We start from the raw sequence: 55,823 nt of genomic DNA, 5'->3' as shown, positions 1-55,823 counted from the left end.
AGCTCGCGGTGCGCGGCCTGACTGTCTCCTTCGCGAACGAACTCGCGCCCGAGGGCATCCGGGTCAACGCAATCGCGCCGGGACTGATCTTCACCGACACCATCCGCGCCGAACTGCCGCAGCCGGTGGTCGACCATGTGATGGCGATGCAGATCATCCAACGCGAAGGCGAGGAGCGCGACATCGTCGAGGCGATGCTGTGGCTCGTGTCGCCGGGCGCAAGCTTCGTCGCCGGCGAAACGCTCCGCGTCAGCGGCGGTGCCACGCTCCAGGTTTGAACTTCCAAGATCGTTTTGCAGGAAAATCGATGCGACCACTCCCCGAACTTACCCCCGAAAACACCGCCTTCTGGACCGGCGGCGCGCAAGGCGAACTCATCATCGCCTTTTGCGGCGATTGCGATCATGCGATCCATCCGCCCCAACTCGTCTGCCCGAAGTGCTGGAGCGAAGCGGTTGAATTCAAAACGGTTCCCGGCACCGGTACCGTCTATACCTACACCGTGAACCACCAGCAGTGGATGCCCGATATGCCGGTGCCTTTCGCGCTCGCAGTGGTCGATCTCGACGGCGCCCCGGGCGTTCGCGTCACCGCCGAGGTGGTGAACACCGACCCAGAAACCGTCAGGATAGGGCAGGCCGTGCGCGTGGCCTTCGCCAACGTCGACGATGTCTGGTTCCCCCAGTGGGAGCCTGCGCAATGACCCTCGACGCCGCCATCACCGGCGTCGGCATGTCCGACATCGGCCGCAAGACGAACCGCCCTGCGATCCTCCATCTCGCCGAGGCCGCTCGCCGCGCGCTCGAATGCGCGGGGCTGACCAAGGACGATATCGACGGCATCTCGACCTATCCGGGCAAGGCCGACAATTCGCCCGGCATGTCGCCGCTCGGCACCGGCGAGGTGCGCAACGCCCTCGGCCTCAAGACCCGTTGGCACAGTGCTGTCCCCGACGGTCCGTCGCAGATGGCACCCATCCAGGTCGCGGCCATGGCGGTCGCGACCGGGCAGGCGCGCCATGTCCTCTGTTTCCGCGCGCTCACCGAAAGCAGTTCGCAGACCGCGACTCGGCGCGCCAGCATCCCCGGCGCCGGCCGCGCCCGGCTCGGCGGCTGGTACAGCTACCTCGTCCCTGCCAATGCGATGTCGGCGTCGAACTGGGCCGGCTGGATGGCGCAGCGCTATTTCCATGAATTCGGCATGACCCGCGAGCATCTCGGTCTTGTCGCGACGGGCCAACGCGCCTTTGCGCAGCAAAACCCCTCTGCCGTCATGCGCACCCCGCTGACGATAGACGAGTATCTCGGCGCCCGGATGATCTCGTCGCCGCTCGGCCTGTTCGACTGCGACGTGCCGATCGACGGCGCCTGCGTCGTGATCGTCTCGGCCGCCGACGCCGCCAAGGACTGCGCGCGCGCACCGTTGACGATCGAGGCGATGGGCTCCGCGCTGGGTTCGCAGGAAACCTGGGACCAGCGGACCGACCTCACAACGATGGGCGCGCACGACAGCGCCGCCGACATGTGGAAACGCACCGACCTGAAGCCCGCCGATGTCGACATGCTCGCGCTCTACGACGGCTTCAGCATCTTCGTGCCCTATTGGCTCGAAGCGCTCGGCTTCTGCGGCCATGGCGAAGCGAAGGATTTCATCGCCGAGGGCAATATCGGCCCCGGCGGGCGCTTCCCGGTCAACACCGGCGGCGGGCAGTTGTCGGGCGGGCGGCTGCACGGCTTCGGGTTGCTGCACGAGGCGTGCATGCAGCTTTGGGGGCAGGCCGACGGACGTCAGGTCGCCGACGCCAAGGTCGCGGCGTGCGGCATGGGCGGCGGATTTATCGCGGGCTCGATGCTGCTGCGGCGGGATTGAAATCCAGCGATGGAAAAAGGGTCTGTGTCCCCGCGAAGGCGGGTACCCATCTCCGGTCGGTTCAAAGTGGCGCCGGCCGGTGATGGACTCCCCCATTCGCGGGAGCACGGGTTCTTTTTCTAAGCTTGAATATCGACCCAGCGCCGCTCGTCGCTCGCGCGCACCGCCGCTTCGACCACCTCCTGCACATGCAATCCCTGCGCGAAATCGGGCGCCGCCATACCCTCGCCATTGATCGCATCGCGCATCGCCGCAAAGATCGACGCGAGCGCGAACAGCCCGGTCTCGGGGCGCTCGGCCACCGCATGGCAACCCGCCACCGCCCGATAGTCCGCCTCGACCATAATCTCGTCCATTGCCGCCGTGCCCAGCGCCGCATCGCGCGTTCCGAACAATCGCGTATCATGCGCCATCGGAAACACCGGCGCGCGCGCTTCGAGGCGTCCCTTCGACCCCCAGACCGAAAAGCGGAACCCCTCGCCGCCGATCTTGCCCCAGTTCGCCTCCAGCCGCGTTGGCAACCCCGATGCGTGGCGCAGCAACAGCGACGCCCGGTCGGGCACCGCCGGACGGATGGTCTCCCCGTCCAGCGGCCACGCCCTCAACGCCAGCGACTGGTCCGCCGTCACCGACGCCACCGGCCCGAAAAAATGCACCAGCAGGTGCAGCATATGGCTGCCCAGATTGCGCCCCGCGCTCGCGCCGTTGGCGGGATCGGCGAACCAGACATAGCCCGGCACATTGGTCTGCGCGGCGCTGAACAACGGCACCTCGAACGCGATATCGGCACCGAAGACTTCGCCGAGCCAGCCGGCGTCGACCATCGCCTTCATCTGCACCATCGCCGGCACCGCCTGCATGAAGGCATCGACCACCGCGACCGTCCCGGCCTTCCGCCAGGCGTCGGTCATCGCCCGCGCGTCGCTCAGGTCCTTGGCGAACGGGATGCCGTTATAGACATGCTTGCCCGCGCCGAGCGCCGCCATCACCATATCGTAACGCAGCGGCGGGCGGGTGCCGCAATCGACGATGTCGATGTCTGGGTCGGCGGCCATCTCGCGGAAATCGTGGAACGCCCGCGCCACGCCATAATCCGCCGCCGCCTTCGCCGCGGTCTCGGGCCGCGAGGTACAGATCGCGGTGACCTCGATCCCGTCGAGACTACGCCAAGCCGGGAGGTGCGCCTTGGCGCCCCAGGCGGCGCTGATGATGCCGACGCGAAGGGGAGGGGGCATGACCGTCGCGCCCTCAGGCGATCGCCTTCTTGTTTTTCAGATCCTCGATCCGGTCCCACTCGAGCCCGAGTTCCATCAGGAACAGCTCGGTATGCTCCGACGCCTCGGGCGCGCGGCTATTCTCGACGCCTTCATGGTTGAACTGCACCGGGTTCGCGACGAGCCGGATCGGCGCGCCGCCGTCGGCACTTTCGACCTCGAAGATCAGGTCGTTGGCCAGCACCTGCTCGTCGCTCGCGACATCATGGACCGACTGATAGGCGGCCCATTGCCCCCGCATCGTCTTGAGATGCTGGATCCAATAGGCGTAAGGCTGCGCCGCGATCGCCGCCTTGACCAGCGGATAGGCCTCGGCCGCATTCGCCATGATCGCCTCGGCGGTCGAGAAGCGTTCGTCCTGCGCCGCTTCGGGGATGCCGAGATGCCCGAATACATCCTCGATATAGGGTCCGGGCGACAGCACGGTGAGATTGATGAACTTGCCGTCTGCCGTCTTGAACACCCCCATGAAGGGGTTGGTGCCGACCGACTGCCCGCCACCGGGCATCAGATTTTCGAACGGGTCTTTGCCCAGTTCCATCGCGACGTCGACCGAACAGGCGGTCGCCCAGATTCCAGAGGACAGCAAGGACACATCGACCTCGGTCGCCTCGCCGGTGCGTTCGCGGTGGAACAAGGCCGCGGCGATGCCGCCCGCGATGTTCATGCCGCCGATCGTGTCGCCATAGGCCGGCCCCGGCTGGGTCAGCGGCCCGTCGAGTTCTTTCGGCGTCACCAGCACCGCCGACCCGCCGCGTGCCCAATAGGCCGTACTGTCGAAGCCGCCCTTGTCGCGCTCGGGCCCCTTGTCGCCGAACGCGCTGCCGCGGACATAGATGATGTCGGGGTTCGCGGCGCGGATATGCTCGATATCGATCCCGAGTTTTTGCCGAGCCGAGGGCAGGTAGTTGGTCAGGAAGACGTCGGAGGTCTTCGCGATCTCATAGAGCAGTTCGCGGCCTTCCTCGGTCGAGATATCGATCCCGACGCTGCGCTTGCCGCGATTGGGATGCTGCATCAGCGACGATCGCTGCGGATTGACCGCGAGCCGCTGCAGCATCTGGATGCCGCGCTGCGCGTCGCCGCGTACCGGATGCTCGATCTTGATCACATCGGCGCCCCAGTCGGTCATCACCCCGCCCGCCGCCGGAACGAAGGTGAATTGCGCGACCTCGAGGACGCGAATGCCGGACATCACTTTGGTCATGGCTCGTCCCCTTATTCGGCGTGGAAGCCGATGACCTTCTGGTAGGTGAATTCGTTCAGGCCCTCTTCGCCATATTCGCGGCCGTAGCCCGAGCGCTTGATGCCGCCGAACGGCGCGTCGGACTGCATCGTCCCGGCACCGCCGTTGATCCCGACCCCGCCGGTACGCAGCTTCAGCGCCATGCGGTACGCCTGTCCCGCATCGGCCGAGTAGATCGCCCCAGACAGCCCGAAATCGCTGTGGTTGGCCATCGCGATCGCGTCGTCGTCATCGTCGTAGCCGATCACCGCGCCGATTGGGCCGAACACCTCTTCCTGCGCGAGACGGCTGTCGTTCTTCACATTGTCGAACAAAGTCGGCTCGTAATAATAGCCCTTGTCGAGCCCCTCGGGCCGCTTGCCGCCCGCGACCAACGTTGCGCCTTCATCCTGTGCGATCGCGACATAATCCTCGGTGCGCTTGCGCGCGACTTCGCGGATCAGCGGGCCGTAATTGACCGTGGGATCGGCCGGATTGCCGATCTTGAGATGGCCGAGCATCGCCTGCATCGCCGCGACGAACTGCGGGCGGATGCTGTTGTGGACGATGTGGCGCGTGGTGAGCGCGCAGCCCTGGCCGCCATGCGTCGTGAAGCCCATGATCCCAGCCGCCGCGGCCTTGGAGATATCGGCATCGGCGCGCACGATCAGCGCCGACTTGCCGCCAAGCTCCATCACGATGCGTTTCAGCGTCGGCGCCGCCTGCGCCTGGATCATCGCCCCGACCTTGTCCGACCCGGTGAAGTGGACGAGGTCGACGCGCGGGTCGGTGGTCAACAATTTGCCCGTCTCGATATCGCCGGTGACGATGCTCAGCACACCCTTGGGCAGTCCGACCTCGTCGGCGATCTCGCCGAGGATCAACGCTTCCATCGGGGTGTAGGGGGAGGGCTTGAGCACCACGGTACAACCGACCGCGAGCGCCGGGATCACCTTGCCGATGTTGAGAAAGAAGGGGAAGTTGTACGGCGAGATCGCCGCGACCACGCCCACCGGCTCGCGGCTAACCACTCCGGTGCCCAGCGTCGTGCGGCCCTGTGCATTGGGGGTCAGCTCGACCGGCAGCGACGAGACGGCGGGGCGTGAGGCGACCTCGATCGTCCGCCGCGCATGTTTCATCGGGATGCCGTACTGCAGGAACTCGGCGAGCATCCGCGTCGCGCCGGCCTCCGCGACGATCATGTCGACGATCGCCGCCTTGCGCGCGTCGAGCGCATCGAGGAAACGCGTCAAGATCGCCTGGCGCTGGGCGACGGGCATATAGGCCCAGTCACCCTGGTCGAACGCCGCACGCGCCGCGCCGATCGCGGCATCGACCTGCGCCGCGCTACCCACCGGCGCCTCGATCAGCAGGCTTTCGTCGGCGGGGTTGATCACCGCCTCGCGCTGGTCGGTCTTCTGCCACTCGCCGCCGACATAGATGGCGTCGTCATATTTCAAAAAGGCCATGGTCTTGTTCCTGTCAGGCGGTTTTTGTGTCCCAGACGATCGGCAGGTTGCGGATCGACAACAGCCCCGGGATCACCGTGGTATCGGCGCCGGGCTTGAGGCGGAAGGGCGGCACGCGCGACAGCCATTCGGCGAGCAGCACGCGCAGCTCGCGCCGCGCCAGATGCGCGCCGAGGCAGATATGCACTCCGCCGATCAGCGTGAAATGGCGGTTGTTCTTGCGTTCGGGGTCGAAATCGCGCGGGCAGGCGAATTGATTTTCGTCGAAATTGCCCGAGCTGTTGATGCAGGCGATCCAGTCGCCTTCTTTCAGGTCGACGCCGTGCCAGGTGAAATCCTTCTTGATCCGGCGCCCGCTGTTGACCAGCGGCTGGACGCGCAAAAATTCCTCGACCGCGCTGTTGATGATCTCCGGATTGGCGCGGATGCGCGCCTGTAGTTCGGTGTCGAGCGCCATGCGGCGGAACATCTGGCTGATCGTCGAGGCGACGGTGTCGAGTCCGCCGAGCCACAGGAACCAGGTCGTACCGATGGTCTCGTCGGGGGTCAGCGGTTTCCCGTCCATCTGGCCGTTGGCGATATAGCTGCCCAGCGTCTCGTCGGGGTTCGCCTGCTTCTCGGCGATGAAGCCGCGAAGATAGGCGAGGATGCCCTTCACCGCCTCGGCCTTGGCGCCGATGTCGGGGTTGTGCAGGATCGCATATTCCCATTCGAGGAACTGGTCGAACATGCTGAAGGGGAAACCCATCAGGTTCAGGAAGACGCGGACCGGGTAGATGCGCCCGAAGTCATAGGCGATATCGACCTCGCCGTCCTTGACCACGGCGTCGATCATCTCGCTGACGATCGCGCGGATCTTCGGCTCCATGTCGTTCATCGCGACCGGGGTAAACCAGGGGTTCAGGAAGCGGCGATAGCGGCCATGGTCGGGCGGATCGATGCCGAGCGGGATCGACGGAAAGGTCTCGCCCGCCAGCGCCTGGAACTGCGCCGCGCCCTCGGTCGAGAAGATGTCGTTGTCCTCATAGACGCGGCGGATGTCGTCATAATGCGACACCGTCCAGGCGCCATGCTGGCGACCGCTCGTCGGCCAGGGGTAATAGAGGATGCGCGGCACGTCGGGGTCGCGCATCACATCGGCGGGCAGATACGGGTCGGGCAGATCATAGGCGATCTGGCCCTGCGCAAAGCGCGTGTCGAGCACCCGGTCTGCCGGCACATGCGCGGGCACCGGCGGGGCATCCGCCGGGGCATGCGCGATCGGACAGCGGGAGAGCGTCGTCTCGGTCATGATATCCTCCGCTCAGGCCGACGCGAACATGCGTTCGATGTCGCCCGACGTCACCGGACGACGCGCCTGACCGATCGCGTCCATGCTGTCGGTCTTGAGCCCGCCGAGGTTGTGGCGCGGGCTGACATCGACATCCTTGCCCAGCTCGCGCAGGTGCGCGACGGTGCAATTCTGGCGCCCGCCGTTCAGCGCAAAGGCGTCGAAGCTGTATTCGCGCATCGCGTTGAGGTGGGTGATCTTGTCGACCACATTCTTCTCCAGCCCATTGACCGATGCCCACAGATATTCGGGGACATTGGGCCACACCGTGTCCGAATGCGGATAATCGCATTCGTAGGCGATCATGTCGGTGTTCATATATTCCAGATTCTTCACCCCGAATTGGTCGTCGATGAAGCAGCAGATAATGTGGCGCTTGAACAGGTCCGACGGCCGTTCGCCGTTGAAGTCGGTGTAGGTCCATTCATGATGATGTTCGTGCGTGAAATCGGCGCGCTCGAGGAAATAGGGGATCCAGCCGATGCCGCCCTCGCTCAGCGCCATGCGCAGATCGGGATAACGCTGCCAGAATTTCGCGAAGGTCCAGTCGGCCGCCGAATTGGCGATCGAGATCGGCATCGCGGTGATCCATGCGTCGATCGGGCTTTCGGGCGAGGGATGCATCGCGCGCGCGCCGGTGCCGATATGACAGTTGATCACCATCTTGTAGTCGCTGCACGCCTTCCAGAAGGGCTCCCAATATTCGTTATGGATGCTCGGCAGGCCGATGTTCGACGGATTGTCGGAGAAGCTGACGGCATGGACACCAAGGTCGCTCATCCGCTTCAGTTCGGTCAGCGTGTCGTCCATGTTCCACATCGGAATCAGGCACATCGGGATGAAACGCCCGGGCGCGGTCGCGCACCATTCCTGCACGTGCCAGTCGTTCCACGCGCGGCAGGCGAGCAGCGCCTCCTCGGGATCCTTCTGCGCCATCGACACGAAGGTCCCGCCGGCAAAGCTCGGCATCGTCGGAAAGTTGAGCGAGGCGAGCACGCCATTGGCGTTCATGTCGTCGACGCGGAGTTTCGGGTCATAGGTGCCGGGGCGGAGCTGCGCGAAGGCGCTCGGCTCCATGCCATATTCGCTGCGCGGGCGGCCGACGACGGCGTTGAGGCCGATGGTCGGGAAACGCTGACCGTTCCACGACCAGATATCCTTGCCATTGTCTTGGACGATCCGCGGCGCGCGGTCCTTCTTGCCCTCGGGATAGTGGCGGATAAAAGCCTCGGGGGGTTCGACCGCATGATCGTCGACGCTGATGATCACCATATCGTCCATCTGCATGGCGACTCTCCTCTTCCAGTTGATTTATCGTTGGGCGCATCATCGCAAAAATTGACGATGTGTCAACTCTTGGTTTATGACCTAGTGTAATAACTGGGAGAGAGACATGATTGCGCGAACGCTGCCGGTGATCGACCGGGACAATCAGGCCTATTGGACATGGGGCCGCGACGGCAAGCTCGCGATCCACCGCTGCGCCGACTGCGAATATTATGTTCATCCGCCGGTGCCCTTTTGTCCGCGCTGCGAAAGCCGCAACGTCGCGCCGCACGCGGTGTCGGGACGGGGCAGGGTGGTTACCTTCACCGTCAATCACAAGGCTTGGGTACCCGACCTGACCGAACCCTATGTCCTCGCGCTGGTCGCGATCGCGGAGCAGGACGATGTCCGCATTCCCTGCAACATCGTTGAATGTCCGCCCGACGCAGTCGATTTCGACATGGAGGTCGAGGTCGTCTTCGAACCCGCCGAGGATTTGTGGATACCCCTCTTCCATCCGGTGCAATCATGACCCGTTTCGCCGAGAAAAACACCGCGATCACCGGCGTCGGTATGTCCGAAGTCTCGCGCGGCGCGACCAGGTCGGCGCTCGGACTCACCGTCGATGCCGCGCTCGAAGCGATCGCCGACGCCGGACTGACTCGCGCCGACATCGACGGCATCGCGACCTGGCCCGGCGAGAAAGCCGACGGCTCGGGCTTCTCGCCGGTCGGCTGCGCGGCGCTGCAGGATGCGCTGCGGCTCGAAGTCGGCTGGTACGGCGGCGGCGGCGAGGCACCCGGCCAATATGGCGCGGTGTTCAACGCGATCGGTGCGATCGCCGCGGGCCTCTGCCGCAACGTCCTGATCTTCCGCACCATGTACGAGGCAACCGCGCGCAAGACCGCCTATGCCAATTCCTTGCTGCGTGAAGGCCAGCGTCAGGCCGGCCCCTTTGCCTGGTACGCGCCCTATTACACCTATGCCGCCGCGCTCCAGCAGGCGCTGTTCTTCAACCTCTATGTCCACAATAGCGGCATAAAGCCCGAGCAGGTCGGCCAGATCGCGGTCAACCAGCGCCGCAACGCCGCGCTCAATCCGAACGCGATCTACAAGACCCCGATCACCATCGACGATTATCTCGCGTCGCCGCTGATCGCGACCCCGCTGCGGATCTACGATTGCGACGTGCCGATCGACGGTGCCGCCGCGATCATCGTGTCGCGCATGGACGTCGCGCGCGACCTGAAGAATCCGCCGATCCGCATCGAGGCGATCGGCTCGTCGATGCGCTACCGCAACAGTTGGACCCAACTGGCCGAACTCGACACGCAGGCGCAGCCCAAGGTTGCCGAGATGCTATGGAGCCGCACCGACCTCAAGCCAGCTGATGTCGACGTCGCGCAACTCTACGACGGTTTCAGCTTCCACACGATCAACTGGCTCGAAAATTTCGGCTTCTGCGAACGCTATGGTGCCAAGGACTTTATCGACGGCGGCCACCGCATCGCGCTCGACGGCGACCTGCCCGTCAACACCGGCGGCGGCGCGATGTCGGGCGGTCGCCTCCACGCCTATGGCGCGGTCCACGAAGCCTGCACCCAGCTCTGGGGCCGCGCCGGGGCGCGGCAGGTAAAGGGCGACCCGCAGGTCTGCGCCACCTCGACCTCGGGCGGCCCGCTCGCGGGGGCGATGCTGCTGGTGCGGGATTGAAGCAGCGCGTCCCGGACATATAAACGTCGTCATTGCGAGCGCAGCGAAGCAATCCAGGGCGGTTTACGCCTACTCTGGATTGCCGCGTCGCTTCGCTCCTCGCAATGACGATCCAGACAGAAGTCGGTTTCACTGCTGCCAGACGATCTCGCCGCCGATCATGGTCAAACCAACGGTCCCCAACGCGCCCATATCCTGGGGCCAGTCATACAATATCAGGTCCGCTGGAGCCCCGATCGCAAGCGCGCCCTGATACAGCGCCAAAGCCTCCGCCCGCCCGACGGCTTCGCTCTCCCCGATGATGTCGCCCCCGCGCGTCCGCCGATCGGTCGCCGCCCGCAAAGCCACCCAAGGATTGGCATCGCCATAAGGCGCGTCCGAACCCCCAAGCACTCGCACCCCGCCGCGCGTCAGCGAACCCAGCCGATAGAGATCGCCAAGATCGTCCGCCTCCATCTGTGACAGATAGCGATCGCCGCGGTCGTGAATGAAATTCGGCTGCGTCACCACCGTCAATCCTGCCGCCGCGATATCGCCGATCAGGCTGTCGGCGATCATCCCGCCATGCTCGATCCGGTCGCCCGTCTGCGCCCCGCCTGCCACAACCAACGCTTCCAGATAAAAGACCAGTTCGCCCAGCGTCACGCAATGCGCCGCCACATTGCGTCCCAAAGCGCGCGCCGCCGCAATCCGCCGCGCGACCGCGTCCACCGGAGGCAAATCATTCTCGTCGAGCAGCAGTTTCACTGGCCCCAGCACATAGCCTTCACTCGCGGGTAGCTCCTCGCTCCCCATCATCACCAGCCGCTGCGGCATCGCCCCCGCGAGCAGCGCAGCCTCGGCAGGCCCGTTCGATGCCCCCGCATCGGTGACGCCCGTCACGCCCCACTCGGCCAGCTTCATACCCAAGGCCGCGAGCGACGGCGGCGCCCCGCCGATCCGCCCGCGCAGCCAGCCATCGCCGCGCCAAATCCGTCCGTTCGCCAGCCCATCAGCATCGCGCTCGACGCAATCGGGGAAGGGCGGTTCGCCGAGTTGCGCCAGTCCCGCGCTGTTGAGCAGCCAATAGCCGCCCGTCCGATCCTGTACCCGCAACGGATGATCGGGCAGCCAGGCGTCAAGCAAGACCCGGTCGGGCAAGCCGGCCACCCGCTCGTCATAGCCGATCGCGCGCACCCATGTTCCGGGGGCCCCGGCTCCGGCGCGCAGCCTGGCGACCACCGCCCCGACCGTCCGGCAATCGGCGAGATCGACCGACTCCATCCGCGCCGCCGTCGCCAGCAAGTGGAGGTGATGATCGTGCAGACCCGACCCCAAAGTCAGCCCGTTGGCATCGATCTCGGGCCCATGGCCATCCACCGCCGCGCCGAGGGCCGCGATGCATCCATCCCGAACGGCGACGGCGAGCGGCCCGCCATCGGCGCCGCGCGCATTGCGGAGGATCAGGTCGAACCGCTCGCTCATGCCATCGCCTTGGCGAAAGTCGCGGCGGTGCGGGCGAGCGAAACATCGAGCAACCCGCACTTATCCGCCGCCAACGCCTCCAGCGCCAGCGTCGCCGCGGTCAGCCCGGTCAACGGATCGGCCAGCGCGTCGCCGATGAACTGTGGTCGGTTGTCCTCCCACCGCACCAGCCCGCCCGCCGCGGCGCAATCGTCGCCGAAACCGACCCGCATCGCGGCATCGCCCGACCAGCCATGCGCGGTGATCGCGATCCACAACAGGTCGGGATTGATCGCAAACAGCCGCGCCTCATCCAGCCCCAGTCGCGCCAGCGCGTGCGGCCGCGCCGAGGTGATCAGAACGCGCGCCTCGCCGATCATCGCCAGCAGGTCCGGGCCGTCGAGCGCCATGACCAGATGTCGCTTGCCACCGTTCAGCCGCTTGTCGAGGTGCGCCGTATGCAGCCGGGTCGGGTCGGGGCGCCCGGGGCTTTCGACCTTGACCACCGCATAGCCCGCCTCGGCGAGCAGCGCCCCGCAATAGGGCCCCGCCCACAGCGCCGACAGGTCGACGATGATGCCGTCGCTGGGCTTGCCGGACCCGAGGTCGGAAACCGCCAGTGGCTCCGCTTCGCCGACCCGCGCCACCGGCATATGCAAGTCGATGGCCCCGGCAACCACCACGCCCGCCGGACGCTCCGCCGCAAAGCCTATGATCGCATCCCATGGCTCGTCCTCGAACGTCGCGCCGGTCCATGCCGGAACCAGTTCGCGGTCCTCGTCGCGCGCCAGCGACACCGCGATCCACCCGTCGCGGCACCGCACCAGCCGGCAATGCCGGTTCGGCGACCACTCGCCGGGCTCCGCGAGCGTCAGATCGTCATGCCGCGACAGTGCGCGGCGCGGATCGAGAGCAATGCGCCCGCCCGATGCCGCGACCAGCCGGTCGCCCGCCACCGCAACGGCGTCGAGCAAGGCGGTCAAGACTCACGCTCGATCTTGTGAACCAGGCCCCAGTCGAGCGCCTGTGTAGCGCCGACGCGCTTGCCCGACAGCAGCATCCACATCGTCCGATGCCGCCCGATCGCGCGCGCGACGGTCGCGGTCCCGCCTGCGCCGGGAATCAGCCCCATGCCGATTTCGGGCAGCTGAAACCACGCGTCTGACGCCGCGATCCGGTGATGCGCCGCCGCTGCGACTTCGATCCCCGATCCGACGCAGGCGCCGTGTAGCCGCACCGTCCCCCGATCGCCCAGAGCATCGAGCGCGCGGGCACAGCTGTGCAACGTCCGCACCAGATGCGCCTCCGCCAAGTCGCGCGCACTGCCGAATTCGGACAGGTCGCCGCCGGTCGAAAAGCATTTGCCCGCGCCCTTGAGCAGCACATCGGGCACGCTCGGGTCGTCGAGCGCGTTGGCGAGCGCTTCATAGAGTCCATCGCGCATCGCCGCCGTCATCGCATTATGGTTTGCGGGGTCGTTCAACGTCAGCATGAGCCGGTTGCCGTCGCGCTCGATCGTCACCGGTTCGGCCGGCGTCGGCGGCCCGTCGTCGATGAGCGCGGTTTCGCGCCAGTGCGCGAACTCCGCCCCGCCGAGCAACGCCGAATAGGCAAGGGATTCGGCCGTCAGCGCATCGGCCAGCGGCATTCTCGCCGTCAGTCGCAACAGCTGCGCCCCGATCGTCGCCGCCAGCGGATTGGCACGCACCGCGCTCGTCAGCCGTTCGACCTGGCCCTCGACATCGCGCCCGTCGAGCGGCACCCACGGCCGCGGTGCGTCGTGCGCCAAAGTCAGCAACAGGTCGAAATCGTCGGCGACCACCGCCGGCAAATCACCCTCGCGGTCGACCCCGATCACCACCGCCTGGATCGGCACCTTCGGCCGCGACCAGCGCGCCGCATCGACCACCAGCACCGGCTCGCCGCCCGGCGCCGACAGACGGTCGGCCCCAAGATGATCGGCGTGGTGATCGGGTGCGGTCATCACGCCGTCCTACCCGGCGCAAACCTCTTCGGCCAGTTCGGCCTTGAGGATTCGGCGCAGCAGCTTTCCGGTCTCGTTATAAGGCAGCTCATCGCGCACAAACCATTGTTCGGGGGTCTTGGTCGAACGCAGCTTGGCGCGGATCGTTGCCGCCATCGCATCGGTGTCGGGGGCGCCCGATCGCGACACGATCACCGCCACGACCTTCTCGCCCCATTGCACGCACGGAATGCCGAGCACCGCGCAATCGGCGATATCGTCGAACCCGCGCAGCACATCCTCGATCTCGCCGGGCGAGATATTCTCGCCGCCGCGCACGATAACATCGTCGAGCCGTCCCTCGACGAACAGATAGCCGCCTTCGTCGAGCCAGCCCGCATCGTTGGTCGCGAACCAGCCGTCGTCAGCGATCGCCTTTTTGTGCAGATATTCGCCCGACACCTGCTCGCCGCGGACATGGATCTCACCATGCTCGCCCACGTCGCAGCAAGTCCCGTCGTCGCGGCGGATTTCGAGTTCGAGGCTCGGCAGCGGCTGGCCGACCGATGCGATGCGCCGGCGCACCGCCGGGTCGTCCGACGCAAAGGCGGCGCGATGATCCTCGGCGCCAAGCAAGGCGATCGTCGAACTGGTTTCGGTCAGCCCATAGGCGTTGACAAAGGCGACATGCGGCAACGCCGAGAGCGCTCGCGCGATCACCGGTTCGGGCATCTTGCCGCCGCCATAGGACAGCGCGCGCAGCGACGGGAGCGTCTCGCCCGTTTCCATCATCACATCAAGGATGCGGCCCAGCATCGTCGGCACCACCATCGCGTGGGTGATGGCTTCGCGGGCAACCGTCGCGACCCAATCCTCGGCGGTAAAGGCCGGCAGATAGACGATCCGCCGTCCGCCATAGGCCGCGGTCAAAATCGCCGAAATGCCCGCGATATGATAGGACGGCACGCTGACCAGCGCCGCCTCATCCTCGTCGGCGCCGAGGAATTCCACCGTCGACATCACATAGGAGGTGAGGTTGCCATGGCGCAGCACCGCCGCCTTCGGATCGCCCGTCGTGCCGCTGGTGAACAGCAGCACCGCGATATCATTCTCGGCCTCGTCCAGCATCATAGGTTCGGGCACGTCGCCGCGCAGGAACGCGGCCTCGAAATCACTCCGCGCGACTAGTTCGACGCCCTCGACCGGCGCGATCCGTGGCAGCATCTCATCGTCGGCGATCAGCATCGCGGGCGCGGTGCGCGCGACCAGCTTGTTCAAATCGCCATCGGCGAGGCGGTAGTTGAGCGGCACGAACGGCGTCCCCGCCATCCCGCTCGCAAACAGCAACACGGGCAGCGCGTCGCCGTTCATCCCCAGGAACGCGGTGTTCGCCTTGCCCTTGCCCACGAGCCAGGCCGCCACGCGGCTCGCCCGCGCGCGGTAGGCGGTGAAATCGAGCCCGCCGTCGCGTCCGCCGATCGCCAGGCGGTCGCTACAGGCATCGGCGGCAATGTCGAGGAGCAGCGGCGTGCGCATCTATGTCAGTCCGAGGCGGGAAGCGGCTTCGCGCCCTTGATCGTCATCGCGACACCGTCAAACGACAGCGATCCCTTGCCCGCCTTGGCGCCGAGCACTTCGATCCCGCTCGCCTCATCGGTGTAGCGCTTGCCGATCATCACGCCCTCGGCGAAATCGGCGCTGACATCGCCGCTCGGCGCGCTCGCATCGTCGATCGGCAGCACCGGAACGCCGCCACACTGCAGTTCGCCCGCCGCGCTCGGCGGCCGCACGACCACCAGTTGCGCGTCGCACACCGCGCTTTTCCAGCGCGAACCCGGCTTCAAATCCATGCCATTCGTCCTTTCCCGTGACCGGCGACCTTGGGCCGTCTGTCCTCTTTCCCCCGCCAATATGTCAATTGCGATAGAAAGTAAACGTAGTTATATAACTCAAAATGACGCTTCGCTCTGCCCATCGGCTCTAGCTGCGCCCCGGACCCCACAGGATCAGCGCCGCGCCGCCGAGGCAGATGAGACCGCCGAGCAGATCCCACCGGTCCGGCGACACCCCTTCGACCAGCTTGAGCCAGACGAGCGAGGCGATGATATAGATGCCGCCATAGGCCGCGAACGCGCGCCCTGCCGCCTCGGCCTCCACCCGCGTGAGCGCATAAGCGAAACAGGCGAGGGCGATCGCGCCCGGCGCCAGCCACCAGGACGGCTTGTCCAGCCGCAACACCGCCCACACCGCAAAGCAGCCGCCGACCTCGCCGAGCGCCGCCAGCACATACCAGCCGATCGTTGCCAGCGGTGCGGTCATGCGTGCGTGGCTTCGCACAGCTGATGATCGCCCAGCGCCTCGATCACCCGGCAATCGCCCGCCAGCCCGCCGCGGCACCGCCCGACGATCCGCGCCAGTTCGTCGCGCAGCGTAGCGAGCTGTGCGATCTTCGCCTCGACCTGCTCCAGATGGCCGGTGGCGATGCGGTCGGCTTCCGAACAGTCGCGCTCGGGATGGTCCGACAGGTCGAGCAGCGAGCGGATTTCCTCGATCGTGAACCCCAGCTCGCGCGAATGGCGCACGAACGCCAGCCGCGAGCGGTGCTTGTCGCCATAGCTGCGATAATTGGCGGCGGTGCGGTCGGGCTCGGGAAGCAGGCCGATCCGCTCATAATAGCGGATCGTCTCGATATTGGCGCCGGTGGTGCGCGCGAGTTCGCCGATTTTCATGTCTTGACCCTGTAGTTGCTACAGGGTGCATAGTCGATATCGACTCGAAATCCCAAGGAGATTCGGCAGATGGCCGACCAATGCTGTGCCGGCAAAAGCGGCACGACCGCGCTCAATGATCCCAAGTGGCGGCGCGTGTTGTGGATCGCGCTGCTGATCAACGCCGCGATGTTCGCGGTCGAGATCGTCGCGGGCGTCGCGGCGGACTCGCGCGCGCTTCAGGCCGACGCGCTCGATTTCCTCGGTGACGCCGCCAACTATGCGATCAGCCTCGGCGTCGCCGGCATGGCACTCGCCTGGCGCGCCCGCGCCGCGCTGTTCAAGGCCGCCACGATGCTGCTCTTCGGGCTCGGCGTGCTCGGCGCGACGATATGGGGCTTCCTCAGCGGCACGACGCCGCACGCCGAAACCATGGGCCTCGTCGGCGGTGCGGCGCTCGTCGCCAATGTCGTCGTCGCGCTGATGCTCTATCGTTATCGCACCGGCGACGCGAACATGCGCTCGGTGTGGATCTGCTCGCGCAACGACGCGATCGGCAACCTCGCGGTGCTCGCCGCCGCGCTCGGCGTCTTCGGCACCGGCCGCGGCTGGCCCGACCTCGCGGTCGCTGGCATCATGGCGGGTCTCGCAATCTGGGGCAGCCTCGAAGTGTTCCGCCAGGCGCGCGGCGAATTGCAGCAGGCCGCGGCGCCGGCGGCGGCGGCCTGACGGAGAAGCGATATGGGCGCAGGACATGATCATGGCGAGGCGGGGCACGCGCACAATCACGGCGCGGGTGCCAATGCGCGCAGCCTGTCCATCGCGCTCGGGCTGACCGCGAGCTTCCTGGTCGCCGAGCTCGTCGGGGCATGGCTGTTCAACAGCCTCGCCTTGCTGTCCGACGCTGCGCATATGTTCACCGACGCGGCGGCGCTGGCGATCGCGCTCGCCGCGATCCGCATCGGGCAGCGTCCGGCCGACAAGCGGCGCACCTATGGCTATCGCCGCTTCGAAATCCTCGCCGCGGCCTTCAATGCGGTGCTACTGTTCCTCGTCGCGGGCTTCGTCCTTTACGAGGGCATCCAGCGCTTTTTCGCGCCGTCCGAGGTCCAGTCGCTCGGCATGCTGCTGGTCGCGAGCGCCGGGCTGCTCGTCAATCTCGTCGCGATGCGCGTCCTCGCGGGCGGCAAGGATGACAGCCTCAACGTCAAGGGTGCCTATCTCGAAGTGTGGGCCGACATGCTCGGGTCGGTCGGCGTAATCGGCGCGGCGTTGCTGATCTGGGGGACCGGATGGAACTGGGTCGATCCCGTCGTAGCGATCGCGATCGGTCTGTGGGTGCTGCCGCGGACGTGGATATTGCTCCGCGACACGACGCATATCCTGTTGCAGGGCGTACCGCGCGGCATCGATCTCGACGCGGTGCGCGCGGCGATGCGCGCGCAGCCGGGGGTCGCCGACGTGCACGATTTGCATATCTGGTCGGTTGCGGGCGACGATGCGAGCCTGACGGCGCATGTCGTCGTCTCCGATGGCGGCGATGTGGACGTGGTCCGCGTCGCGTTGGCCGCGACGCTGGAGGCGCGGTTCGAAATCCATCACGCCACGATCCAGCCCGAAACCGCGCCTTGCGCCGATGCGGCGTCGCTGCACGACTAGCCGGGCTGGTTGTACATCTCGGTCGGCCCTGGATATTCGCGGCCGTCGTCGAACCCGACGCCGATCTCGCGGTCCGCGAGCGCGTTCACCATCGCGTTGAGCCGCATCACCTCCTTGCGGTGTTTCGGATCATTGGCGAGGTTGACCATTTCCCTGGGGTCGGCGTGGGTGTCGTAGAGCTCGAGGTCGTTGCGGGCATTGAGCGTCTTCCAGTCCTTCGGCTGGTGGTGGTGCGCCGGCGCGAAATAGCGCGCGAACTTCCAGCGCCCGTCGTGGACGCCGCGGTGCAGACGACGTTTTTCGAGATCGTAGATCTTGCTGTAGTCGGCGACCTGTTCGCCCGGCGGGCGCGGCCCGACGACCTTGGTCGAATTGGGCTCCCACATATGCGCGACCGCATAGTTGAAGAAATGCCCGCGCTTGTCGCGCTCGGTCGGCGCGGTCGGTGAGGTCAGCAGTTCTGACACGTCGACCCCCGGCAGGTTCGGGAAGCGGTTCTTCCCTTCGTCCGCCGACAGCCCGGCGATCGTCATCAGCGTCGGCGCGATGTCGATCGCGCCCATCAGCCCTTTGGTGGTCTGTCCGCCCTTCACATCGGGGTGCGCGATGATCATCGGAATGTTGGTTTCCTCGCGGTACATCGTGCCGGCCTTCTGGCGCAGCCCGTGCGCCCCGGCGCGCTCGCCATGGTCGCTGGTGTACAGGATGATCGTATTGTCGATCTGGCCGCTTTCCTTGAGCGCCCACAGCAATTGCCCCAGCCGCCGGTCGACGTCGCGCAGGCAATTGTAATAATAATTGTTGAACCGGTGCCAGCTGTCGAGGTCGTCGAGCGGCATCGGCCCGTAGAAGAGGTCGTTGAGTCGCTGGATGCCCTTGTGCGCCTCGGGCTTGGTGCTGAGATCGTCCTTGTAGAAGCTTTCGGGCAGGTCGAACTTGTTGTCGACCTCATAGATCGGGTCGCCCGGCTCGCGGCGCAGCGGCGCGAGGATGTCGGGATGGACGCGATGCTTCGCCTGCTCGCCGGTGGCGTCATAGAACATGATGTCATGCGGGTTGATCAGCCCGACGACCATGAACCACGGCTTCCCGCCCGCCTTGTCGCGGCGCACGAAGTCGAAGATGCTGCGCGCCGCGTCGCCCGCGACGAACATGTCGGCGCGATAGCCGTCCCAAGTCAGCCCCAGCTCCTCGCCGTCGAAGCCATAGTCGTGGAAGCCGTATTTCTCCATCGCACGCTCGGTGCTCGGGTAGATGCCGCCCGGCACGCGGTTCCAGTTGCGCTCGAAATTCATCCGGCTGAGATGCCACTTGCCCTTGTAGCTCGTGTAGTAACCTGCCGCCTGCATCATATGGCCCAGCGTCGGCATATCCTCCGCCGCGACCGGGTTCGGCGCATTGTCGCTGTTGAGGAACAGCCCGGTCTGCTGCGTGTGGTGGCCCTGGAAGATCGTCGAGCGCGACGGGGTGCAGGGGGTGGTGTGGACATGGTAGTTTTCGACCAGCATCCCGCGTTCCATCAACTCGCGGTGATGCGGCAGTTTTTCGAGCAGCCCGGCAGGGTAGCTCGCGACGCTCTGTTCCTGATCGGTGACGATCATCAGCACGTTGAGCTTCTTGCCGTTCTTCGCATAGGTCGGCAGCGCCAGCCCCGCCGCGGCGAGCGCGCCCATGCCGCCGACGAAGGTTCGCCGATTCACATCCCAGCCCATGTGTCTCTCCCGATCGTTGCCGGCCCGCGGCGCGCCTCACGCACCGCGGGCGCAGGATTTTAGAACTTCACCGCAAAGTCGACCCCGAACTCGCGCGGCGCCTGATAGAATTGGCTGATCGGCGTTGCGCCCGCATTGGTCGCGCCCGACATCACCTTCTTGTCGGTCAGGTTGGTGCCATAAAGCGTGACCTTCCACCGCTCGTCATCGCCGGCGACCGCGATGCTCGCATTCACCAGCACCACCTCGTTGCGGTAATAGCCCGGATTGTTGCTGCGGCCCCAGGTATTGAAGCGCGCCGAATAGCGCGCGTCGCTGTGCAGCTTCACCTCGCCGAACGAGGTCGGGATCGCATAGTCGAGCGACAGGCTACCGCTCCACTTGGGCGCATTGGCGAGGTCCAACCCCGACGAATCGACCGGAACCGCGAAGGTGCCGTTGGGAACCCCGTTGAGCAGGACCGGCACCGCCGGCCCGCACTGGCCCGGCTCTGGCGCGCCATTGGTGAACACGCCGTTGGTGTCCGCGCAGAAGTCGGTGTAGCGCGCATGCAGATAGGCCACATTGGCGCCGATCGAGAAGCCGGTTGCAGGGCGCAGCACGCTTTCGACCTCGAAGCCATAAATCTTCGCTGCGGCGATATTTGTCGTGACATTCTCGGCGCGGACCGATCCCATCTTGGTTACCGAACTTTGCAGGTCGCGGTAATTGTTGAGGAAGCCCGCGACGTTCAGGCGCAGCAGCCGGTCGAACAGGTCGGTCTTGGCGCCAAGCTCGAATGCGGTAACCCGCTCGGGATCATAGGGGCCGACATTTTCAGGGATGGTGCCGCGCGAGTTATAGCCGCCGGCCTTATAGCCCTGCGAATAATTGGCGTAGACCATGACGTCGGGGGTGACTTCATAATTCACCGTCAGGCGCGGCGTGAACTCGGCCCACGAGGCCTCCAGGCTGCTCGCGAAGGACGAGATTCGGTTACCGTTGACGAACGCCTGCGATGCGATGTCGTACTTCTTGCGATCATGACTGTACCTGCCGCCGATCGACAGTGTCAGCCCGTCGGCGGGATGCGCATTGACGAGCGCGAACAACGCATAGCTTTCGGTGTCCTGATGGAGCTGGGCCAGCGTCGTGGTTGTCGGGTTGGCGAGCACGGTGTTGAACTGACGCCATTTATCCGCCTGATAATAGAGGCCGACGACGAAATCGACCGGCTCGCCGGCGGGCGAGACATAGCGCAGTTCGGCGCTCTTCGATTCGCCCGAGAAATCGCGGGTGACGTCGAGCTGCGGGGCGGGGGTGATCAGGCCGTCGAAGTCGCCGCGCGTGACATAGGTCAGGTGGCGATAGCCGAGCACCGAACTGATCGTGCCCCAACCCACATCGAGGTTCGAATTCCACGACCCGCCATAGCTTTCGGTCTTGGCATAGGGATCGAAAAGAACGGCCGCCTTATAGACGTCGGTCTTCACCGCGTCGGGCAGCAGGTCCCAATTGGGATCGCCATTGTCGAGCACATGCGGCGCCGGGCCGATCGTCTTCTGCTTCAGCCAGTCGACGATCAGCGTCGAATCGAACGCGCCGCCCTGATCATATTCGAGCGCGCCGCGCACCGACTTCACATTGGCGCCGTTCAGGCGGTTGCCGGTGATCACGTTGCGCGCATAGCCATTATAGTCGCGGAAATTGACCGCAATCTTGGCCGCCAGCGCGTCGTTCGCGAAGCGGCCGGAGTTGATCTTGCCGCGGAACTGCTTGAGCCCGTAGGAGCCGAGCGAGACGCGCGCTTCGCCGCCGAAATCGTCTGTCGGGCGCGCGCTGATGACGTTGATCGTGCCGGCAAGGTTGTTCTTGCCGAACAGAACCCCCTGCGGGCCTTTCAGGATCTCGATCCGCTCGACGTCGAACAGGTCGAGCATCGTGCTCGACACGAAGGGTATATAGACGCCGTCGATGATCGTGCTGACCTTGGGGTCGGCGTTCGGATCGGGGTCGGCGGTGCTCATGCCGCGGATCGAGATCATCGGCACGTTGGCGACCAGGCCCTGCGTCTGCAGCACGACATTGGGCGCGAGGCCGTTGAGGCTGGTGATGTTGGTGCTGCCACTCGCCTCGACCATCTCGCTGTTGAAGGCGGAGATGGCGATCGGCACGTCCTGCACGCTTTCGGAACGGCGCTGCGCGGTGACGAGGATTTCGCCATAGGTGTCGTCGGCGGTCGTGCCTTCGTCGGTCGCGGCCTGGGCGGCCATATCCTGAGCGTGCGCCGGCGCGGCTGAAAGCGCGATTGCGGCGGTCGAAAGCAATAGCAAAGCGGTCTTCATGTCGTCCTCCCGTTCGCCGGCGCGCGGAATCCGTTTCCGCACGCATAATCGCGTTCGGAAGTGCGGCGCACGCATCCGGCTCGTCTGTCCAAGGAACGGGTGTGTCGGCTTGTGCCGTATTGTCGCCGGTCGGGATTATCCATCCTCGGTTCGTACCGTCGGTTCTATCCTCGTTCCCGAGGCTCTCATATCATGCCGAAATAATACTTCAACTACTAAGTATTGCATGATTGTGAAAATCGGGATTGGCGGAAAAGCGCTTGATACGAACCGCGAACATGCCTTATAAGTTAGATATCTAAGTATTATGGCGCGCACCGAAGTCGTGCCGGCGGGGATGATGCGGCATGACCAATCCGGCGCGAGCGCGCACATTATATGACAAGATATGGGACGCGCATGTCGTGGCGCAGGACGATGGCGAATCGATCCTCTACATCGACCTGCACCTGCTCCACGAGGTGACCTCTCCGCAGGCCTTCGCGGCGCTTGCGGCCTCGGGCCGCATCGTGCGCAGGCCTGAACGCGCGCTGGCCCTCTCCGATCACAATGTTCCGACCGAAGGGCAGGCGGCCGGGGCATCGGGGGTCGCCGACGAAGCGGCGCGCGCGCAGCTCTTGGCGCTGGAGGTCAACGCCGACCGTGCGGGCGTCGAGCGTTTTGCAATGGGCGATCCGCGCAACGGCATCGTCCATGTCGTCGGACCCGAACAGGGGCGGTCGCAACCGGGGATGACGATTGTCTGCGGCGACAGCCACACCTCGACCCACGGCGCCTTCGGCGCGCTCGCCTTCGGCATCGGCACCAGCGAGGTCGAACATGTGCTCGCGACCCAGACGATCCGCCAGCGCAAGTCGCGGAGCATGCGGATCACGGTCGATGGCGCGCTTCCGGCCGATGTTTCGGCCAAGGACCTGGCGCTGCACCTGCTCCGTACCGTCGGCGTCGATGGTGCCACCGGCCATGTCGTCGAATATGCCGGCGCGGCCGTCCGCGCGCTGTCGATGGAGGCGCGCATGACCTTGTGCAACCTCAGCATCGAAATGGGTGCGCGCGCCGGGTTGGTCGCGCCCGACGAGACGAGCTTTGCTTATCTTGCCGGGCGTCCGGCGGCGCCGACCGGGGACGCATGGGGCGGGGCGGTCGCCCGCTGGCGGGGCCTCGCCAGCGATGCCGATGCGACCTTCGACCGCGAACTGCGCATCGACGCCGCCGCCGTTCGCCCGATGGTCAGTTGGGGCACCAATCCGTCGCAGGTCGTCGGCATCGGCGAGCTTGTGCCCGATCCGTCCGAACTGCCCGACCTCGATGCGCGCGCGATGGCTGAACGGGCGCTCGCCTATATGGACCTGACGCCCGGTCGGCCGATCGCTGGCCAGCGGCTCGACCGGATTTTCATCGGCAGTTGTACCAACAGCCGGATCGAGGATCTGCGGGTTGCGGCGGCCATCGCCCGCGGCCGGCACGTCGCGCCGCATATCCGCGCGATGGTCGTGCCGGGCTCGGGGCTCGTCAAGCGGCAGGCCGAGGCCGAGGGACTCGACCGGGTGTTCCGCGCCGCAGGCTTCGAATGGCGCGAACCCGGCTGTTCGCTGTGCGTCGGCATGAACCCCGACCGCCTCGCTCCCGGCGAACGCTGCGCCGCGACCTCGAACCGCAATTTCGAGAACCGCCAGGGGCGCGGCGGGCGCACCCATCTGATGAGCCCGGCGCTCGCGGCGGCAAGTGCGATAGCGGGGGCGATCGCGTCGCCCGATATGCTGGGCTAGGCGGCCTCGTACCGCGTGATCGCCGCTTCGTGCCGCAGCGTCCGTCCGATGTCGTCGAGTCCTTCCATCAGCACCCGCCGGTCGTCGGCATCGATCACGAACGCCACGACCTCGCCCGACGCGAGCCGGATTTCCTGTGCCGTCAGGTCCACCTCGACCGGCGCATATTGCGACAGCGCTACCTCGGCGCACAGCCGCGCGCAGATCGCTTCGGGCAGGCGGACCAGCAACAACCCGTTCTTGCGGGCATTGCTTGCGAAAATGTCGCCGAAGCTCGGCGCGATCACGCAGCGGATGCCGAAATCGTCGAGCGCCCACACCGCATGTTCGCGCGACGACCCGCAGCCGAAATTGCGGTCGGCGATCAGGACCTCCGCACGGCGACAGGTCGGGTTGTTGAGGATGAAATCGGGGCGTTCGCTGCCGTCGGGCGCGAAACGCAGTTCCTCGAACAGATGCGCGCCGAGCCCGTTCCGCGTCAGCGCCTTCATGAATCGCGCCGGAATGATCATGTCCGTATCGACATTGGCCAGCGGTAGCGGCGCCGCGACGCCGCGCACCCGGACGAATTGTTGCACGATCATCTCCGAACAAATAACTTAGTAGTCTAAGTAAATTGCTTTCGCCGCTTTGTCCAATCATATCGACGGTTTGAACCGGTGCGGCGACGATAGAGGTTGCCGCCCGATTCTTCGGCCTCTAAGAATCGGGACAGGCACAAGGCCGCGCGAGCGGCCACAGGGGAGCAGTGCATTGGCCAAAACCAACCAGAGCTTTCGGCATCCCGCCGAATTTTACACCGATCCCGAAAACAGCATCGGCTATCTCGCGCGCGTCGTCTTCCGATCCTTTTCGCGGTTGCTCGAACGCCGCACGCTGACCCATGATGTGTCCGCCGGCCAGTGGCGCTTCCTGCGCCAGTTGTGGCGCGAGGACGGCATCACCCAGCGCGAACTCAGCGAACGCGTCGGCATGCGCGAGCCGACGACGGTCGTCGCGCTCAAAGGTCTGGAAAAGGCGGGTTTCATCACCCGCAAGAAGACCGAGGACGACCGCCGCAAAACCTTCATCTTCCTCACCCCGCACGCCCGCAAGCTCGAACTGGTGCTCGCCCCGATGAACGCCGAGATCCACGAGATCGCGACCCGCGGGATGAGCGATGAGGAGGTCGAGGTGCTGCAGTCGCTGATGCGCCGCGTGATCGGCAACCTCGCCGACGAAACGCAAAAGCTGTCGGTGCTGTCGGACGTCAAGGCTTGATCCGGCCGCGCTAAGTTGCGATGCCCGCCGCGAATCGGTTAGTATTCTAACCAAATGCAGCGGGAGGCATTATGACCAGAATTGCGGTGATCGTCGGCAGCACGCGCGACGGATCGTTCAACCGGGCGCTTGGTGCGCTCGCGGCGGCGCGGCTGGCGGCGCATGGGGCCGACGTGACCGTCGTCGACCTCGCCGCGCTCGACCTGCCGATCTACACCGCCGCGCTCGAAGCGGATGCCTTTCCTGCCGACGCGCTGAAACTGAAAGACCTGCTGGCCGCGCAGGACGGGCTGCTCGTCGTGTCGCCCGAATATAATGGCTCGATCCCGGCGCTGCTAAAAAACGCGATCGACTGGGCGTCGCGTCCGACCGGCGACGAAGGACCCGTCGCGCTCACCGCCTTTCGCGGCAAGGCTGCGGCGATCATGGGCGCGTCGATCAGCCCGTTCGGCGGCATTCGCGGCCTCACGCATCTGCGCCAAATCCTCGGCACGATCCAGATGCTCGTGATTCCCGACCAGGTTCTGGTCCCGAACGCGCACGCGGCCTTCGACGAGGCCGGGCAACTCCGGGAGCCGCTCCCCGCCTCGCTCGTCGACATGACCAGCGCGCGGCTGGTCGCTGTTGCCAAAGCGCTCGCGGTCTAAATATCAACCGTAGCCCTGAGCCTGTCGAAGGGCGCTTCTCCGAGAGGCGCCCTTCGACAGGCTCAGGGCTACGGTGCGTGGATCAAGCCCGTTTCTTCTTCGTCGGCGCCGTTGCCCGTTCGATATTGTCGCCCCAGTCGTCCTCGAGCGCCGCGAGCAGCGCGTCGAAGCGGTCCTGTCCCAGCACCTCGGCGATCTGGGCGGTCAGCGCGTCCATCGCGCGCTGCGCATCCTTGCGCATCCGCGCGCCGGTTTCGGTCAGCGACACGATCATGTGGCGCCGGTCGTCGGGGTCGGTTTCCATCCGGACGATGTCCAGCTTGACCATCTGGTTGATCGTGCTGTGGATGGCTTGCCGCGACAGGCCCAGGTTGCGGGCAATGTCCGACGGACGAACGACGCCGCTGACGATATTGGTCATCACCATCGATTGCGGACGGTTGACGTCAGGCCAGCCGCGATCGTGCAGCCGCGCCTGCAGCCCCTCGTCCATCCAGCAAAAGCGCTGGAAAAGTGCGATGATCAATTGGTTTGTGCGCATAAGATGCTGCGATGGGCCCCCGTTGCCTTTGTTTCGACGCTAGAAGAAGGGCAGGGGGGACGCAAGGCGCGCGGGAGCGTTGCCAAGGCAAAGTACTTAGTATACTATCCTTTAAACAGGCGCTAGACGCCATCGGGGACAGGAGAGAATGGCGCGATGATGGGATTGATGCAGGATGTGCCGCTGACGGTCGACCGCATTCTCGATCATGCTGCGAACTGGCACGGCACCCGCGAAATCGTGTCGCGCGATGCCGAGGGCGGCGTCACCCGCTCGACCTATGCCGCGATCCACAAGGATGCGAAGCGCGTCTCGAATGCGCTCGCCGCCGAAGGAATCGTCGCGGGCGACCGCGTCGCGACGATGGGCTGGAACAGCGCGCGCCACCTCGCGGCCTGGTACGGTGCGGCGGGCATGGGCGCCGTCCTCCACACGCTCAATCCGCGGCTATTCCTCGAACAGATCGCCTATATCGCGAACCATGCCGGCGACCGGCTGCTGATCGCCGACCCCGCGACCGCCGATCTGGTCGAAGAATTGCTGCCGCAGGTGCCGAGCATCGAGAAGGTGATCTTCTTCTGCGACGCTGCTTCTCTGCCGAAAACCAGCTTTCCCGCTATCGCCTTCGACGACTGGATCGCCGGTCAACCCGCCGACTATGCATGGGGCGGCTTTGACGAAAATGCCGCCTGCGGCCTCTGCTACACCAGCGGCACCACGGGCAATCCCAAGGGCGTGCTCTATTCGCACCGCTCGAACTATATCCACGCGCTGATGACGCTCCAGCGCGACGCGCTCGGCCTGTCGGCGCGCGATACGGTGCTGCTTGTCGTCCCGATGTACCACGCCAATGCCTGGGGCGTCGTCTATTCGGCGCCTGCGGTCGGCGCCAAGCTCGTGCTGCCGGGGCAGCGGATGGACGGCGAATCGATCTACAATCTGATCGAGCAGGAGGGCGTGACTTACTCGGCCGCGGTCCCGACAGTGTGGCAGATGCTGCTCCAGTATATGCAGGAGAACGGCAAACGCTTCACCACGCTCGAACGCGTCACCATCGGCGGTTCGGCGTGCCCCGAATCGATCATCCGCACCTTCCGCGACGATTATGGTGTCGACGTCATCCAGGGCTGGGGCATGACCGAGACCTCGCCGCTCGGCACCGTGTCGGTGCCCAATGCCGCGGTCGCCGCCAAGTCCGATGCCGAACAAATGGCCTATAAGCTCAAGCAGGGCCGCCTGCTCTGCGGGCTCGACATGAAGCTCGTCGACGATGCCGGAAATCGCCTGCCGCACGACGGCAAGACCCCCGGCCGGCTGATGGTCAAGGGTCCGACGATTGCCGGCGCCTATTTCGGCGGCGAAGGCGGCGACGTGCTCGACGCCGAAGGTTTCTTCGACACCGGCGACGTCAGCACGATCGACCGCGAAGGCTATATGCAGATCACCGACCGCGCCAAGGATGTCGTCAAGTCGGGCGGCGAATGGATCAGCTCGATCGAGATCGAGAATATCGCGATGGGACATCACGCGGTCGCCAACGCCGCAGTTGTCGGGGTTTCGCATCCGAAATGGGACGAACGCCCGATCCTGCTCTGTCAATTGAAGCCCGGCGCCAGCGCGACGGCCGCCGACCTGACCGCCTATCTCGACGGCAAGATCGCTAAATGGTGGATGCCCGACGACGTGATCTTCGTCGAGGACATCCCGCTCGGCCCGACGGGCAAGATCGACAAGAAGGCGATCCGCGCCGGGCTGGAGGGCTATAAATTGCCCTTCGACGTCACCCGCTAGAACAACCCGAAAACAGGAGAGAGACGCATGGACCCCAATGGCATCGAGGGACTCGACGCGACCTTCATCGGCCGCGCGCCGCCGACCGCGCCGCGCATCCAGGCGGGCGGCCACCCGTGCCAGGGAATCTATTGGACCGAGGCGGGCAAGCGCCCCAAGGTCGCGATCATCGCCACCCATTATAACGTCGATTTCTCCGAACATTATATCGCGCCATACTTTGCGCGGCAGGGCTTCGGCTTCCTCGGCTGGAACACCCGCTATCGCGGTTTCGAGGACCAGTTCCTGCTCGAACATGCGGTACTCGACATCGGCGTCGGCGTGCGGTGGCTGAAGGAAGAGGCCGGGGTCGAACAGGTCGTCATCCTCGGCAATTCGGGCGGCGGTTCGCTGATGGGCGCCTATCAGGCCGAAGCGATCGCCCCGACGCTCACCGATCGCCTGCCGTCGGTCGGGCAGGATGCGCTCGCGCAGCTCATCAAGGGCGACCTCTACATCAGCTTCAACGCGCACCAGGGCCGCCCCGAAGTCCTCACCGACTGGATGGATGCCTCGGTGATTGACGAGAATGACCCGACCCTGACCGACCCCGAACTCGACCCGTTCAACCCTGACAATGGCCCGCCCTATTCGGACGAATTCATTGCGAAATATCGCGCCGGCCAGCGCGCGCGCAACCAGCGCATCACCGACTGGGCGAAAGCCGAACTCGCGCGGCTCAATGCCGCAGGCATCCCCGATCGCATTTTCCCGCTCTTCCGCTGCTGGGGCGACATCCGCTGCGTCGATCCCGCGATCGACCCGTCGGAGCGCAAGCCCAACTGGTGCTATCGCGGCGACCCCGCGATCGCCAACCGCACCCCCAGCATCGGCCGCGCCAACACGCTCAAGACCTGGCTCAACATGTGGAGCCTCGAAACCTCGCCGTGCCAGGGCCAGCCGCATCTGGCGAAGCACGACACCCCCGCGCTGGTGGTGCAGGGGCTCGCCGACACCGGCGTCTTCCCCAGCGACGCGCGCAAGATCTTCGATTTCCTAGGCTCGACCGACAAAAAGATCGAACTCATCCCCGGCGCGCATTATTTCGAGGATTCGATCAAGGAACGGCAGGACGCCGCCGACCTCGTCGGCGCGTGGATCAGGGAGAAGCTGTGACGTGACGGCGGACGCCGACATCATCGACGCGCTGCGCGGCGCCGGGCTGGCGGTGGAGGGCGAGGTCCTGCTCCAGCCGCTGACCGGCGGCGTGTCGTGCGACGTGTGGAAGGTCGACAGCCCGGCCGGCCCGATCGTCGTCAAGCGCCCGCTGCCGCAACTGCGCGTCGCCGCCGAATGGCTCGCGCCCGTCGAGCGCGGCACCAGCGAGGTGCGCTGGCTGCGCCGCGCGCGCGGCGTCGATCCGCATATCGCGCCCGAGGTGCTCGCCGAACTGCCCGGCCACGCCTTTGCGATGCGCTTCCTCCCCGGCTGCCCGGTGTGGAAGGACGAGCTGATGGCGGGCCGCGTCGATGCGGATTTCGCCGCGCAGGTGGGGAAGGGGATCGCCGCCGTCCACGCGGCGACCGCGTACAACGATGGCGACCGCGCCGACTTCCCCAACGACGACATGTTTCGCGCGCTGCGCGTCGATCCTTTCCTGCTCTATGTTGCACAGCATGACGCCGAACTTGCGCCCGCGCTCACGACGCTTGCCGCCGACCTGTCGGGCCGCAAAATCGCGCTCGTCCATGGCGACGTCAGCCCGAAGAATATCCTCGTCAGCGCCGACGGCCCCGTCTTCCTCGACGCCGAATGCGCGGTCTATGGCGACCCCGCCTTCGACCTCGCTTTCTGCGCTACGCACCTGCTGCTCAAGGCGGTGTGGTCGGGCGATGCGCAGCTGAATGCGGCCGCCGCCGCGCTCGTCGCCGCCTATCGCGCGGGCATCGACTGGGAGGATGCGGACGATCTGCTGCTCCGCGCGGGCAAGCTCACCGCGGCGCTGCTCCTCGCGCGCGTCGAGGGCAAGTCGCCCGCCCCCTATCTCACCGACCCCGCTCACAAGCATATCGTGCGCGATCAGGCGCGTGCGCTGATCCGCGCGCCGCAACCGATCGACGCGCTCGTCGCCCACTGGAAAAGGACCTAGAATGCCATCGCCTATAGCTTCCGTCATCGGCCGCCAGCTCTGGGATTCTCGCGGACGCCCCACCGTCGAGGCCGAAGTCATCCTCGCCTCGGGCGCCGTCGGCCGTGCCATCGCCCCCGCAGGCGCCTCGCGCGGCGCGCACGAGGCGATTGACCTCCGTGACGGCGGCACCGCCTTCGGCGGCTTCGGCGTCAATCGCGCCGTGGCGGGCATCGGCGCCGAGATCGCGCCCGCGATCACCGGCATGGACGCCCACGACCAGGCCGTGGTCGACGCCGCGCTCTGCGCGCTCGACAACACCCCGAACAAGGCGCGCCTCGGCGCCAACGCCGTCGTCGCGGTGTCGATGGCGGTGCTCCACGCCGCCGCCGCCGATGCGCGGCTGCCGCTGTGGCGCTATCTCGCGGGCGATGCGAAGGTCCGCATCCCGCTCCCCGAAATCCAGATTTTCGGCGGCGGCGCGCACGCCGGGCGGCGCACCGACGTCCAGGACTTCATGATCATGTGTCCGACAGCGGGCAGCTTCCGCCGCACGCTCGAAATCACCGACGATGTCTACCGCGCCGCGGGCACGCTGATGGAGGCGAAGGGCCCACTCAGCGGTGTCGCCGACGAGGGCGGCTGGTGGCCCAATTTCGCGTCGAACGAGGATGCGCTCGACACGCTCACCAGGGCGATCGAGGCGAGCGGCCACCGCGCAGGCGAGGATGTCTTCATCTCGCTCGACATCGCCGCCAACGAACTCGGCGACGCCTCGGGCTACAGCCTCGCGCTCGACGACGGCCGCCTGACGAGCGAGGCGATGGCTGCGCGCATCGTCGAATGGGCGGGTCGCTATCCGATCCTGTCGATCGAGGATCCGGCGGGGCAGGACGACTGGACGGCGATGGCTGCCGTTACGGCCGCGATCGGCGACCGCGTCCAGATCATCGGCGACGATGTGCTCGTCACAAATGCCGATCGCGTCGCCCGCGCTGCCGATGCGGCGGTGTGCAACGCGGCGCTGATTAAGGTCAACCAGGTCGGCACCGTGACCGAGGCGAAGGCCGCGCTCGACGCCGCAGTCGCGCGCGGCTGGGGCGCGATCGTCTCGGCGCGCTCGGGCGAGAGCGAGGATGTCACCATCGCGCATCTCGCGACCGGCTGGAACGCCGGGCAGCTCAAGGTCGGCAGCTTCACCCGTTCCGAACGCATGGCGAAGTGGAACGAAATGCTGCGCATCGAGGAGACGATGGGCGCCGACGCGGTCTTTGCGGGCTTCTCGGCCTTCGCGGGCAGCATCGGCGCGGTCGCGGCATGATCGTCCTCCACGCGCGTCCAAGCCCCGGTTTCCGCGACGCGGTCGATGCCATCTTCGGTCCGGGCGTCGTCACCCACGTCGACGAGGCCGAACCGCTCGACGCAGTCGCCCCCGACATCACCGCGCTGCTCCATGTGCTGACCCCGGTCACCCCCGACTTCATCGCTTCGGCGCCGAAGCTCAAACTGATCCAGAAACTCGGCGTCGGGGTGAACACGATCGCGCTCGATGCCGCCCGCGATCACGGCGCCGCGGTGTGCAACATGCCCGGCACCAACAGCCAGGCGGTCGCCGAAATGGCGCTGTCGCTGATGATGGCGGTGCTGCGCCGCACCTGCTTCTTCGACGCCCGCACCCGCGCCGGCGAAGGCTGGACCGCCGACCCGTCCGAACTCGATCAGGTAGGCGAGATCGGCGGGCGCACCATCGGCCTCGTCGGATTCGGCAATTCGGCCCAATTGCTCGCGCCCGCGCTGGCCGCGCTCGGCGCTAAGATCGTCTACAATGCGCGAAGCAAACGCGACGTGCCTTATGAATATCTGCCGCTCGGCGACCTGCTCGCGACCAGCGACATCGTCTCGCTGCACATGCCGCTGACCGACGAAACGCGCGCCAGCATCGATCCCTTCGTGATGAAGAAGGGCGCGGTGCTGGTGAACACCGCGCGCGGCGAATTGGTAGATCAAGGCAAATTGGTCGAGGCGCTGACCAGCGGCCACCTCCGCGGCGCGGGCCTCGACGTCTTCGCCGAAGAGCCGTTGCCGCTCAGCAATCCATTGCTCGGACTGCCCAATGCCGTGCTCGCCCCGCACATCGCCTGGCTCACCCCCGAAACGCTTGTGCGCAGCCTGACGGTCGCGCACGACAACTGCCGCCGCCTCGCCGCCGGCGAACCGCTCCTGCATCAGGTGATCTAATGTCGCTCCCCATCGTCCTCATCACTGGCCAGCTCCTGACCGACGCCGTCTGGCAGCCTTTGCTCGACGCCTGGCCCGACCGCGACATCATCGTCGCCGACAACCAAAGCGACGACACGATCGAGGATTTCGCCCGGCGCCTCCTCGACAACGCACCGCCCAAATTTGCCCTCGTCGCCCACGCCATGGGCGGCTTCATCGCCTTCGAAGTCATGCGCCGTGCGCCCGAGCGCGTCGCCAAGCTTGTGCTGATCTCGACGCTCGCGTCCGCCGACGGTCCCGCCCAGACCGCGCGGCGGCAGGGCTATATCGACCTCGTCGAGAGCGGCCAGTTCGAGCAAGTGGTCGAGGAACGCATCCCGATCCTCTTCCCCGAGGACAAGCGAAACGACGCCCACCTGCTCGGCATCGCGCGGCAAATGGCGGCCGACACCGGCGCCGACACCTTCCTCGCCCAGCAGCGCGCGATCATGGCGCGCATCGACAGCCGCCCGCGCCTTGGCGAGATCGCGGTGCCGACCTTGCTGATCTGGGGCGAAAAGGACGGCATCACCAGCCGCGCGCATCATGACGAAATACTGGACGCGATCCCCGGCGCACGGCTCGAGGTGATCGCGGGGGCCGGTCATCTGCCGACCGTCGAGGCACGCGAGGTGGTGGTGCCGCTGCTGAGCGAGTTTATCGACGCCTGACCTCCCCTCCCGCCTGCGGGAGGGGAGGGAAGCGTTACTTCAACTCCCCCCGCACCAGCGCCGTCCCATCGACCATCGCCTTCAGCTTCGCCTGGCTATGCTCCCGGCTGTGATATTTCATCCCGCAATCGGGCGCGATCCACAGCCTCTCGGCATCGACATAACGCAAAGCCTCGCGGATGCGCCCCGCAACCACCTCGGCCGTCTCCACCTCGGGGATCGACAGGTCGAGCACGCCATACATGATCGTCTTGGTCGGCAGTTCGGCGAGGATCGCGGGGTCGAGCCCCGGCTGCGCCGCCTCGATCGAAATCACGTCAACGTTGGACGCTTCGAGCTCGGCAAGGAAGTCATAGGCCTTGGGCTTTGGTCCCGTCGCGCCCGCGCCGTGATGCACCATCGCATAGCCGAAACAGATATGCAGCGCGGTGGTCCCGCCGACCCCCTCGAGCGCGCGGTTGATCGACTCGATCGCATAGGCATTGGCCTCGGCGGCGCGCGCCTGCAGATAGGGCTCGTCAAGCTGGACGACGTCGACCCCCGCCGCGAACAGATCCTTTACCTCGGCATTGACCGCGTCGGCATAGTCCATCGCGAGCGCGCGCGCGTCGGGATAATAGCCGTTCTCGGCCTGCTGCGTCATCGTGAAGGGGCCGGGCAGGGTGAGCTTCACCGGCCGCGTCGAATGCCGCCGCAGGAACGCCGCATCCTGCGCCTCGATCGGCGCCACGCGGCGGATCGGACCCGAGACGAGCGGTACCGGATTGGCGTTGCCCGTGCGGTCGATCGCACTGCCATGTTTTTCCCGGTCGATTCCCGACAGCGCGGTCGCGAGCCGGTTCGAATAACTTTCGCGGCGCATCTCGCCGTCGCCGACGATGTCGATGCCGACCTCTTCCTGATCGCGGATCGCCATCAGCGTCGCGGCCTCCTGCGCGTCGGCCAGCCAGGGTTCGGGGATGCGCCACAAGGTTTCGGCGCGCACGCGCGGCGGCAGGCTCGCCTTCAACCGCTCGCGGTCGATCAGCCAGTCGGGCTGGGGGTAGCTTCCGACGATCGTTGTCGGCAATAAGGGAAGTGGAGCCAAGGCTTGTCCTCTCGATTTTTTGCTGGCCAAGCATTTGCTTAGTATTCTATCTAATTCAAGAAAAATTGACCTTGGGGAGAGCGAAATGATCGATCTGGATGCCATCCGGACCTTGGCCCACATACCGGGCGCGCAGGCACGCGTGCGCGGCGAGGCGGTCGCGGTGAAATATGGCGACCGCGAAACCAGCTTCGCCGACCTCGACAAGCGCTCGAACCGAGTCGCCAACGCGCTAATCGCCGCCGGCATCCAGCCCGGCGATCGCATCTCGGCGCTGACCAAGAATCATGATGCCTGGTATCCGCTTTTCTTCGGCACTGCGCTCGCACGCGCCTGTTTCGCCCCGATCAACAACCGGCTGGTGCCCGCCGAAGTCGGCTTCATCGTCGGCGATGCCGCGCCGAAGTTGCTCTTCGTCGGCGAGGATTTCTTCGACTGCGCGCTCGCCGCCGTCGCCGGTCTCGCCAACCCGCCGCGCCTCGTCGCGCTCTACGGCGAGCATCCGGCGTTCGAGCCATTCGACCAGTGGCTCGGTGACGCATCCGACAGCGCGCTGCCCGGCCCCGATCTCGCCGACGATGTCCTGCAACTCTACACCAGCGGCACCACCGGGCTGCCCAAGGGCGTCGTGCTGACCCACCGCAATTACCGTACCTTCCTTGAGGCCGCGACCGAGGTCGACGGCTTTGCCTATGGCGAGGACGAGACGGTGATGATCGTCATGCCGCTCTTCCACGTCGCGGGCACCAATGTCAGCTTCTCGGGGTTGGCGCAGGGCGGCCGCCTGCTGCTCATCAAGGACTTCACCCCCAACGACGCGATCCAGATGCTTCGGCACGAGCGCGTCGCCCACGCCTTCCTCGCCCCCGCGATGATCCAGATGATGCTGATGCAGCCCTCGGCCGCCGCCGGCCGCTATCCCGCGCTCCGGTCGATCGCTTATGGGGCCTCGCCGATCGCCGAAGATGTGCTGCGCCGCGCGCGCGCGACCTTCGGCTGCGACTTCGTGCAATTCTATGGCATGACCGAATCCGCCGGCGGCGGCTCCTATCTCTCGCCCTCGGCACACGATCTGCCCGGCAAGCTCACCTCGTGCGGAAAGCCCTGGCCGGGGATCGCGATGGCGATCCTCGACGGCGAGGGGAAGGAACTCGGTGACGGCGAGATCGGCGAGATCGCGATTCGCGGCGGCATCGTGATGAAGCAATATTGGAACCGCGGCCCCGCGACCGAGGAAACGCTTGCGGGCGGCTGGCTCCACACCGGCGACGTCGGCTACCGCGACGCCGACGGCTTTTATTTCGTCCACGATCGTATCAAGGACATGATCGTGTCGGGCGGCGAGAATATCTATCCGGCCGAGGTCGAAAGCGCGATCATGGGATGCCCCGGCGTCGCCGACGTCGCGGTGATCGGCGTCCCCGACGCAAAATGGGGCGAGTCGGTGAAGGCGCTGATCGTCCCCGTCGCGGGCGCGGCCCCCGACCCCGCCGCCGTCATCGCCTGGGCGCGCAAGCGCATCGCCGCGTACAAGCTGCCCAAGAGCGTCGAGTTCATCGAAGCGCTGCCGCGCAACCCGTCGGGCAAGGTCCTCCGCCGCGAACTGCGCGCGCCTTACTGGGAGGGCAAGGGCCGTGCGGTGGGATAGGTTCCGGCAAGCCGCGTATCATCGCGCCAATGGCGGGTAACGGGCGAAAGGGGACATATGCAATTTGCTCCCCGGCGAAGGCTGGGGCCCAGAGCGGTGTAGGACCTACGTCGCGTTGTTAAGTTCTGGACCCGGCCTTCGCCGGGGAACGGGTTGTGGCGAAGCCTCCGCTTTTCACTCCCAAGCCGCCACTAAAAAAGGCCCGGTGCTCGCACACCGGGCCAAGAGGAGTCCCTGGGGAAGAGGTTTATTCGGCCGGCACCGGGGTGCGGCCGGTGATGAAGCCGTCGCGGCGCGTGCCGTCGGCCTGCATCGGGTCGTGCGCGACGTCGCTGTCGTCGAATTCCTTGGTCCACGCCGCGAACTCGAGGCACACGCCATCGGGGTCGAAGAAATAGACCGAGCGCACGAACACGCCGGGATGCACTTCGGCGGCGATATTTGTCTCTGAATCATCGTGGTTCAGAACGCCCGAAACCTTGACGCCCTTTTCGACCAGCCGGTTGCAATAGGCATCGAACTTGTCGGCGGCGACGTTGATCGCGATATGGTTCATCGACCCGTGCGCCGACATGAAATTGCCCTCGCCGGGCAGCGCCTCGGGCGCCGAAATGCCGGGGACCGCCTCGGGTGCGTCCTTGAACCAGAAGAAGGCGAGGGCGTCGCCGTTGCCGACGTCGAAGAAGAAATGCTGGCCGCGCCCGCCGGCAAGGTCGAGTGTCTTGATCAGCGGCATGCCGAGGATGTCGCGGTAGAATTCCACCGTCTTGGCCATGTCCTTGCACACCAGTGCCAGGTGGTTGACGCCGCGGAACTCGAATTCGGGGTTTGCTGCAGCCATTGTCCGTCTCCTTGCGCTTAGTTGGGATTGATGCCGGGGCGGCTTTTCATCCGCTCGTACCAGCTTGTGATGTTGGTAAAGGCCGGGTCGATCGGCTGGCCGACCCCGGCGCCGAAATCGAGGAAGGCGAACAGCATCAGGTCGGCGAGCGTCAGCCGCTCGCCGGTGACGAAGCTGCGGCCCGCGATCTGGGCATCGACCCATTGGATACCGTCCTGCGCGACCGCCTTCAGCCCCGCCGCCGCTTCGGGCAGGCAGCGCATGCGCGGCTCGAACAGCGGCAGCCCTTCGGCGAAACGGAAGCCATTGGTCAACGGTTCGCAGATCTTGAGGTCGATGCGGCGCACCCACATGCGCGTTTCCGCGCGCTCCTCCGCAGTCGATCCGATCAGCGTCGGTTCGGGAAATTTTTCGTCGAGATATTCGCAGATGGGGACGATCTCGGTCAGCACCGATCCGTCGTCGAGTGCGAGCGCGGGGGTCTGCCCCGCCGGATTGACCTCGACATTATACGGCGCCCGCCGGTTCTCGCCGCCGCGCAGGTCGATCGTGACCTGCGGCAGTTCGATGCCCTTTTCGGCCATGAACATGTTCACGACGCGTGGGTTGGGGCCGATGGAGTTATAATATTTCATGCCCATCCTCTCTTGGTCTGTTTATCACGCGCGCCGAGAACCGTCAAGTAAATTGACGGTTCTCGGCGCCGCGCTCATTGGCCCGCGGGCCGCGGCGCGCTGAGGAAGTCGGCGGCGCTGAAGCCTTCGGGCGCGGCGACCTCGACGATCGGATCCTCGCGCGCGTCATATTCCATGCGTAGCGCGCGGGTGATCACCGCATGCATGTCGTAAAGGCAGGTGATGTAGGTGAATTCGAAAATCTGCTCGTCGTTCCAGAAGGTCTTGAGCTTGTCGAACACCTCGAGCGGTACGCGCCCGCTGGCCTGCGCGAGGCAGTCGGCATAGGCGAGCACGGTGCGTTCCTGTTCATTGTAGCAATCGGCGACCTGCCAGTGCGCGATCGCCGCGATCTTCTCGTCGCTGACGCCGAGACCGCGCAGCGACTTGCAATGCTGCGAAAAGACGAACTGGCTGCCCTTGACCCAGCCCGCACGCGTCTGGCCGAGTTCGCGCAGCACCGGATCGATCGTGCGCGCGGGGTTGCGGTACACGGCGAAACCCTTGACCGCATGTTCGAAGATGTCGGGCGACAGCGCGAACACCGTCCACCAGTCGCCCGGCGTGCCGGTCGCGGTGCCGGGCTCGGCCACTGGATCGCGGTCGCCGAACAGGCGGTTGTAATAGGCGAGAACGGTCTCGTCGGTGACTTCCGAGCGGGGAACCTGGCGCAGGACGGGCATGCTATACTCCTGAATAANAACTTGGAACTCAAAACTTCGTCATTGCGAGCGAAGCGAAGCAATCCAGAGCGGTTTACGCAGACTCTGGATTGCCGCGTCGCTTCGCTCCTCGCAATGACGAGCCATGACGAGGGCGTGCATCAAGCATTGGCGAACTTGCGGAATTCGGCGACATGCGCGCTGTCGAAATATTCGTCGAGCCGCGTGATCTTGCCATTCTCGACCTTGCAGATGATCGCGCAGGGCAGGCGTACGGCGCCGTCGTCGTGGGTGCGGCGGCCCTTCAGCACATGCTGCTGGACGAAACCGCCGGGAAAGACCGTGAGCCGGCGCTCGGCATATTCGCGGTCCTTGATCCGCGCGACCATGCCGGTCAGCACTGCGGCGGTCTGCTCGGGCGTGCCGACCAGCTCGTCGGTGTTGTGCCAGATCTCGGCATCGGCGGCGAAGCTGTTCTTCATCGCGGCGATGTCGCCTTCCTCGATCGCGTCGAAGAAGCGGGTCGCCATCGTGCGGATGTCGTCCAGTTCGGCCATCATCGCGTCTCCCTATTCATTCCGCGAAATCCTTATCCAGATGCCGCGTCAGCGCGAATTGCACGGCGCAGGCGGCGGCGGCGAACGGAATCAGCGCCATGATGCCCCAACGCAGGCTTTCGACGCCATAGTCGGGTTTCAGCGTGTCGCTGACGAACCCGACGAACAGCGGGCCGAACCCCAGCCCGATGATGTTGAACATCAGCATCAGGATCGACGTGCCCGTCGCCCGCGCGCGCGGCGGCATCAGATTCTGCACCAGCGCCAGGGCGGGGGCGATGTAGAAGGTACAGGCGGTCAGCGGGACGAGCATCAGCGCCAGCGCGAGCGGCCAGCTGTCGACCATCAGCGAGGCGATCAGCGACGGGATGAGGATCAGCGTCGCGATCGCCGGGACCTGGCCATAAGCGCGCGGCGAGGTGCGCGCGCGCCGGGCTACCAACCAGCCGCCGCCGAGCGTGCCGGCGGCAAAAGTGATCCCGGCGGCGGGGGCGAACCAGGTCCCCATCGCCGACAGCGGCATGTCCTGCACCCGCATCAGATAGGCCGGAATCCAGTTGAGCATGCCATAGCTCACGAAAGCGGCGAGCGCCGTCGCCGGCAACAGCAGCATCAGCGAACCATAGGCGCGGAACAGCGCCATCGCCTTGGCAAAGGGGATCGGTTCGTCGCCCGCACCCTTGTCCATCTGGCCGCGCGCCGGTTCGCGCACCAGCCAGATTAGCAGCGGCGCGACGAGGATGCCGACCGCGCCGATCAACAGAAAGGCGTTGCGCCAGCCGATCGTCGACGCGGCCCAGGCACCGAACGCGGCGCCGACGAAGACGCCGAAGGGGCCGTTGCAGGTGAACAGCGCCATCGCGATCGGCCGCTGGTGCGGCGGATAATAGTCGGCGAGGACCGAAACCGAGGGGGCGGTGCCGCCCGCCTCGCCCGCGCCAACGCCGAACCGCATCAGGGCGAGTTGCCAGAAATTGGAGACCATCCCGCACGCCGCGGTGAAGACGCTCCACACCAGGCAGGCGATGCCGACCAGTTTGACGCGGTTCCAGCGGTCGGCGAGGATGGCGACCGGTACACCCATGCCGGCGTAAAAGAGCGCGAAGGCCAGCCCGGTGAGCAGCCCGAACTGGGTATCGCTGAGCGGGATGTCGACGCGGATCGGTTCGATCAGCATCGCGAGCAACTGGCGGTCGACGAAGTTGATCGTGCCGATGAGGAACAGCATGGCGAGGGCGATGTTGCGCCGCCCGGCAAGTCCGTGGTCGGCGCCCGCGGGACCTCCGGCGAGGGTGGTGGCCTCAGTCATAACACTCCCCGAAGGCCGCCGATTCCGGACGGCTGAAAATATTCAAAGCTCGCGGTCCATCCGCATCGCGATGCCGCCGGACCGTGAGGCCCGGCGGCACGCCATCAGAAGCTCGCGCCAAGGGTCAGGCCAAAGGTCCGCGGGGCGTTGTAGAAGCGCTGGGTGAAGAACTGCGCCGTCGGCGTCAGCGCCGCGACATAGGTCTTGTTGGTCAGGTTCTTGCCCCACACCATCGCGCGGAACCGTCCGTCTTCGCTTTCCCAGCCGATCGAGCCGTCGACCAGCGTGAAGTCGCCGGTCTTGCCCGCCAAATCATTGGCGACGGTCGAATAATAGGTGCTGCGATACGACATCGCCCCGCGCAGGTTGATATTGCCGGCGCTGCCGAGCGGGATCGTATATTCCGCCGACAACTGCGTCTGCCACTTCGGCGCGCGGACCAGCTTTTTGCCGGTGTGATCGATGTCGACCAGATAGGTGCCGTTGGGCAGCGCGGTGACGTCGCCGCAAGTTGAAGTCGGCGGCGTAGGGAAAGCCGAGGGGCCGTCGATATCGGCGCAGAAGCTGGTATATTTCGCGTCGAGATAGCCGACATTCGCCGACAGGCGGAAATTCTGCGTCGGCTTCAGCGTGGCTTCGAGTTCGAGCCCCTTGGTCGTCGCCGAACCGATGTTCAACTGCGCCGTTTCCTGCCCCGATGCGACATTGGGGTTGGGGAAGAAGACGCCGAATTCCAGCTGCTTGAACTTGGTCACGAAACCCGTGAGGTTGAGGCGGAGCAGGCGATCGAAGAAATCGCCCTTGATCCCGGCCTCGAACAGGTTGGCGGTGTTGTCTTCCGTCGGCCCCGCGGTGGAGGTGGTCGCCGAGCGCGCGCCGAAGCCGCCGCCCTTATACCCCTGGCTGAAGCCCGCATAGAGCATCACATCGTCGGTCAGGCGATAGTCGAGCCCGGCCTTGAAGGTCATGCGATCGCGGTTGTAACCCAGCTTGAACGCCTTGCCCGCCGCCAGGTTGGTGTTCGCGATCGCCTCCATTTCGGCGAGCGACTTGACCGTCGCGCGCGTCGAGAAAAAGGCGGGCGACAACAGGACACCGGTGGGGTCGCGGAAATAATCCTTCGATTCCCAGCTCTGGCGCACGCCGAGCGTGATGTTCAGGCGGTCGGTGATGCCATAGATTGCCTGTGCGAACAGCGCTTTGGCGGTGTTGTCCTGCGCGACGAAGTCTTCGCTGCCGAAACGCAAGGTCGGGGCGAGCAGCACCGGCAGCGTCGGGAAGGCCTGCGCCAGTTCAAAGCTCTGCTTCAGGAAATAGCCGCCGAACACCAGACTCAGGCGCGACAGCGCGTCGGTGCGGTCCGAAAAATCGGACTGCAGGCGCAGTTCCTGGCTGAACTGGCGGTGCGACTGCAGGCGGAAGGTGGGGAAGAAGAAGACTTCGGACTGGTCGAAGTCGCTGTCGTTGAAATCGTCGGTCTCGATATAGCCCGTGATCGACTTGGCCTGCCACGACCCCATGTCGAGGCCGATGTTGCTGATCAGGCCGAGCTGGTCGGTGTCGTGATCGGCGGGGAAATCGCGTCCGATCGTATAGGCGCCGTCGTTCGGCTCTTCGAAGCGGAAAACCTGCCACAGCAACTGGTTCCGGTTCGGCGCGGTGTCGCCGCCCGGCGCGCTCGAACGGTCGCGGACGAGGAAGGCCTTGAGGTTGATGTCGAGATTGTCGGTCGGGGTGAACACCACCGTGCCGCGCAAGGTCAGCCGGTCCTGCCCGCCGATCTTCTTCCCGTTCAGGCGGTTGGTGAAATAGCCGTCATAGGTCTCTTTGTTCAGCACCAGCCGGACCGCGAGCGTGTCGCGAATGAGCGGCATATTGACCGCCGCGCGGGCATCCATCCGGCCATAGTTGCCGACGGTGACCTCGGTCTGGACACCCCAGTCGCGGCCGGGATTCTTGGTATAGGCGGCGATGCCGCCGGCGAGCGAGTTCTTGCCGAACGAGGTGCCCTGCGGCCCGCGCAGCACTTCGATGCGGTCGAGGTCGAAGGTGTCGAGCATCGTGGCGACCGGGCGCGTCACATAGACGCCGTCGATCGACACGCCGACCGGGCTTTCCTCGGTCGATTCGATGCCCTGCGCGCCGAGCCCGCGAATGAAGATCGCCGCCGAGTTGGAAAAGGTCGCGACGGGCTGGATGCTGACGTTCGGCGTCGAGGGCGCGAGGTCGGTGATGTCGCGTGCGGCGATTTTGGCGAGCGTCTGTTCGCCGAAGGCCGAAATCGCCTGCGGCACGTCCTGCAACGATTCATTGCGGAAACGGGCGGTGACGATGATCTCGTCGGTGCCGCTATCGGCCTCGGTCTCGGTCGTGTCGGCAGGGGCGGCGGCATCCTGTGCCATCGCCGGTGCGGCATAGGTCAGCGTCGCGATCGATGCGACGCCTGCCAGCAGAATCTGGTTACGAAAATTCATCTTTACCCTCCCATTGAACGGTTGCTGGCGATACCGGACATGCGGGTCCGATCCGTCAATCTCATTGACCCTTAGTATACTAATGGTCTTATGCTTGTCCAGAGCCTCACAAGCAGGAGTCGAATGATGGAGCAGGATTTTTCAGCGGGTGTTCCCACGGGCCTTTCGAGCCGGTTTTTGTGCACCGTGGAGTTTGAGGTCGGTGGCGGAATCTTCGGCATCGGCGCGTCGCCGTTCGGCGATCAGCGCATCGGATATATCAGCGGCGGCCGTTTTTTTGGCCCACGAATCAACGGCATCGTCCTGCCCGGCGGCGGCAATTGGTCGCGCGGCGGCCGGCTCGCCTCGAGCGCCGCGGTCGGGACTTTCGATGCCCGCGCGGTGTGGCGGACCGATGACGGCGACCTCATCCAGCTCGGCTACAGCGGCCGCAGCGTCGTCCCCGATGATGTCCGCGCCGAATTTGCCGATCCCGCCGCGTCGCCGGTCGATTCGGCGCGCTATTATCTGCGAATCGCCCCGGTGTTCGAAACCGCGAGCGCGAAATACGACTGGCTCAACGGCCTCCTCGCCGTCGGGGTCGGCGAGCGCACCGACTTCGGCGTCCGCCACCAGATCTATGAGGTGCTGTGATGATCGACCTTCATTATTCGGCGACCCCGAACGGGCAAAAGGTCGCGATCATGCTCGAGGAGATCGGCGCCGATTATCGGGTCATCCCCTATGACATCTTCAACGGCGACCAGCTCACCGCCGAATTCGGCCGCATCAACCCCAACCGCAAGTTGCCGGCGATCGTCGACCGGGCGCCGGTGGACGGCGGCGATCCGGTCGCGGTCTTCGAATCGGGCGCGATCCTGCAATATCTTGCCGAAAAGAGCGGACGCTTTCTGCCCGCGTCAGGCGCGGCGCGCGCTTCGGCCCTGTCCTGGCTGACCTGGCAGATGGCGGGGCTGGGGCCGATGGGCGGGCAGGCGAGCCATTTCCTGCGCTATGCCCCCGCCGGACAGGATTATGCGATCGAGCGCTATACGAAGGAAGTGGCCCGCCTGCTCACCGTCCTCGAAAAGCGGTTGGAAAAATCCCCCTATGTCGCCGGCGACGATTACGGCATCGCCGACATGGCGATCTGGCCGGGCCGTGCCTCGGCCTTCGTCATGGGCATGGGCCTCGACGACTGGCCCGCGACGCGCGGCTGGTTCGAACGCATCCGCGAACGTCCGGCGGTGGCCCGCGCGATGGCGCGCGAAGACCTGAAGGCGCCCGCGAAATATCTGGGCCGCCACCAGAAGCTTGACGAGACCGAATGGTCGAACATGTTCGGCGACGCCAACCGCGCGGCGGTGCAGGGCGATTGAGAAGCGAGCGAGCGGGGTCCGCTCCACCAGTCGGATGTCATGCTCGGGAGCCGGGCCTTTCGATTTCCAGCCATCGCGGGGCGCCTGAAGCGGTGATTGGGACGATCGTCTTGACTGGGCGATCATTCAGGCTTCCTATCCCGAACAGCCCGTTCCCGGCGGTCTGAATCGAGGGAGTCGAACATGCGCCTATCTCAAAAAACCCGTAACCTGCTGGTGCTTGCTGCGTCGCTGTCGATCGCGGCATGTTCGGCCCCACAAGCGTCCGACAAGGCCGGCGGTTCCACGGGCGCCGATGCGACCGGCCACACCGAAGAGCAGAAGCGCAATCTCGCCAATTTCGACGACCTCGATTTCCGTGTGTACAGCGGGCAGAAATGGGATGAGTTCAACAAGAGCCATGCCGAGGACATTCTGGTTCATTATCCGGACGGATCGACGACGACCGGCATCGCCGACCATCTCGTCAAACTGAAACCGCAGTTCGCCTTTGCCCCCGACACCAGGATTGCGGAGCATCCGATCAAGCTCGCGGACGGGAAATACACCGCAGTGCAGGGCATCATGACCGGGACCTTCACGAAACCGATGGACCTCGGCGGCGGCAAGGCGCTTCAGCCCACCGGCAAGAAATTCGTGCTGCCGATGATGACCGTCGGGCGGTGGGAAAATGGCCTGATGAAGGAGGAATGGCTGTTCTGGGACAATGCCTCGTTCATGACGCAGATCGGCGCGACCTGACGGGCCGCCCGATGGATATGATGCCCGCCCTGTTCATCGGCCATGGCAGCCCGATGAACACAATCGAATTGAACGGCTATACGCGCGCCTGGCGCCGGCTGGGGAAGGCCTTGCCGCGACCGCGCGCGCTATTGGTCGTCTCGGCGCATTGGTTCATCGGGGCGACCGCCGTCACCGCGATGGCACGCCCCCGCACCATCCATGATTTTTACGGCTTCCCCGACGAACTGTTCGCGTTTCAATATCCGGCGCCCGGCCTGCCCGAACTGGCGGGCGAGATTGCGGAGGTCGTCAAACCCCATTGGGTCGGCGCCGATCGGGATCAATGGGGGCTCGACCACGGGACATGGAGCGTCCTCGCGCATCTTTTCCCCGATGCCGACGTGCCGGTCGTGCAACTGTCGATCAACGCGCTCCAGCCGATGGACTATCATTTGGAATTGGGCAGCCGGCTGTCGGCGTTGCGCGGGCAGGGCGTCATGATCGTTTCGAGCGGCAATGTCGTTCACAACCTCCGCAAGATCGACCGGCACAATCCGGATGGCGGAACCGATTGGGCGCAGCGGTTCGACGATGCCGTCGTCGACCAGATGATCCGCGATCCGGGCGGCATCTTGAATGTCCTCCAGCATCCGGATTACGACCTTGCGGTTCCCACGCCCGATCATTTCATTCCGCTCCTCCATGTCGCCGGCCTCGCCGCGGCGGGGGGCGGGGCCGCGCCGCTCCTGCGCGGCTATGCGATGGGATCGCTATCCATGACCTGTTACGGCGTTGGCACGGAGAGCCTGCCGTGCGAAGAGGCTGCGGGGAGCGCGACGATGCCCGAAGGGGTTCCGGCTGATCAGACCAATATTTAGGCAGGCGCCATGCTGCTGTCGATTTGGACTGCGGGCAAAGGCTCGTGCGTCGCCAACGCACGGAGATTGGCGCCGACAAGGCTTGGAGTAAGCGATGAATGATCCGTCAAAAGCGTGGGATGGCGAGCAGGTCCGGAAATGGCTGGACCGGCGGTTTGAGGCTTCGAGGCTCGATCAGGCGGCAGCGGACCGGCGCGGGTATGAGGCACAGGACGACTATGACAAGGCGGCCGCCGAGGAATGGGTCTGCCGTGCCCTGATCGCCGCGCATTGCACCGATGAGCAGAGCGCCTTCGCTGCGCAGATCAAGAAACTGGTTGGCCAGGAAGACTATCGGGCGACGGGCATCTATGACGACGCGCGGTTCCAGCGCCATGTTCGCGGTCAACTCAGGAAACTGGCAAAGATGACCAAGGCGAATGAGGGGTTCGAAAAGACGCTGCGCTATCAATGAGCGAGATGATCGATTGGAAGTGGAAACCGATGAAGCTTTTGTCCTGTCTGTTCGCCGTGGCGCTCACCTGATGCGCTGGCTGGGCGGCGAACAAAGATGAGTGGCGGAACGATGCCCGGACGGCGGGCGGTGCTGGTCGGATCGGCGGCGCTGATCGCCGGCGGCGCGACGCCCGCCCGCGCCGGAACGGGCGGGCAATGCCCGGACGGCAACGCCGCCTGGATCCCGCCCGAGGAACTGGTCGCGGACCTTCCGCGTCTCATGCGGATCGCCGGGGTGCCCGGCGCCGCCATCGCGGTCGTGGATCGCGGGATGCTGGCCTGGAGCCACAGCTTCGGCGTCAAAAACATCCTCACCCGCGACCCGGTGCGCGAGGATACGCTGTTCGAAGCCGCGTCGATGACCAAGCCTGTCTTCGCCTATGTCGTGATGCGGCTGGTCGATGAAAAGCGCCTCGATCTCGATACGCCGCTCGTCGCCTATCGCCGGCCGGAGAATTTGGGCGATGACCCGAATCTTGAGCGCATCACGGCCCGGCATGTGCTGGAACATTCGACGGGCTTGCCCAACTGGGCCTCCGAGCCGCTGGTCACGAGCAGCGCGCCCGGATCGATTTACACCTATTCCGGCGAAGCCTTCATCTGGCTCCAGCTGGTTGTCGAGACCATCATGGGAATGGGTCTCGGCAGCGTGATGCGGGCGAAACTGTTCGACCCGGCCGGGATGTCCCACAGCAGCTTCGGCTGGGACGAAGCCATCGCAAAGTCGGCGGTCTTCGGCCATTCCGAACCGCCGGAAGGCGAGCAGGTGCTTCCGCCCCAGCCCACCCGCGAACTGGGCGACCGGCTGCTACGGGTCGCGAAAAAGCGCGGCAAGCCGATCGCAACCTGGACCTATGAGGATTCGGTCGCCGCGATGCGAGAGAGCGATCCCAAGACGCCGCCATCGACCCACGACCTGCTGGTCAATTCGGCGGGCGGGCTGCTGATGACCGCGTCCGACTATGCGACGTTCATGGCGCTCATGATGGACCGGCCGACGCGGGCGGCGTGGGAGATCAGCGACACGACGCGGCGGGCGATGCTCACCCCGCGGCTCGACGTGCGCGGGCGCGACATTTCGCGGGGGCTGGGCTGGGAACTCGAACAATCCCCGGCGGGCCTGCTGTTCCAGCACAGCGGCAGCAACTACGGGATCTTCAAAACCATGGGCGTCGGTGATCCCCGGAACGGGCGCGCGATTGTCGTCTTCACCAATGCCGCGAACGGTAATGCGCTCGCGGCCCGGATTCTTCGGCAGGCGACGGGAATCGACCGGTTGAAATCGCTGATCTGATCGGTGCGGCGACCGGATCGAGAGCGTGTGCGACCAGGTCGTCTTCCGCGCTCCGTACGGCATCGCGATCCATCCCCCGGCGGCGCTACCGCGCCTGATGCTGCCGGTCGCCCCACAGGATCGCGCGGTGCTCGTCGGTAAATCCGGTCAGCCCGCCCTCGATCGTTTCGGCGCGGGCGACACCGACGGTCATGCCCTCGGCGACCGCGGGCCGTTCGAGCATCGCCGCGCCCCAGCGCTCGACATGGGGGAAACGCCCCGCCTTGTCGATCAGCTGGCGACGCAGATAGGGCAGGGTGGCCATGTCGGCGATCGTATAATCCTCGCCGGCCAGCCAGGTCGCTTCGCCCAGCCTTTTGTCGAGCACCATCATCAACCGGTCGACCTCGCGGCTGTAGCGCGCGATGGCATAATCGTGCCGATCCTTGGCGTAATGGGTGAAATGCACTTCCTGCCCGAACATCGGCCCGACGCCGGAGACCTGGAACATCAGCCACTGCCAGCAGGTCGCGCGCTTCACCGGATCGGTCGGCACGAAGCGGCCGGTCTTTTCGGCGAGATAGAGCAGGATCGCGCCGGTCTCCCACAGGACGAAGCGCTCGCCGCCGGGGCCGTCCTCGTCGACGATCACCGGCGTCTTGTTGTTCGGATTGAGCGCAAGGAATTCGGGGGTCAGCTGGTCGCCCGCGAGGATATCGATATATTCGAGCCGCCAGGGCAGCCCCATCTCCAGCAGTGCGATCGCGATCTTGCGCGCATTGGGGGTGGCGCCGCCATAGAGGGTGATCATCGTCTCAACCCTCGCGTCCGAGCCAGCGCTTCAGCACATCGTCCGTATCCTGTCCGACGACCAGCGGGGCAGGCCGGCGGACGCTGCCCGGCGTGCCCGACAGCTTGGGGAAGACTCCCTGCATGCGGATTTCGCCGAGCTCGGCGTCGGGCACCGTGACCAGCGCGTCGCGCGCGGCGAAATGCGGGTCGGCCAGCATGTCCTCGGCATCGAATACGCGTCCGGCGGGAACGCTCGCCTCGACCATCTTCGCCTCGAGCTGCTCGATCGTCAGCGTGGCCGTCCATTCGCCGATCAGCGCGTCGAGCTCCTCCTGCCGCACCCCGCGCGCGCGGTGCGTCGCATAGCGTTCGTCGTCCGCGAGTTCGGGGCGGCCCATCGCCGCGGCGAGCCGCGCGAAGACGCCGTCCTGGTTGGCGCCGATCAGATATTCGCCATCACTGCACGGATAGACGTTCGACGGTGCGATCGCGGGGAGCGTCGATCCGGTGCGCCGCCGCTTGGTGCCGCTCGCCGAATAATCCGACACGGTCGATTCCATCACCTGCAGCACCGCCTCATACAGCGCCGAATCGACGATCTGGCCTTCACCGGTCTTGCTGCGGTGGTGCAGCGCGGCGAGCGCGCCCATGCAGCCGTAAGTGGCGGCGAGGGTGTCGCCGATCGACACCCCCATGCGCGCGGGGGGCAGCTCGGGATAACCGACGATGCCGCGCCACCCGCCCATCGCCTCGCCGATGCCGCCGAAGCCGGCGCGCGACGAATAGGGGCCGGTCTGGCCATAACCCGACACGCGCACGACGATCAGCCCGGGGTTGGTCTTGCGCAGCTCCTGCGGGTCGAGGTTCCATTTCTCGAGCGTGCCGGGGCGGAAATTCTCGATGAGGATGTCGGCCTTGGCGATCAGGTCGCGCGCGAGGCTCTGGCCTTCCTCGCTGCGCAGGTCGACCGCGACCGAATATTTGTTGCGCGCGATGACGCGCCACCAGCTCGGTTTGTCACCCTGGCCCCAGTTGCGCATCTGGTCGCCGCCGCCCGGCGGCTCGAGCTTGACGATTTCGGCGCCCATGTCGCCGAGCAACTGGCCGCAAAATGGGCCGGCGATCAGCTGCCCCATCTCGACGACCTTCAACCCTTCCAGCGCTCCCCCGCTGCTCGCTTCCGTCATATCATTCCCTTCGGGCGTCTCTTTAGCCTAGGAAGGGGGCCGCGCGCGGCCCGACATCCTCAATCCCTGTGGCCATGATATACTTAGAATGCTATGCAATTATCAACTGCAATCTCGGATATGCGCGAAGATAGGCAAAATCGTGAAGCAAACCAGCATCGAAATCGTCGAAGTCGGCCCCCGCGACGGCCTGCAAAATGAAGCACTTGCCGTCGCCACCGCCGACAAGCTCGCGCTGATCTACCGCGCGATCGGTTACGGCGCGCGCCGCATCGAAGTGACGAGCTTCGTCAATCCCAAGAAGGTGCCGCAACTGGCCGATGCGGAGGAATTGGTGGCGCAGCTCCCCGACCGTGACGATGTCACCTACGTCGGCCTCGTCCTCAACCGCCGCGGCGCCGAACGCGCCATCGCGACCGGTCGCATCGACGAACTTGGCGCGGTGTGCGTAACCAGCGACAGTTTCGGCATCCGCAACCAGGGCCAGACGTCCGACGAATCGCTCGCCGCCGCGATGGAGATCGTCGCGCTTGCGAAATCGGCGGGCCGCAGCGGTCAGATCACCATCGCCACCGCCTTCGGTTGCCCGTTCGAGGGCGAGATCGCGATCGGCCGCGTCGTCGAAATGGCCAAGCGCGTCGCCGATGCGGCGCCGCGCGAGATCGCGCTCGCCGACACGATCGGCGTCGGGGTGCCGTCGCAGGTCGCCGACATGGTCGGCCGCGTCCGCGAAGCGGTCAGCGGGCTGCCCGTTCGTGTCCATTTCCACAACACCCGCAATACCGGCCTCGCCAATGTCTGGGCGGCGGTCGCCGAGGGCGCCGCGACCGTCGATGCGTCGCTCGGCGGGCTCGGCGGCTGTCCCTTCGCGCCGGGCGCCGCGGGCAATGTCCCGACCGAGGACGTCGTCTATTTGCTCGAACGCGGCGGCGTGGCCACGGGGCTGGACCTGCCCGCGATCGTCGACGCCGCAACCTGGTTTACCGGCGTCATGGGCCGCCCGTTGCCGGCGATGGTCAGCAAGGCGCCCGCTTTCCCGGGTTGATCCGGTCGTCGGCGGGCAGGGGCCAGCGCGGCGCCGTTGTCTGTCCGGGTCTTCCGGTCTAACAGGGGGCATGGGTCAAATCTTCGATATCCCCCGCTTTCTGCGCCTGACGGCGCCGCTGCTCCTGCTGGGAATGGCGGGCTGTCAGGGGTTCGACAAAAGCCAGACCGTCGCCGCTGCGGCCGAAGCCCCGAATTCGGCTGCCGCTGCGGCTTGCCCGCCCGACGGCAAGCGGGCAGCGGGCGGCAAGGCGGAACCCGGTGCGCGCTTTGCCTGTTATGCCGACGCCGGCAAGGCCTGCACGAGCGGCAGCGAGTGCGCAGGCGATTGCCTCGTCCCGAACGACCGCGCTTCGCGCATCCTGCAGCCGGGACAAAAGGTCGTGGGCCGTTGCCAGGCCACCGCCAGCCCCTTCGGCTGCCGTGCCACCGTAGAAAATGGCCGCGTCGCGGCACCATGGGTTTGCCGTGACTGATACGCTCGCTGGAAAGCAGGACATGACCCGCCCCGAAGAATCGCTCGCCGCTATGGCCGACGGGTTTTTCCTGATCGCCGGACCCTGCGTCGTCGAAACGCCCGCGATCATGGACGAGATCGCCGATATGCTGGTCGCGATCCGTGATCGGTTCGGGATTCCCGTCGTCTTCAAGGCGTCGGCGCTCAAGGCCAATCGCAGTTCGTCCGAATCCTATCGCGGACCGGGCTGGACAAACGGACTCGCGCGGCTCGCCGCGATACGCGAACGCACCGGACTCCCGGTCCTCACTGACATTCACGAAACCGCCGACGCCGCCGAAGCCGCGGCGGTCATCGATATCGTCCAGATTCCCGCGCTGCTTTCGCGCCAGACCGCGCTCCTCGAAGCGGCCGCGCTGACCGGCAAGCGGATGCTTGTCAAAAAGGGCCAGTTCATGGCCGGTTCCGACATGGCGCAGGTGCTGGCGAAGATCGATCGCGCGAGGATGCAGGCCGGGGTGCCGTCGCTTCCGACGATCGTCTGCGAACGCGGCAACATCTTCGGCTACCAGAATATCGTCGCCGACATGCGAAACCTCGCGATCATGCGGGCGCCGGGCGTCGCCGTCGCTTTCGATGCCGCGCACACCGTGCAACTGCCGTCGTCGCAGGGGGCGATGTCGGGCGGGCAGCCGCAATTTTCGCCGTTGCTGGCGCGCGCTGCGGTCGCTGCGGGCTGCGACGGCCTGTTTATCGAGGTCCACCCCGACCCGGCGTCGGCATCGTCCGATCCGGCGACCTCGTTGCCGCTTCGCCATTTGCTCGCATTGGTCGGACAATGCGTCGCGCTTCACCGGCTGGTTCGCGACGGGCAAATGCTTGACCTCGATGACAGCCTAATCTAGCGCCGAACAAGGGGTTTTTACTGGCTGGGTGTCGACAGCTATTGTGTTTCAGGGTGTTACGGGTCTCCGATGCTCCAGATGAGCCAATATGCCGATACCTCTCTGGCCGCCGCGCAGCCCTATCCTGTGCGGCATTTCTTGTTTCTCCAGGGGCTTCCGGGCCCGTTTTTCCGTAAGCTGGCCGACGCTTTACGTGCAGGCGGCCATCGGACCTCGCGGATCAATTTCAACGGCGGCGATATGTGGGACTGGCGCGGATCGGGCGCCACCGGTTTTCGCGGCGATATCGCGGCATTCCCGGCCTGGTTTGACGACTATCTGTCGGGCAGCGACATCAGCGATGTCGTGTTGTTCGGGGACAATCGGCCGCTCCATCTTCAGGCGATCGCCATTTGCCGACAGCGCGCAATTCGCGTGTTCGTCGTCGAAGAAGGGATGCTCCGCCCCAATTTCGTCTCGTTCGAACAAGGCGGCACCAATTATTGGTCGTCCCTGCCGCGCGACCTCGATCAACTGCGCCGGATTGCCGACGATCATGAAGACGAACCCGTCGACCCCGTCACCAGCAATGTTCGCCGTCGGATCGTCGAAGCGGTTGGCTATTATGTCGTCCAGACGCTGACGATCCCCTTCTTTCCTCATTATCGTTCGCACCGCCGCAATGCGCCGGTCGGGGAGATGTGGGCATGGATTCGTCGCCGTGCGGGGCGGGGTCGCGAGGATGCCGCCAGCTCTGCGGCGGTTTCGGCGGTCATCGACTCGCGTTTTTTTCTTTTTCCCATGCAACTCGACGGCGATCACCAGATCGATTCCCACTCGGACTTCCCCGACATGGCGAGCGCGATCGACTGCGTCTTTCACAGCTTTGCCGTCCACGCGCCGCGCGCCACGAAGCTGCTCGTCAAGATGCATCCCTTCGATCCCGACCTCGACGGCTGGCGCGCCGATGTGATGGATCGGGCGTCGCGTTACGGGATCGCCGACCGGGTATATTTCATCGAACGCTTCGACCTCGCGCCGTTGCTGCAAAAGGCGGCCGGCGTCGTCACGATCAACAGCACGGTCGGGCCACTGGCGCTCGAACAGGCGTGCCCGGTCTTTTGTCTCGGCCGCGCGGCCTATGACATTCCGGGCGTCACCGCGCAGTGCGGCCTCGAGCGCTTCTGGGACGAGCCACCGCCGGTCGACGCCGACAATTTCGAACTGATGTGCTGCGCGATGCGGGCGACGGCCTTGGTGAATGGTGGCTTCCATGACCCGAAGGCGCTTGACATGCTCGTCGCGGGCGCCGTCCGACGTCTGACCGGCCAAGCCTTCGCGTCGCCGGCCGCTTGAAGCCCACATGCATCTGATTTTCGATGTGACGCGGCTCGTTCGACGCGGCCATCTGGCGGCGCCGACGGGAATCGATCGCGTCGAACAGGCCTATCTGTCCTTCCTGATGGCGGCGGACGCGATCGAACCGAGCTTCGAAGCCTTTGTCCCGCCGGGACATTGGGTCGCGCTTTCGCGCGCCGCCGTGGCCAGGCTGCTCCAGGCGCAGCGCCTCCGCTGGAGCGGCGCCGTGGGCAAGGCTTCGCCATTGTCGGTGGTGCGGCACTTCCGTCCGGTCCGTTCGCAGCTTCACACCGGTACGCGCTTCCTCACCGTGTCGCATCCCGGCGCTCGCGCGATGGGGCAATGGCGCCGCCGGGCCGACCGGTGCGGCGGCAAGATCTGCTATTTCGTCCACGACCTGATTCCGATCGAATATCCCGAATATGCGCTGGCCAAACATGCCAAGGCCAATCAGGCGCGGATCGCGGCGGCGACGCGTTTGGCCGACGGTCTGCTCGTCAATTCGGATTGCACGGCGCGGTCGATCGCGCGCTTCTGCGGCGACCTGCCCGTCGCTCCGATCGCTAAGCTCCCCTTCGGGATCACCTTGCCCGAGGTTGCCGAGGCCCGCGCTGCGTCGACCGGAGCGAACGACGATCATCCCTATTTCCTCGTCGTCGGGACGATCGAACCGCGCAAGAACCATCTGCTGCTGCTCAAATTGTGGCGCGAGATGGCGCGGCAGGACGGCGCGGCTGCGGCGCATCTGGTGATCGCGGGCCGACGGGGCTGGGAGAATGGCCAGATTCTCGCGATGATCGAACGCTCGCCCGCGCTCCGCGACGTGTTGGTCGAGATGCGGACTCCCGGCGACGACGCGCTGCAGGGCCTGATGCGCGGGGCTAGGGCGCTCCTCGCCCCCTCCTTCGCCGAGGGCTTCGACTTGCCCGTGGCAGAAGCCTTGAACATGGGCTGCCCCGTGGTCGCCAGCGATATCGCGGCGCACCGCGAAGTGGGCGGCGATGCGCCATTGTTTCTGCATCCGCTCGACGCCACGGGATGGATGGCGGCGGTTCGGGATTTTGCGGCGGCCGATTCGCCGCTAAGGAAGCATCATCTCCAGGCGGCGCGCGCCTGGCGCCCGGCGAGCTGGGACGATCATTTTTCGCAGCTGACCGAATTTCTGGAACCGCTTTGACCCGAGCCGCCGACACCGACGCCTTGTTCCAGCGCCTCGACACCCGGAGGCGGGTCATCGGTGCGCTCGTCATTCGGGAGCTGCACACGCGTTTTGGCCGCGAAAACCTTGGGTTTCTTTGGATCTTCATGGAACCGGTGCTGCTCGCGGTCGCCGTCGCGGCGCTGCATGGCAATTACAAACTGCCGATCAGCGGCAATGTGCAGCCGGTCCCTTTCGCGCTTGGCGGCTACATCCTCTTCATCATGTTCCGCTCGGTACTGTCGCGCGCGGAAACCCTGCTCGAGGCCAATCGGCCCTTGCTCTATCATCGGCCGGTCACCCTGTTCGACATGCTGCTCGCGCGGTCTTTGCTCGAAATGGTGAGTACCGGCGCGGTGCTCTTCTTCCTGCTGTTCGTGGCCCAGTATCTGGGTCTTGCCGAGCCGATCCACGATCCGCTGCTGGTCATCCTCGCACTCGTGTTGATGAGCTGGTTCTGCTTCGGGCTGGCGATGATCATCATGGTCGCATCGCACGAGAGTTCGTTTTTCGGGCGGATCATCCATCCGCTGCTTTACCTCTCGCTTCCGATATCCGGGGCTTTCTATCTTCTGGCCTGGCTACCCGAGAATGTTCAGCGTGTCGCTATGTGGGTGCCGACCGTGCATATCTTCGAATTGCTGCGCGAAGGGCAGTTCCGCGACTTCGCGTCGGACCGCTTGGACCTCGTCTATCCCATTGTCTGTTCCGCGCTATTGATGTTGGTTGGCTATGCCGCCATCAGGTTCGTCCGGCCCAGGATCGAGTTGCAATGAACCGCCACACCAACATCACCGAAACGGCCGGCGAAACGGCGGAAAACGCCATGGCGACACCACGCCACTGGCCGCGACGGCTGGTTCGCAGCGCGCTGTTCTGGATCGTCGTGGTTCCCACGTTGGTGGCGGCCATCTACCTGTTTCTCATCGCCGCGCCGCAATATCGCTCGGAGGCGCAATTCGTCATTCGCGGTCTCGACGCGCCGCGCAGCGAAGCGAATGGTTTCGGGCAGCTTCTCGGTGTGTCGCCGGTCCTCGATCCGAGCGCCAAGGCCAGCTACATCCTGATCGAATATCTCCGTTCGCCTGAAGCGATCCGGGCGCTCAAATCCGAAAAGATCGACCTCGCCGCGGTCTTTCGTCGGCCCGAAGCCGATTTCGTCGCGCGGCTGTCGGAATCCGACCCGGCGATGGAAGATCTGCTCAAATATTATCGCGACAAGGTTCAGATCAGTCTCGACAGCGACACCGGGATCACCCGTGTGACGGTCACCGCCTTTCGCCCCGACGATGCCCGCACGATCGGCGAGGCGGTGATCAGGCTCGGAGAAGCCCGGATCAACGCGCTCAACCGCCGGCTGTTCGACAATACGGTCACGATCGCGCGCGACGAATTCCAGCAGGCGGCTGACGAACTGTCGGGGGCACAGAAGGCGATGTCGCTGTTCCGCAACCGCAGCGGCGACATCGACCCGCAAAGCAGCGGCAAGGGCGAGCAGGAACAGGCGCTCACCCAACAGGCCGAAATCGATCGTCAGCGGGCTCGGCTCGCCGACATGCGCCGCTATCTCAGCCCCGCCAGCCCGCAGGTCGTGGCTATGCAGGGCTATGTCAGCAGCCTCGAAGCGGCGGCATCGCGCAATCGCGGCCGACTGACCGGCTCCCCCGGCGCGGTATCGCAGCGGCTCGGTGAATATGAAGAACTCAGCCTGAAACAGGAGCTTGCGGCCAAGCGTTACGAAGCTTCGCGGCTCGGGCTGCAGTCCGCCAACGACCGCGTCGAAAAGGAACAATTGTTCGTGATCCCCGTGGTCCGGCCCACCGCGCCGGAAAAGCCCGTCTATCCCAAACCGCTCCGCACGCTGGCGACCATCCTGCTCGGTGCGCTGTTGGCCTATGCCTTTTTCATGATCGTCACCGCCGG

The 55,823-nt window shown here is 65.6% G+C and carries 55 protein-coding genes (2 of these 55 cut by a window edge); 30 read left to right on the top strand and 25 right to left on the bottom strand.

Annotated features, from left to right (window positions below; genetic code table 11):
- The 3 genes in view from ASD67_RS12095 to ASD67_RS12085 are tightly spaced (at most 29 nt apart) and all read left to right on the top strand, a layout consistent with a single transcriptional unit that may run on beyond the window.
- Window positions 1–278, top strand: partial view of an SDR family NAD(P)-dependent oxidoreductase gene (locus ASD67_RS12095; protein ID WP_235535670.1) — the 3' portion only. 472 nt of this gene lie to the left of the window's left edge; only the last 278 of its 750 coding nucleotides appear in the window; the start codon falls outside the window, past its left edge; the stop codon is at window positions 276–278.
- A gap of 29 nt (window positions 279–307) precedes the next feature.
- Complete coding sequence (locus tag ASD67_RS12090) at window positions 308–703, top strand: Zn-ribbon domain-containing OB-fold protein (protein WP_056347506.1); 396 nt, start codon at window positions 308–310, stop codon at window positions 701–703.
- A complete protein-coding gene (locus ASD67_RS12085; protein WP_056347504.1) occupies window positions 700–1,869 on the top strand; it encodes a thiolase family protein in 1,170 nt (389 codons plus the stop codon). Before ASD67_RS12090 ends, ASD67_RS12085 begins: the two co-directional genes overlap by 4 nt.
- A 119-nt stretch (window positions 1,870–1,988) precedes the next feature.
- Here the strand turns inward: ASD67_RS12085 and ASD67_RS12080 are convergent, their stop codons facing one another.
- Genes ASD67_RS12080 through ASD67_RS12060 form a run of 5 tightly spaced genes read right to left on the bottom strand, consistent with a single transcriptional unit; the run spans window position 1,989 to window position 8,454 of the window.
- Entirely contained in the window at window positions 1,989–3,104 is a 1,116-nt protein-coding gene (locus ASD67_RS12080; protein ID WP_056347502.1) for a Gfo/Idh/MocA family protein, read from the bottom strand.
- A 13-nt stretch (window positions 3,105–3,117) separates the two neighbouring features.
- Window positions 3,118–4,350, bottom strand: coding sequence for a CaiB/BaiF CoA transferase family protein (locus ASD67_RS12075; protein ID WP_200938022.1), 1,233 nt, complete (start codon window positions 4,348–4,350; stop codon window positions 3,118–3,120).
- Window positions 4,351–4,361: 11 nt separating this feature from the next.
- On the bottom strand, window positions 4,362–5,837 hold the full coding sequence (locus tag ASD67_RS12070) for an aldehyde dehydrogenase family protein (protein WP_056347500.1): 1,476 nt from the start codon (window positions 5,835–5,837) through the stop codon (window positions 4,362–4,364).
- A 13-nt stretch (window positions 5,838–5,850) separates the two neighbouring features.
- On the bottom strand, window positions 5,851–7,128 hold the full coding sequence (locus tag ASD67_RS12065) for a cytochrome P450 (RefSeq protein ID WP_056347498.1): 1,278 nt from the start codon (window positions 7,126–7,128) through the stop codon (window positions 5,851–5,853).
- A gap of 12 nt (window positions 7,129–7,140) precedes the next feature.
- Window positions 7,141–8,454, bottom strand: a complete 1,314-nt coding sequence (locus tag ASD67_RS12060) for an amidohydrolase family protein (protein ID WP_056347496.1) — start codon at window positions 8,452–8,454, stop codon at window positions 7,141–7,143.
- 106 nt (window positions 8,455–8,560) lie between these two features.
- Here ASD67_RS12060 and ASD67_RS12055 point away from each other — a divergent pair, with 106 nt between their 5' ends.
- On the top strand, window positions 8,561–8,965 hold the full coding sequence (locus ASD67_RS12055) for a Zn-ribbon domain-containing OB-fold protein (protein ID WP_082545030.1): 405 nt from the start codon (window positions 8,561–8,563) through the stop codon (window positions 8,963–8,965).
- Window positions 8,962–10,146, top strand: coding sequence for a thiolase family protein (locus tag ASD67_RS12050; RefSeq protein ID WP_056347493.1), 1,185 nt, complete (start codon window positions 8,962–8,964; stop codon window positions 10,144–10,146). Before ASD67_RS12055 ends, ASD67_RS12050 begins: the two co-directional genes overlap by 4 nt.
- Before the next feature lie 129 nt (window positions 10,147–10,275).
- Here ASD67_RS12050 and ASD67_RS12045 read toward each other — a convergent pair whose 3' ends face one another.
- The 7 genes from ASD67_RS12045 to ASD67_RS12015 all read right to left on the bottom strand — a co-directional run bounded on the left by ASD67_RS12045 (window position 10,276) and on the right by ASD67_RS12015 (window position 16,281).
- Window positions 10,276–11,610 carry an amidohydrolase family protein gene (locus ASD67_RS12045; protein WP_082545029.1) on the bottom strand — a complete coding sequence of 445 codons (1,335 nt, stop codon included), beginning with the start codon at window positions 11,608–11,610 and terminating at the stop codon, window positions 10,276–10,278.
- Entirely contained in the window at window positions 11,607–12,572 is a 966-nt protein-coding gene (locus ASD67_RS12040) for a CoA transferase (RefSeq protein ID WP_056347491.1), read from the bottom strand. Before ASD67_RS12040 ends, ASD67_RS12045 begins: the two co-directional genes overlap by 4 nt.
- On the bottom strand, window positions 12,569–13,573 hold the full coding sequence (locus ASD67_RS12035; protein WP_056347490.1) for an enoyl-CoA hydratase/isomerase family protein: 1,005 nt from the start codon (window positions 13,571–13,573) through the stop codon (window positions 12,569–12,571). The genes ASD67_RS12040 and ASD67_RS12035 overlap by 4 nt, the downstream gene beginning before the upstream one ends.
- A 9-nt stretch (window positions 13,574–13,582) precedes the next feature.
- Window positions 13,583–15,088 (bottom strand): class I adenylate-forming enzyme family protein, encoded by a 1,506-nt coding sequence (locus ASD67_RS12030; RefSeq protein WP_056347488.1) that lies wholly within the window; start codon window positions 15,086–15,088, stop codon window positions 13,583–13,585.
- Window positions 15,089–15,093: 5 nt separating this feature from the next.
- Window positions 15,094–15,402: a hypothetical protein gene (locus ASD67_RS12025; RefSeq protein WP_235535669.1), complete on the bottom strand. Its 309-nt coding sequence runs from the start codon at window positions 15,400–15,402 to the stop codon at window positions 15,094–15,096.
- Window positions 15,403–15,532: 130 nt separating this feature from the next.
- Window positions 15,533–15,871 carry a YnfA family protein gene (locus ASD67_RS12020; protein WP_056347486.1) on the bottom strand — a complete coding sequence of 113 codons (339 nt, stop codon included), beginning with the start codon at window positions 15,869–15,871 and terminating at the stop codon, window positions 15,533–15,535.
- Window positions 15,868–16,281 carry a MerR family transcriptional regulator gene (locus ASD67_RS12015; protein ID WP_056347484.1) on the bottom strand — a complete coding sequence of 138 codons (414 nt, stop codon included), beginning with the start codon at window positions 16,279–16,281 and terminating at the stop codon, window positions 15,868–15,870. Before ASD67_RS12015 ends, ASD67_RS12020 begins: the two co-directional genes overlap by 4 nt.
- Window positions 16,282–16,350: 69 nt before the next feature.
- On the opposite strand from ASD67_RS12015, the gene ASD67_RS12010 reads away from it, so the two are divergent.
- Complete coding sequence (locus ASD67_RS12010; protein ID WP_056347482.1) at window positions 16,351–16,989, top strand: cation transporter; 639 nt, start codon at window positions 16,351–16,353, stop codon at window positions 16,987–16,989.
- Between the two features lie 12 nt (window positions 16,990–17,001).
- Complete coding sequence (locus ASD67_RS12005) at window positions 17,002–17,919, top strand: cation diffusion facilitator family transporter (protein WP_056347480.1); 918 nt, start codon at window positions 17,002–17,004, stop codon at window positions 17,917–17,919.
- Here the strand turns inward: ASD67_RS12005 and ASD67_RS12000 are convergent.
- On the bottom strand, window positions 17,916–19,631 hold the full coding sequence (locus ASD67_RS12000; protein WP_056347478.1) for a sulfatase-like hydrolase/transferase: 1,716 nt from the start codon (window positions 19,629–19,631) through the stop codon (window positions 17,916–17,918). The genes ASD67_RS12005 and ASD67_RS12000 overlap by 4 nt on opposite strands.
- 59 nt (window positions 19,632–19,690) lie before the next feature.
- A complete protein-coding gene (locus ASD67_RS11995; RefSeq protein WP_056347475.1) occupies window positions 19,691–21,955 on the bottom strand; it encodes a TonB-dependent receptor in 2,265 nt (754 codons plus the stop codon).
- 347 nt (window positions 21,956–22,302) lie between these two features.
- Between ASD67_RS11995 and leuC the strand changes: the two genes are divergently transcribed.
- On the top strand, window positions 22,303–23,724 hold the full coding sequence (leuC, locus tag ASD67_RS11990; RefSeq protein ID WP_056347473.1) for a 3-isopropylmalate dehydratase large subunit: 1,422 nt from the start codon (window positions 22,303–22,305) through the stop codon (window positions 23,722–23,724).
- Here the strand turns inward: leuC and leuD are convergent.
- Window positions 23,721–24,302 carry a 3-isopropylmalate dehydratase small subunit gene (leuD, locus tag ASD67_RS11985; RefSeq protein WP_056348459.1) on the bottom strand — a complete coding sequence of 194 codons (582 nt, stop codon included), beginning with the start codon at window positions 24,300–24,302 and terminating at the stop codon, window positions 23,721–23,723. The two genes, leuC and leuD, sit on opposite strands and share 4 nt — an antisense overlap.
- Before the next feature lie 175 nt (window positions 24,303–24,477).
- On the opposite strand from leuD, the gene ASD67_RS11980 reads away from it, so the two are divergent.
- Together ASD67_RS11980 and ASD67_RS11975 are read left to right on the top strand one after the other, a co-directional pair.
- Window positions 24,478–24,984 carry a MarR family winged helix-turn-helix transcriptional regulator gene (locus ASD67_RS11980; protein WP_056347472.1) on the top strand — a complete coding sequence of 169 codons (507 nt, stop codon included), beginning with the start codon at window positions 24,478–24,480 and terminating at the stop codon, window positions 24,982–24,984.
- A 71-nt stretch (window positions 24,985–25,055) separates the two neighbouring features.
- Complete coding sequence (locus ASD67_RS11975) at window positions 25,056–25,631, top strand: NADPH-dependent FMN reductase (protein ID WP_056347470.1); 576 nt, start codon at window positions 25,056–25,058, stop codon at window positions 25,629–25,631.
- Window positions 25,632–25,713: 82 nt separating this feature from the next.
- On the opposite strand, the gene ASD67_RS11970 is transcribed toward ASD67_RS11975, so the two are convergent.
- Window positions 25,714–26,157, bottom strand: a complete 444-nt coding sequence (locus ASD67_RS11970; protein ID WP_235535668.1) for a MarR family winged helix-turn-helix transcriptional regulator — start codon at window positions 26,155–26,157, stop codon at window positions 25,714–25,716.
- Between the two features lie 171 nt (window positions 26,158–26,328).
- Between ASD67_RS11970 and ASD67_RS11965 the strand changes: the two genes are divergently transcribed.
- Genes ASD67_RS11965 through ASD67_RS11940 form a run of 6 tightly spaced genes read left to right on the top strand, consistent with a single transcriptional unit; the run spans window position 26,329 to window position 33,000 of the window.
- Window positions 26,329–27,963 (top strand): long-chain-fatty-acid--CoA ligase, encoded by a 1,635-nt coding sequence (locus ASD67_RS11965; protein WP_056347466.1) that lies wholly within the window; start codon window positions 26,329–26,331, stop codon window positions 27,961–27,963.
- Window positions 27,964–27,990: 27 nt separating this feature from the next.
- Window positions 27,991–29,118, top strand: coding sequence for an alpha/beta hydrolase (locus ASD67_RS11960; RefSeq protein WP_056347464.1), 1,128 nt, complete (start codon window positions 27,991–27,993; stop codon window positions 29,116–29,118).
- Window position 29,119: 1 nt separating this feature from the next.
- The gene (locus tag ASD67_RS11955; protein ID WP_056347462.1) at window positions 29,120–30,091 is read left to right on the top strand and encodes a phosphotransferase family protein; all 972 of its coding nucleotides are present in this window, start codon (window positions 29,120–29,122) and stop codon (window positions 30,089–30,091) included.
- Window position 30,092: 1 nt separating this feature from the next.
- Window positions 30,093–31,391, top strand: a complete 1,299-nt coding sequence (gene eno, locus ASD67_RS11950) for a phosphopyruvate hydratase (protein WP_056347460.1) — start codon at window positions 30,093–30,095, stop codon at window positions 31,389–31,391.
- Window positions 31,388–32,308: an NAD(P)-dependent oxidoreductase gene (locus ASD67_RS11945; protein ID WP_056347458.1), complete on the top strand. Its 921-nt coding sequence runs from the start codon at window positions 31,388–31,390 to the stop codon at window positions 32,306–32,308. The genes eno and ASD67_RS11945 overlap by 4 nt, the downstream gene beginning before the upstream one ends.
- Complete coding sequence (locus ASD67_RS11940; protein ID WP_056347456.1) at window positions 32,308–33,000, top strand: alpha/beta fold hydrolase; 693 nt, start codon at window positions 32,308–32,310, stop codon at window positions 32,998–33,000. The genes ASD67_RS11945 and ASD67_RS11940 overlap by 1 nt, the downstream gene beginning before the upstream one ends.
- A gap of 34 nt (window positions 33,001–33,034) precedes the next feature.
- Here the strand turns inward: ASD67_RS11940 and ASD67_RS11935 are convergent, their stop codons facing one another.
- Window positions 33,035–34,192 carry a 5-methyltetrahydropteroyltriglutamate--homocysteine methyltransferase gene (locus ASD67_RS11935; RefSeq protein WP_443028036.1) on the bottom strand — a complete coding sequence of 386 codons (1,158 nt, stop codon included), beginning with the start codon at window positions 34,190–34,192 and terminating at the stop codon, window positions 33,035–33,037.
- On the opposite strand from ASD67_RS11935, the gene ASD67_RS11930 reads away from it, so the two are divergent.
- Window positions 34,173–35,735: a long-chain-fatty-acid--CoA ligase gene (locus ASD67_RS11930; RefSeq protein ID WP_056347452.1), complete on the top strand. Its 1,563-nt coding sequence runs from the start codon at window positions 34,173–34,175 to the stop codon at window positions 35,733–35,735. The two genes, ASD67_RS11935 and ASD67_RS11930, sit on opposite strands and share 20 nt — an antisense overlap.
- Before the next feature lie 247 nt (window positions 35,736–35,982).
- Here ASD67_RS11930 and ASD67_RS11925 read toward each other — a convergent pair whose 3' ends face one another.
- From ASD67_RS11925 to ASD67_RS11900, 6 genes are all read right to left on the bottom strand, one after another.
- Window positions 35,983–36,576, bottom strand: a complete 594-nt coding sequence (locus ASD67_RS11925; protein WP_056347450.1) for a VOC family protein — start codon at window positions 36,574–36,576, stop codon at window positions 35,983–35,985.
- Window positions 36,577–36,593: 17 nt separating this feature from the next.
- The gene (locus tag ASD67_RS11920) at window positions 36,594–37,211 is read right to left on the bottom strand and encodes a glutathione S-transferase family protein (protein ID WP_056347448.1); all 618 of its coding nucleotides are present in this window, start codon (window positions 37,209–37,211) and stop codon (window positions 36,594–36,596) included.
- A gap of 74 nt (window positions 37,212–37,285) precedes the next feature.
- The gene (locus tag ASD67_RS11915; protein ID WP_056347445.1) at window positions 37,286–37,933 is read right to left on the bottom strand and encodes a carboxymuconolactone decarboxylase family protein; all 648 of its coding nucleotides are present in this window, start codon (window positions 37,931–37,933) and stop codon (window positions 37,286–37,288) included.
- 140 nt (window positions 37,934–38,073) lie between these two features.
- Window positions 38,074–38,469: a nuclear transport factor 2 family protein gene (locus ASD67_RS11910; RefSeq protein ID WP_162248575.1), complete on the bottom strand. Its 396-nt coding sequence runs from the start codon at window positions 38,467–38,469 to the stop codon at window positions 38,074–38,076.
- A gap of 16 nt (window positions 38,470–38,485) precedes the next feature.
- On the bottom strand, window positions 38,486–39,778 hold the full coding sequence (locus ASD67_RS11905) for a spinster family MFS transporter (RefSeq protein WP_056347441.1): 1,293 nt from the start codon (window positions 39,776–39,778) through the stop codon (window positions 38,486–38,488).
- Window positions 39,779–39,882: 104 nt separating this feature from the next.
- Window positions 39,883–42,252 carry a TonB-dependent receptor gene (locus ASD67_RS11900; protein ID WP_056347439.1) on the bottom strand — a complete coding sequence of 790 codons (2,370 nt, stop codon included), beginning with the start codon at window positions 42,250–42,252 and terminating at the stop codon, window positions 39,883–39,885.
- Between the two features lie 90 nt (window positions 42,253–42,342).
- On the opposite strand from ASD67_RS11900, the gene ASD67_RS11895 reads away from it, so the two are divergent.
- The 6 genes from ASD67_RS11895 (at window position 42,343) to ASD67_RS11870 (ending at window position 47,000) form a co-directional block, all read left to right on the top strand.
- Window positions 42,343–42,885 (top strand): DUF3237 domain-containing protein, encoded by a 543-nt coding sequence (locus tag ASD67_RS11895; protein ID WP_082545027.1) that lies wholly within the window; start codon window positions 42,343–42,345, stop codon window positions 42,883–42,885.
- Window positions 42,885–43,610, top strand: a complete 726-nt coding sequence (locus tag ASD67_RS11890; RefSeq protein ID WP_056347435.1) for a glutathione S-transferase N-terminal domain-containing protein — start codon at window positions 42,885–42,887, stop codon at window positions 43,608–43,610. The genes ASD67_RS11895 and ASD67_RS11890 overlap by 1 nt, the downstream gene beginning before the upstream one ends.
- Before the next feature lie 183 nt (window positions 43,611–43,793).
- Complete coding sequence (locus ASD67_RS11885) at window positions 43,794–44,351, top strand: ester cyclase (RefSeq protein WP_056347432.1); 558 nt, start codon at window positions 43,794–43,796, stop codon at window positions 44,349–44,351.
- Between the two features lie 11 nt (window positions 44,352–44,362).
- The gene (gene ygiD, locus ASD67_RS11880; RefSeq protein WP_235535667.1) at window positions 44,363–45,211 is read left to right on the top strand and encodes a 4,5-DOPA dioxygenase extradiol; all 849 of its coding nucleotides are present in this window, start codon (window positions 44,363–44,365) and stop codon (window positions 45,209–45,211) included.
- Between the two features lie 94 nt (window positions 45,212–45,305).
- Window positions 45,306–45,665, top strand: a complete 360-nt coding sequence (locus tag ASD67_RS11875) for a hypothetical protein (protein ID WP_056347430.1) — start codon at window positions 45,306–45,308, stop codon at window positions 45,663–45,665.
- Window positions 45,666–45,776: 111 nt separating this feature from the next.
- Window positions 45,777–47,000 carry a serine hydrolase domain-containing protein gene (locus tag ASD67_RS11870; protein WP_235535666.1) on the top strand — a complete coding sequence of 408 codons (1,224 nt, stop codon included), beginning with the start codon at window positions 45,777–45,779 and terminating at the stop codon, window positions 46,998–47,000.
- 85 nt (window positions 47,001–47,085) lie between these two features.
- Here the strand turns inward: ASD67_RS11870 and ASD67_RS11865 are convergent, their stop codons facing one another.
- Together ASD67_RS11865 and ASD67_RS11860 are read right to left on the bottom strand one after the other, a co-directional pair.
- Window positions 47,086–47,790: a glutathione S-transferase family protein gene (locus ASD67_RS11865; RefSeq protein ID WP_056347428.1), complete on the bottom strand. Its 705-nt coding sequence runs from the start codon at window positions 47,788–47,790 to the stop codon at window positions 47,086–47,088.
- A gap of 4 nt (window positions 47,791–47,794) precedes the next feature.
- Window positions 47,795–48,958 (bottom strand): CaiB/BaiF CoA transferase family protein, encoded by a 1,164-nt coding sequence (locus ASD67_RS11860; RefSeq protein WP_056347426.1) that lies wholly within the window; start codon window positions 48,956–48,958, stop codon window positions 47,795–47,797.
- Window positions 48,959–49,100: 142 nt separating this feature from the next.
- Here ASD67_RS11860 and ASD67_RS11855 point away from each other — a divergent pair, with 142 nt between their 5' ends.
- The 7 genes from ASD67_RS11855 to ASD67_RS11825 all read left to right on the top strand — a co-directional run.
- On the top strand, window positions 49,101–50,003 hold the full coding sequence (locus ASD67_RS11855; protein ID WP_443028035.1) for a hydroxymethylglutaryl-CoA lyase: 903 nt from the start codon (window positions 49,101–49,103) through the stop codon (window positions 50,001–50,003).
- A gap of 70 nt (window positions 50,004–50,073) precedes the next feature.
- The gene (locus ASD67_RS11850) at window positions 50,074–50,478 is read left to right on the top strand and encodes a hypothetical protein (protein ID WP_056347424.1); all 405 of its coding nucleotides are present in this window, start codon (window positions 50,074–50,076) and stop codon (window positions 50,476–50,478) included.
- Window positions 50,479–50,500: 22 nt separating this feature from the next.
- The gene (gene kdsA, locus ASD67_RS11845) at window positions 50,501–51,364 is read left to right on the top strand and encodes a 3-deoxy-8-phosphooctulonate synthase (RefSeq protein ID WP_235535665.1); all 864 of its coding nucleotides are present in this window, start codon (window positions 50,501–50,503) and stop codon (window positions 51,362–51,364) included.
- Between the two features lie 69 nt (window positions 51,365–51,433).
- The gene (locus tag ASD67_RS11840; RefSeq protein ID WP_056347423.1) at window positions 51,434–52,699 is read left to right on the top strand and encodes a capsular biosynthesis protein; all 1,266 of its coding nucleotides are present in this window, start codon (window positions 51,434–51,436) and stop codon (window positions 52,697–52,699) included.
- A 7-nt stretch (window positions 52,700–52,706) separates the two neighbouring features.
- The gene (locus tag ASD67_RS11835; RefSeq protein ID WP_056347421.1) at window positions 52,707–53,879 is read left to right on the top strand and encodes a glycosyltransferase family 4 protein; all 1,173 of its coding nucleotides are present in this window, start codon (window positions 52,707–52,709) and stop codon (window positions 53,877–53,879) included.
- Window positions 53,876–54,676, top strand: coding sequence for an ABC transporter permease (locus tag ASD67_RS11830; RefSeq protein WP_162248573.1), 801 nt, complete (start codon window positions 53,876–53,878; stop codon window positions 54,674–54,676). Before ASD67_RS11835 ends, ASD67_RS11830 begins: the two co-directional genes overlap by 4 nt.
- Window positions 54,673–55,823, top strand: the 5' portion of a protein-coding gene (locus ASD67_RS11825) for a hypothetical protein (protein WP_056347420.1). It continues 22 nt past the right edge of the window; the window shows 1,151 of its 1,173 coding nt (coding positions 1–1,151); the start codon lies at window positions 54,673–54,675; its stop codon lies off the right edge, out of view. Before ASD67_RS11830 ends, ASD67_RS11825 begins: the two co-directional genes overlap by 4 nt.

This window comes from Sphingopyxis sp. Root1497 (genome assembly GCF_001427085.1).
GTDB lineage: Bacteria > Pseudomonadota > Alphaproteobacteria > Sphingomonadales > Sphingomonadaceae > Sphingopyxis.
The sequence above is the reverse complement of the archived record's forward strand: the minus strand, read 5'-3'. Positions and strand labels throughout refer to the sequence as shown.

What these genes read in the sequence shown, in the direction of transcription:
- ASD67_RS12090 (WP_056347506.1), top strand. Translation starts at nt 308, where the DNA reads ATGCGACCACTCCCCGAACTTACCCCCGAAAACACCGCCTTCTGGACC.
- ASD67_RS12085 (WP_056347504.1), top strand. Translation starts at nt 700, where the DNA reads ATGACCCTCGACGCCGCCATCACCGGCGTCGGCATGTCCGACATCGGC.
- ASD67_RS12080 (WP_056347502.1), bottom strand. Translation starts at nt 3,104, where the DNA reads ATGCCCCCTCCCCTTCGCGTCGGCATCATCAGCGCCGCCTGGGGCGCC.
- ASD67_RS12075 (WP_200938022.1), bottom strand. Translation starts at nt 4,350, where the DNA reads ATGACCAAAGTGATGTCCGGCATTCGCGTCCTCGAGGTCGCGCAATTC.
- ASD67_RS12070 (WP_056347500.1), bottom strand. Translation starts at nt 5,837, where the DNA reads ATGGCCTTTTTGAAATATGACGACGCCATCTATGTCGGCGGCGAGTGG.
- ASD67_RS12065 (WP_056347498.1), bottom strand. Translation starts at nt 7,128, where the DNA reads ATGACCGAGACGACGCTCTCCCGCTGTCCGATCGCGCATGCCCCGGCG.
- ASD67_RS12060 (WP_056347496.1), bottom strand. Translation starts at nt 8,454, where the DNA reads ATGCAGATGGACGATATGGTGATCATCAGCGTCGACGATCATGCGGTC.
- ASD67_RS12055 (WP_082545030.1), top strand. Translation starts at nt 8,561, where the DNA reads ATGATTGCGCGAACGCTGCCGGTGATCGACCGGGACAATCAGGCCTAT.
- ASD67_RS12050 (WP_056347493.1), top strand. Translation starts at nt 8,962, where the DNA reads ATGACCCGTTTCGCCGAGAAAAACACCGCGATCACCGGCGTCGGTATG.
- ASD67_RS12045 (WP_082545029.1), bottom strand. Translation starts at nt 11,610, where the DNA reads ATGAGCGAGCGGTTCGACCTGATCCTCCGCAATGCGCGCGGCGCCGAT.
- ASD67_RS12035 (WP_056347490.1), bottom strand. Translation starts at nt 13,573, where the DNA reads ATGACCGCACCCGATCACCACGCCGATCATCTTGGGGCCGACCGTCTG.
- ASD67_RS12030 (WP_056347488.1), bottom strand. Translation starts at nt 15,088, where the DNA reads ATGCGCACGCCGCTGCTCCTCGACATTGCCGCCGATGCCTGTAGCGAC.
- ASD67_RS12025 (WP_235535669.1), bottom strand. Translation starts at nt 15,402, where the DNA reads ATGGATTTGAAGCCGGGTTCGCGCTGGAAAAGCGCGGTGTGCGACGCG.
- ASD67_RS12020 (WP_056347486.1), bottom strand. Translation starts at nt 15,871, where the DNA reads ATGACCGCACCGCTGGCAACGATCGGCTGGTATGTGCTGGCGGCGCTC.
- ASD67_RS12015 (WP_056347484.1), bottom strand. Translation starts at nt 16,281, where the DNA reads ATGAAAATCGGCGAACTCGCGCGCACCACCGGCGCCAATATCGAGACG.
- ASD67_RS12010 (WP_056347482.1), top strand. Translation starts at nt 16,351, where the DNA reads ATGGCCGACCAATGCTGTGCCGGCAAAAGCGGCACGACCGCGCTCAAT.
- ASD67_RS12005 (WP_056347480.1), top strand. Translation starts at nt 17,002, where the DNA reads ATGGGCGCAGGACATGATCATGGCGAGGCGGGGCACGCGCACAATCAC.
- ASD67_RS12000 (WP_056347478.1), bottom strand. Translation starts at nt 19,631, where the DNA reads ATGGGCTGGGATGTGAATCGGCGAACCTTCGTCGGCGGCATGGGCGCG.
- ASD67_RS11995 (WP_056347475.1), bottom strand. Translation starts at nt 21,955, where the DNA reads ATGAAGACCGCTTTGCTATTGCTTTCGACCGCCGCAATCGCGCTTTCA.
- leuC (WP_056347473.1), top strand. Translation starts at nt 22,303, where the DNA reads ATGACCAATCCGGCGCGAGCGCGCACATTATATGACAAGATATGGGAC.
- ASD67_RS11975 (WP_056347470.1), top strand. Translation starts at nt 25,056, where the DNA reads ATGACCAGAATTGCGGTGATCGTCGGCAGCACGCGCGACGGATCGTTC.
- ASD67_RS11965 (WP_056347466.1), top strand. Translation starts at nt 26,329, where the DNA reads ATGATGGGATTGATGCAGGATGTGCCGCTGACGGTCGACCGCATTCTC.
- ASD67_RS11960 (WP_056347464.1), top strand. Translation starts at nt 27,991, where the DNA reads ATGGACCCCAATGGCATCGAGGGACTCGACGCGACCTTCATCGGCCGC.
- eno (WP_056347460.1), top strand. Translation starts at nt 30,093, where the DNA reads ATGCCATCGCCTATAGCTTCCGTCATCGGCCGCCAGCTCTGGGATTCT.
- ASD67_RS11945 (WP_056347458.1), top strand. Translation starts at nt 31,388, where the DNA reads ATGATCGTCCTCCACGCGCGTCCAAGCCCCGGTTTCCGCGACGCGGTC.
- ASD67_RS11940 (WP_056347456.1), top strand. Translation starts at nt 32,308, where the DNA reads ATGTCGCTCCCCATCGTCCTCATCACTGGCCAGCTCCTGACCGACGCC.
- ASD67_RS11930 (WP_056347452.1), top strand. Translation starts at nt 34,173, where the DNA reads ATGATCGATCTGGATGCCATCCGGACCTTGGCCCACATACCGGGCGCG.
- ASD67_RS11935 (WP_443028036.1), bottom strand. Translation starts at nt 34,192, where the DNA reads ATGGCATCCAGATCGATCATTTCGCTCTCCCCAAGGTCAATTTTTCTT.
- ASD67_RS11925 (WP_056347450.1), bottom strand. Translation starts at nt 36,576, where the DNA reads ATGGCTGCAGCAAACCCCGAATTCGAGTTCCGCGGCGTCAACCACCTG.
- ASD67_RS11920 (WP_056347448.1), bottom strand. Translation starts at nt 37,211, where the DNA reads ATGAAATATTATAACTCCATCGGCCCCAACCCACGCGTCGTGAACATG.
- ASD67_RS11915 (WP_056347445.1), bottom strand. Translation starts at nt 37,933, where the DNA reads ATGCCCGTCCTGCGCCAGGTTCCCCGCTCGGAAGTCACCGACGAGACC.
- ASD67_RS11910 (WP_162248575.1), bottom strand. Translation starts at nt 38,469, where the DNA reads ATGGCCGAACTGGACGACATCCGCACGATGGCGACCCGCTTCTTCGAC.
- ASD67_RS11905 (WP_056347441.1), bottom strand. Translation starts at nt 39,778, where the DNA reads ATGACTGAGGCCACCACCCTCGCCGGAGGTCCCGCGGGCGCCGACCAC.
- ASD67_RS11900 (WP_056347439.1), bottom strand. Translation starts at nt 42,252, where the DNA reads ATGAATTTTCGTAACCAGATTCTGCTGGCAGGCGTCGCATCGATCGCG.
- ASD67_RS11895 (WP_082545027.1), top strand. Translation starts at nt 42,343, where the DNA reads ATGCTTGTCCAGAGCCTCACAAGCAGGAGTCGAATGATGGAGCAGGAT.
- ASD67_RS11890 (WP_056347435.1), top strand. Translation starts at nt 42,885, where the DNA reads ATGATCGACCTTCATTATTCGGCGACCCCGAACGGGCAAAAGGTCGCG.
- ASD67_RS11885 (WP_056347432.1), top strand. Translation starts at nt 43,794, where the DNA reads ATGCGCCTATCTCAAAAAACCCGTAACCTGCTGGTGCTTGCTGCGTCG.
- ygiD (WP_235535667.1), top strand. Translation starts at nt 44,363, where the DNA reads ATGGATATGATGCCCGCCCTGTTCATCGGCCATGGCAGCCCGATGAAC.
- ASD67_RS11875 (WP_056347430.1), top strand. Translation starts at nt 45,306, where the DNA reads ATGAATGATCCGTCAAAAGCGTGGGATGGCGAGCAGGTCCGGAAATGG.
- ASD67_RS11870 (WP_235535666.1), top strand. Translation starts at nt 45,777, where the DNA reads ATGCCCGGACGGCGGGCGGTGCTGGTCGGATCGGCGGCGCTGATCGCC.
- ASD67_RS11865 (WP_056347428.1), bottom strand. Translation starts at nt 47,790, where the DNA reads ATGATCACCCTCTATGGCGGCGCCACCCCCAATGCGCGCAAGATCGCG.
- ASD67_RS11860 (WP_056347426.1), bottom strand. Translation starts at nt 48,958, where the DNA reads ATGACGGAAGCGAGCAGCGGGGGAGCGCTGGAAGGGTTGAAGGTCGTC.
- ASD67_RS11850 (WP_056347424.1), top strand. Translation starts at nt 50,074, where the DNA reads ATGGGTCAAATCTTCGATATCCCCCGCTTTCTGCGCCTGACGGCGCCG.
- kdsA (WP_235535665.1), top strand. Translation starts at nt 50,501, where the DNA reads ATGACCCGCCCCGAAGAATCGCTCGCCGCTATGGCCGACGGGTTTTTC.
- ASD67_RS11840 (WP_056347423.1), top strand. Translation starts at nt 51,434, where the DNA reads ATGCTCCAGATGAGCCAATATGCCGATACCTCTCTGGCCGCCGCGCAG.
- ASD67_RS11835 (WP_056347421.1), top strand. Translation starts at nt 52,707, where the DNA reads ATGCATCTGATTTTCGATGTGACGCGGCTCGTTCGACGCGGCCATCTG.